This window comes from Desertivirga brevis, from assembly GCF_017355835.1.
Genome location: NZ_JAFEWF010000001.1, coordinates 1,326,446 through 1,384,116, shown reverse-complemented (window position 1 = coordinate 1,384,116; position 57,671 = coordinate 1,326,446). Strand labels below are relative to the sequence as shown.

At 40.9% G+C, this 57,671-nt stretch carries 53 protein-coding genes and 2 tRNA genes (2 of these 55 running past the window's edge); 26 read left to right on the top strand and 29 right to left on the bottom strand.

The features are described from left to right. The 4 genes in view from J4N25_RS06055 to J4N25_RS06040 are tightly spaced (at most 2 nt apart) and all read right to left on the bottom strand, a layout consistent with a single transcriptional unit that may run on beyond the window. Window positions 1-242 carry the beginning of an AAA family ATPase gene (locus tag J4N25_RS06055; RefSeq protein WP_207421244.1) on the bottom strand. It extends 307 nt beyond the left edge of the window, so the window shows 242 of its 549 coding nt (coding positions 1-242); the start codon lies at window positions 240-242; its stop codon lies beyond the left edge, outside the window. Continuing rightward, entirely contained in the window at window positions 235-1,176 is a 942-nt protein-coding gene (gene cbiB, locus J4N25_RS06050; RefSeq protein ID WP_207421243.1) for an adenosylcobinamide-phosphate synthase CbiB, read from the bottom strand. The genes J4N25_RS06055 and cbiB overlap by 8 nt, the downstream gene beginning before the upstream one ends. Then, window positions 1,155-2,174, bottom strand: a complete 1,020-nt coding sequence (locus J4N25_RS06045; protein WP_207421242.1) for a pyridoxal phosphate-dependent aminotransferase — start codon at window positions 2,172-2,174, stop codon at window positions 1,155-1,157. Before J4N25_RS06045 ends, cbiB begins: the two co-directional genes overlap by 22 nt. Before the next feature lie 2 nt (window positions 2,175-2,176). Beyond that, complete coding sequence (locus J4N25_RS06040; RefSeq protein ID WP_207421241.1) at window positions 2,177-3,649, bottom strand: cobyric acid synthase; 1,473 nt, start codon at window positions 3,647-3,649, stop codon at window positions 2,177-2,179. A 1,018-nt stretch (window positions 3,650-4,667) separates the two neighbouring features. Here J4N25_RS06040 and J4N25_RS06035 point away from each other — a divergent pair. Then, the gene (locus J4N25_RS06035; RefSeq protein ID WP_207421240.1) at window positions 4,668-5,243 is read left to right on the top strand and encodes a DUF1572 domain-containing protein; all 576 of its coding nucleotides are present in this window, start codon (window positions 4,668-4,670) and stop codon (window positions 5,241-5,243) included. 82 nt (window positions 5,244-5,325) lie between these two features. Here J4N25_RS06035 and J4N25_RS06030 read toward each other — a convergent pair whose 3' ends face one another. The 14 genes from J4N25_RS06030 to J4N25_RS05965 all read right to left on the bottom strand — a co-directional run bounded on the left by J4N25_RS06030 (window position 5,326) and on the right by J4N25_RS05965 (window position 20,924). Next, window positions 5,326-7,536 carry a family 1 glycosylhydrolase gene (locus J4N25_RS06030; protein WP_207421239.1) on the bottom strand — a complete coding sequence of 737 codons (2,211 nt, stop codon included), beginning with the start codon at window positions 7,534-7,536 and terminating at the stop codon, window positions 5,326-5,328. A 299-nt stretch (window positions 7,537-7,835) separates the two neighbouring features. Beyond that, window positions 7,836-8,477: a LuxR C-terminal-related transcriptional regulator gene (locus J4N25_RS06025; RefSeq protein ID WP_207421238.1), complete on the bottom strand. Its 642-nt coding sequence runs from the start codon at window positions 8,475-8,477 to the stop codon at window positions 7,836-7,838. Between the two features lie 21 nt (window positions 8,478-8,498). Further along, window positions 8,499-8,924, bottom strand: a complete 426-nt coding sequence (locus J4N25_RS06020) for a hypothetical protein (RefSeq protein WP_207421237.1) — start codon at window positions 8,922-8,924, stop codon at window positions 8,499-8,501. Next, window positions 8,896-9,108: a hypothetical protein gene (locus J4N25_RS06015; protein WP_207421236.1), complete on the bottom strand. Its 213-nt coding sequence runs from the start codon at window positions 9,106-9,108 to the stop codon at window positions 8,896-8,898. Before J4N25_RS06015 ends, J4N25_RS06020 begins: the two co-directional genes overlap by 29 nt. 542 nt (window positions 9,109-9,650) lie before the next feature. Continuing rightward, window positions 9,651-9,735 (bottom strand) — tRNA-Ser (locus J4N25_RS06010). A 360-nt stretch (window positions 9,736-10,095) separates the two neighbouring features. Further along, window positions 10,096-11,310: a GAF domain-containing sensor histidine kinase gene (locus tag J4N25_RS06005; protein WP_207421235.1), complete on the bottom strand. Its 1,215-nt coding sequence runs from the start codon at window positions 11,308-11,310 to the stop codon at window positions 10,096-10,098. A 60-nt stretch (window positions 11,311-11,370) separates the two neighbouring features. After that, window positions 11,371-12,534: a hypothetical protein gene (locus tag J4N25_RS06000; RefSeq protein ID WP_207421234.1), complete on the bottom strand. Its 1,164-nt coding sequence runs from the start codon at window positions 12,532-12,534 to the stop codon at window positions 11,371-11,373. 7 nt (window positions 12,535-12,541) lie between these two features. Next, window positions 12,542-13,786 carry a YaiO family outer membrane beta-barrel protein gene (locus J4N25_RS05995; protein ID WP_207421233.1) on the bottom strand — a complete coding sequence of 415 codons (1,245 nt, stop codon included), beginning with the start codon at window positions 13,784-13,786 and terminating at the stop codon, window positions 12,542-12,544. A 9-nt stretch (window positions 13,787-13,795) separates the two neighbouring features. Beyond that, on the bottom strand, window positions 13,796-15,847 hold the full coding sequence (locus J4N25_RS05990) for an LTA synthase family protein (RefSeq protein WP_207421232.1): 2,052 nt from the start codon (window positions 15,845-15,847) through the stop codon (window positions 13,796-13,798). 1 nt (window position 15,848) lies between these two features. Then, window positions 15,849-17,276, bottom strand: coding sequence for a glycosyltransferase family 2 protein (locus J4N25_RS05985; RefSeq protein WP_207421231.1), 1,428 nt, complete (start codon window positions 17,274-17,276; stop codon window positions 15,849-15,851). Continuing rightward, window positions 17,273-18,385 carry a HEAT repeat domain-containing protein gene (locus J4N25_RS05980; protein WP_207421230.1) on the bottom strand — a complete coding sequence of 371 codons (1,113 nt, stop codon included), beginning with the start codon at window positions 18,383-18,385 and terminating at the stop codon, window positions 17,273-17,275. Before J4N25_RS05980 ends, J4N25_RS05985 begins: the two co-directional genes overlap by 4 nt. 13 nt (window positions 18,386-18,398) lie before the next feature. Next, window positions 18,399-18,764 carry a response regulator transcription factor gene (locus tag J4N25_RS05975; RefSeq protein WP_207421229.1) on the bottom strand — a complete coding sequence of 122 codons (366 nt, stop codon included), beginning with the start codon at window positions 18,762-18,764 and terminating at the stop codon, window positions 18,399-18,401. A gap of 214 nt (window positions 18,765-18,978) precedes the next feature. Beyond that, window positions 18,979-20,253 (bottom strand): NupC/NupG family nucleoside CNT transporter, encoded by a 1,275-nt coding sequence (locus J4N25_RS05970; protein ID WP_207421228.1) that lies wholly within the window; start codon window positions 20,251-20,253, stop codon window positions 18,979-18,981. 74 nt (window positions 20,254-20,327) lie between these two features. After that, complete coding sequence (locus tag J4N25_RS05965) at window positions 20,328-20,924, bottom strand: bifunctional nuclease family protein (RefSeq protein ID WP_207421227.1); 597 nt, start codon at window positions 20,922-20,924, stop codon at window positions 20,328-20,330. Window positions 20,925-21,367: 443 nt separating this feature from the next. Between J4N25_RS05965 and J4N25_RS05960 the strand changes: the two genes are divergently transcribed. Both J4N25_RS05960 and chrA read left to right on the top strand, forming a co-directional pair. After that, window positions 21,368-21,703 (top strand): heme biosynthesis protein HemY, encoded by a 336-nt coding sequence (locus tag J4N25_RS05960; RefSeq protein ID WP_207421226.1) that lies wholly within the window; start codon window positions 21,368-21,370, stop codon window positions 21,701-21,703. Beyond that, window positions 21,703-22,902 (top strand): chromate efflux transporter, encoded by a 1,200-nt coding sequence (gene chrA / locus J4N25_RS05955; RefSeq protein ID WP_369410827.1) that lies wholly within the window; start codon window positions 21,703-21,705, stop codon window positions 22,900-22,902. The genes J4N25_RS05960 and chrA overlap by 1 nt, the downstream gene beginning before the upstream one ends. Window positions 22,903-22,969: 67 nt before the next feature. Here chrA and dnaB read toward each other — a convergent pair whose 3' ends face one another. Further along, window positions 22,970-24,553 (bottom strand): replicative DNA helicase, encoded by a 1,584-nt coding sequence (gene dnaB / locus J4N25_RS05950; RefSeq protein ID WP_207421225.1) that lies wholly within the window; start codon window positions 24,551-24,553, stop codon window positions 22,970-22,972. 407 nt (window positions 24,554-24,960) lie between these two features. On the opposite strand from dnaB, the gene rlmB reads away from it, so the two are divergent. Continuing rightward, window positions 24,961-25,728, top strand: coding sequence for a 23S rRNA (guanosine(2251)-2'-O)-methyltransferase RlmB (gene rlmB / locus J4N25_RS05945; protein WP_207421224.1), 768 nt, complete (start codon window positions 24,961-24,963; stop codon window positions 25,726-25,728). 1 nt (window position 25,729) lies between these two features. Beyond that, window positions 25,730-26,296, top strand: a complete 567-nt coding sequence (locus J4N25_RS05940) for a UbiX family flavin prenyltransferase (protein ID WP_207421223.1) — start codon at window positions 25,730-25,732, stop codon at window positions 26,294-26,296. A gap of 192 nt (window positions 26,297-26,488) precedes the next feature. Here J4N25_RS05940 and J4N25_RS05935 read toward each other — a convergent pair whose 3' ends face one another. Further along, window positions 26,489-27,712 (bottom strand): CHASE3 domain-containing protein, encoded by a 1,224-nt coding sequence (locus J4N25_RS05935; protein WP_207421222.1) that lies wholly within the window; start codon window positions 27,710-27,712, stop codon window positions 26,489-26,491. 189 nt (window positions 27,713-27,901) lie between these two features. On the opposite strand from J4N25_RS05935, the gene J4N25_RS05930 reads away from it, so the two are divergent. Next, entirely contained in the window at window positions 27,902-28,816 is a 915-nt protein-coding gene (locus tag J4N25_RS05930) for a pirin family protein (RefSeq protein WP_207421221.1), read from the top strand. A gap of 71 nt (window positions 28,817-28,887) precedes the next feature. On the opposite strand, the gene J4N25_RS05925 is transcribed toward J4N25_RS05930, so the two are convergent. Further along, window positions 28,888-29,889 (bottom strand): YihY/virulence factor BrkB family protein, encoded by a 1,002-nt coding sequence (locus J4N25_RS05925; RefSeq protein WP_207421220.1) that lies wholly within the window; start codon window positions 29,887-29,889, stop codon window positions 28,888-28,890. Between the two features lie 128 nt (window positions 29,890-30,017). On the opposite strand from J4N25_RS05925, the gene J4N25_RS05920 reads away from it, so the two are divergent. Both J4N25_RS05920 and J4N25_RS05915 read left to right on the top strand, forming a co-directional pair. Further along, entirely contained in the window at window positions 30,018-31,499 is a 1,482-nt protein-coding gene (locus J4N25_RS05920) for a sodium:solute symporter (protein ID WP_207421219.1), read from the top strand. Between the two features lie 8 nt (window positions 31,500-31,507). Beyond that, window positions 31,508-32,212, top strand: coding sequence for an LOG family protein (locus tag J4N25_RS05915; protein WP_207421218.1), 705 nt, complete (start codon window positions 31,508-31,510; stop codon window positions 32,210-32,212). Window positions 32,213-32,293: 81 nt separating this feature from the next. Here J4N25_RS05915 and J4N25_RS05910 read toward each other — a convergent pair whose 3' ends face one another. The 3 genes from J4N25_RS05910 to J4N25_RS05900 form a co-directional block, all read right to left on the bottom strand. Beyond that, window positions 32,294-32,728, bottom strand: coding sequence for a nuclear transport factor 2 family protein (locus tag J4N25_RS05910; protein WP_207421217.1), 435 nt, complete (start codon window positions 32,726-32,728; stop codon window positions 32,294-32,296). Between the two features lie 365 nt (window positions 32,729-33,093). After that, window positions 33,094-33,237: a hypothetical protein gene (locus tag J4N25_RS05905; RefSeq protein WP_207421216.1), complete on the bottom strand. Its 144-nt coding sequence runs from the start codon at window positions 33,235-33,237 to the stop codon at window positions 33,094-33,096. Window positions 33,238-33,279: 42 nt separating this feature from the next. Beyond that, the gene (locus tag J4N25_RS05900; protein WP_207421215.1) at window positions 33,280-34,638 is read right to left on the bottom strand and encodes an MFS transporter; all 1,359 of its coding nucleotides are present in this window, start codon (window positions 34,636-34,638) and stop codon (window positions 33,280-33,282) included. 292 nt (window positions 34,639-34,930) lie between these two features. On the opposite strand from J4N25_RS05900, the gene J4N25_RS05895 reads away from it, so the two are divergent. Continuing rightward, on the top strand, window positions 34,931-35,794 hold the full coding sequence (locus J4N25_RS05895) for a M28 family peptidase (RefSeq protein WP_207421214.1): 864 nt from the start codon (window positions 34,931-34,933) through the stop codon (window positions 35,792-35,794). An 80-nt stretch (window positions 35,795-35,874) separates the two neighbouring features. Then, entirely contained in the window at window positions 35,875-37,365 is a 1,491-nt protein-coding gene (locus tag J4N25_RS05890; RefSeq protein WP_207421213.1) for an FAD-dependent oxidoreductase, read from the top strand. Between the two features lie 47 nt (window positions 37,366-37,412). Here the strand turns inward: J4N25_RS05890 and J4N25_RS05885 are convergent, their stop codons facing one another. Continuing rightward, window positions 37,413-38,771 (bottom strand): MATE family efflux transporter, encoded by a 1,359-nt coding sequence (locus J4N25_RS05885; protein ID WP_207421212.1) that lies wholly within the window; start codon window positions 38,769-38,771, stop codon window positions 37,413-37,415. Between the two features lie 126 nt (window positions 38,772-38,897). Between J4N25_RS05885 and J4N25_RS05880 the strand changes: the two genes are divergently transcribed. The 4 genes from J4N25_RS05880 (at window position 38,898) to J4N25_RS05865 (ending at window position 41,518) form a co-directional block, all read left to right on the top strand. Then, on the top strand, window positions 38,898-39,101 hold the full coding sequence (locus tag J4N25_RS05880; RefSeq protein WP_207421211.1) for a hypothetical protein: 204 nt from the start codon (window positions 38,898-38,900) through the stop codon (window positions 39,099-39,101). Between the two features lie 181 nt (window positions 39,102-39,282). Next, complete coding sequence (locus tag J4N25_RS05875) at window positions 39,283-39,474, top strand: hypothetical protein (protein ID WP_207421210.1); 192 nt, start codon at window positions 39,283-39,285, stop codon at window positions 39,472-39,474. A 199-nt stretch (window positions 39,475-39,673) separates the two neighbouring features. Next, window positions 39,674-41,005 carry a M23 family metallopeptidase gene (locus J4N25_RS05870; protein WP_207421209.1) on the top strand — a complete coding sequence of 444 codons (1,332 nt, stop codon included), beginning with the start codon at window positions 39,674-39,676 and terminating at the stop codon, window positions 41,003-41,005. Between the two features lie 30 nt (window positions 41,006-41,035). Then, the gene (locus J4N25_RS05865) at window positions 41,036-41,518 is read left to right on the top strand and encodes a 2'-5' RNA ligase family protein (protein WP_207421208.1); all 483 of its coding nucleotides are present in this window, start codon (window positions 41,036-41,038) and stop codon (window positions 41,516-41,518) included. Window positions 41,519-41,595: 77 nt separating this feature from the next. On the opposite strand, the gene J4N25_RS05860 is transcribed toward J4N25_RS05865, so the two are convergent. Beyond that, entirely contained in the window at window positions 41,596-41,757 is a 162-nt protein-coding gene (locus J4N25_RS05860; protein ID WP_207421207.1) for a hypothetical protein, read from the bottom strand. A gap of 315 nt (window positions 41,758-42,072) precedes the next feature. Between J4N25_RS05860 and J4N25_RS05855 the strand changes: the two genes are divergently transcribed. After that, complete coding sequence (locus J4N25_RS05855; protein WP_207421206.1) at window positions 42,073-45,012, top strand: glycosyl hydrolase 115 family protein; 2,940 nt, start codon at window positions 42,073-42,075, stop codon at window positions 45,010-45,012. Window positions 45,013-45,095: 83 nt separating this feature from the next. Here J4N25_RS05855 and ribB read toward each other — a convergent pair whose 3' ends face one another. Continuing rightward, window positions 45,096-46,235: a 3,4-dihydroxy-2-butanone-4-phosphate synthase gene (gene ribB / locus J4N25_RS05850; RefSeq protein ID WP_207421205.1), complete on the bottom strand. Its 1,140-nt coding sequence runs from the start codon at window positions 46,233-46,235 to the stop codon at window positions 45,096-45,098. A gap of 235 nt (window positions 46,236-46,470) precedes the next feature. Between ribB and J4N25_RS05845 the strand changes: the two genes are divergently transcribed. Next, window positions 46,471-47,475, top strand: a complete 1,005-nt coding sequence (locus tag J4N25_RS05845) for a pectinesterase family protein (protein WP_207421204.1) — start codon at window positions 46,471-46,473, stop codon at window positions 47,473-47,475. 19 nt (window positions 47,476-47,494) lie between these two features. Further along, window positions 47,495-48,502 (top strand): alpha/beta hydrolase, encoded by a 1,008-nt coding sequence (locus J4N25_RS05840; protein ID WP_207421203.1) that lies wholly within the window; start codon window positions 47,495-47,497, stop codon window positions 48,500-48,502. A gap of 5 nt (window positions 48,503-48,507) precedes the next feature. Here J4N25_RS05840 and J4N25_RS05835 read toward each other — a convergent pair whose 3' ends face one another. Beyond that, the gene (locus tag J4N25_RS05835; protein ID WP_207421202.1) at window positions 48,508-48,687 is read right to left on the bottom strand and encodes a hypothetical protein; all 180 of its coding nucleotides are present in this window, start codon (window positions 48,685-48,687) and stop codon (window positions 48,508-48,510) included. A gap of 570 nt (window positions 48,688-49,257) precedes the next feature. Here J4N25_RS05835 and J4N25_RS05830 point away from each other — a divergent pair. The 6 genes from J4N25_RS05830 to J4N25_RS05805 all read left to right on the top strand — a co-directional run bounded on the left by J4N25_RS05830 (window position 49,258) and on the right by J4N25_RS05805 (window position 52,986). Further along, window positions 49,258-50,031: a PASTA domain-containing protein gene (locus tag J4N25_RS05830; RefSeq protein WP_207421201.1), complete on the top strand. Its 774-nt coding sequence runs from the start codon at window positions 49,258-49,260 to the stop codon at window positions 50,029-50,031. Beyond that, a complete protein-coding gene (locus J4N25_RS05825) occupies window positions 50,024-50,326 on the top strand; it encodes a rhodanese-like domain-containing protein (protein WP_242695785.1) in 303 nt (100 codons plus the stop codon). Before J4N25_RS05830 ends, J4N25_RS05825 begins: the two co-directional genes overlap by 8 nt. A gap of 14 nt (window positions 50,327-50,340) precedes the next feature. Beyond that, window positions 50,341-51,396 (top strand): endolytic transglycosylase MltG, encoded by a 1,056-nt coding sequence (gene mltG / locus J4N25_RS05820; protein WP_207421199.1) that lies wholly within the window; start codon window positions 50,341-50,343, stop codon window positions 51,394-51,396. After that, the gene (locus tag J4N25_RS05815) at window positions 51,396-51,803 is read left to right on the top strand and encodes an acyl-CoA thioesterase (protein WP_207421198.1); all 408 of its coding nucleotides are present in this window, start codon (window positions 51,396-51,398) and stop codon (window positions 51,801-51,803) included. The genes mltG and J4N25_RS05815 overlap by 1 nt, the downstream gene beginning before the upstream one ends. Window positions 51,804-51,806: 3 nt before the next feature. Continuing rightward, window positions 51,807-52,802: a YihY/virulence factor BrkB family protein gene (locus tag J4N25_RS05810; protein WP_207421197.1), complete on the top strand. Its 996-nt coding sequence runs from the start codon at window positions 51,807-51,809 to the stop codon at window positions 52,800-52,802. A 96-nt stretch (window positions 52,803-52,898) separates the two neighbouring features. Next, window positions 52,899-52,986: transfer RNA gene (locus J4N25_RS05805), tRNA-Ser, on the top strand. A gap of 200 nt (window positions 52,987-53,186) precedes the next feature. Here the strand turns inward: J4N25_RS05805 and yiaA are convergent. Continuing rightward, entirely contained in the window at window positions 53,187-53,654 is a 468-nt protein-coding gene (gene yiaA / locus J4N25_RS05800) for an inner membrane protein YiaA (RefSeq protein ID WP_207421196.1), read from the bottom strand. Between the two features lie 127 nt (window positions 53,655-53,781). On the opposite strand from yiaA, the gene J4N25_RS05795 reads away from it, so the two are divergent. The 3 genes from J4N25_RS05795 to J4N25_RS05785 all read left to right on the top strand — a co-directional run. Next, complete coding sequence (locus J4N25_RS05795) at window positions 53,782-55,281, top strand: hypothetical protein (protein ID WP_207421195.1); 1,500 nt, start codon at window positions 53,782-53,784, stop codon at window positions 55,279-55,281. A gap of 95 nt (window positions 55,282-55,376) precedes the next feature. After that, window positions 55,377-57,065 (top strand): dihydroxy-acid dehydratase, encoded by a 1,689-nt coding sequence (gene ilvD / locus J4N25_RS05790; RefSeq protein WP_207421194.1) that lies wholly within the window; start codon window positions 55,377-55,379, stop codon window positions 57,063-57,065. Window positions 57,066-57,237: 172 nt separating this feature from the next. Beyond that, window positions 57,238-57,671, top strand: the 5' portion of a protein-coding gene (locus J4N25_RS05785) for a DUF4982 domain-containing protein (protein WP_242695784.1). Its footprint extends 1,954 nt past the window's final position; only the first 434 of its 2,388 coding nucleotides appear in the window; it begins with the start codon at window positions 57,238-57,240; its stop codon lies off the right edge, out of view.

The window sequence follows — 57,671 nt, the reverse complement described above, 5'->3', positions numbered from 1 at the left end:
CGATCAAAGAAAGTAACCGTATTATCGGGTGCAGCAAAGTAAAGTTCACGCATACGCTCTAACGCTTTTTCGGCAAATGCACTCAAGTCTATCCAAGGAAGACAATTAGAACCTTTGTTTACTTCTTCTATGATCAGTTGCCTGGAGGCCTCTTCAGATACCGAATATCCCAGCTCCTGTAGTTCAGTCAGTAAACTGGTTTTTCCCGCTCCCGGCCCACCGGTTATAATATATTTAGGCATGTAAAGCAAAACTTAAAACTACTATCAGAATAATCATTAGTAAGGTGCTGGTATGATTGATCCTTGCAGCTATGTCAAAATCATCGTGACTTATCTCTCTGTTATTTGCGCCAATAAAAGGCTTATCCACCAAAATACCATGGTAGACGTTTGGTCCACCAAAACGTATATCGAGTATACCAGCCAATGCCGCTTCTGGATAGCCAGAATTGGGACTTTTATGCTTCCGGCCATATTTATAAACGAATTGAAGTGCACGTATACTTAAACCCGATGTAGCCATTAACATAGCAGTAAGCCGTGCTGGAATAAGATTCGCAACGTCGTCAAGCCTGGCTGCAAATTTTCCAAATTTCTCATATCGTTCGTTTCTGTATCCAAGCATCGAATCCAGCGTGTTAATCATTTTATAGGTCATTAACCCCGGGATTCCTGCAACCGCGAAGTAGAACAGCGGGGCAATAACACCATCGCTGAGGTTTTCAGATACTGTCTCGAGAACAGCAGTCCTTATTTGCTGCGGATTTAACCTCCCGGTATCGCGACCAACAATGCGCGATAACTGTTTTCTTCCGGCTTCCAGTCCCTCAAATTCCAGTACATTGAACACCTTTCGTCCTTCCTGAATTAATCCTTTATTAGCTAGTCCATAGAAAACAGAAATACTTGCGCTGATAAAATAAGCGATAGGATGTACCTGCAATAATAGTTTTTGGAGGAAGTAAAAGAAGAGAAAGCAAAATGTACATAGGGTTATTGATAGAATACTCCCTTTGATCAACCTTCCCCTGCCAGTGTTCAGGAGTTTTTCTCCCAGTGATATAGCATTTCCATAAACCCTTACCGGATGAGGAAGGGATTCAGGATCGCCAAAAATAAGATCAAGTAGATAGCCTGCAAAAAGGGAGACAATTAACAGCCGGAACTCATCCATTCTTTCATAGCCTTGATTAAAAGTTCATTTTTATCTGCTTCTAATGTTGCCAGCCGGAAATGTTCTTCTCCTAAAGTTTTGAAATTACTGGCATCACGAATAAGAATGCCAAAATTATCAATTAAAAAACGTTTTAGATCAGCGGCACTAAATTTTGGTGTTTCAGCAATAAAGAAATGGGTACTACTTTCGTAAACCTTTATCCCTGTGGTCCTCAGCTGGCCAGAGAATCGTTCCTTCTCTTCAAGTAATTGATGTAATGGAATTTGAATAGACTCATAATTGTCGAAGATAAACCTCCCAGCTTCTATTGCCAGGGTATTTACAGACCAGGGATACTTTAATGATTTTAGTTTCTTTATAATCTCTTTTGATGCAACAATATAGCCTAAACGAAGCCCTGGTATAGCATAGGCTTTGGTTAATGATCGAAGTATTATAAGATTTTCAAACTGACCTACAAAGGTGATAAGCGAATTTATCGCCAGGGTAAATTCAATGAAAGCTTCGTCAATCACAAAAAGGACATTGGGGTTTGCTCTTATTACGGTTTCCAGGCCCCCAAATGTGTATCCGGTAGGGTTATTGGGATTACAAATAAAGATGATTTCAGCGTTGGGTTTCAGGTCATCTTTCAGCTCATCCCACCTAAGGAAACTGATCTCGTGTTCGTACAACTTGCAGGCATCTTCGTATTCGGCAAATGCGGGAACTGTAATTGTTGTTCTTCTTTCCTTGAAAGCCTGGGCTACCAAATAAATACTTTCTGTACTCCCATTATTGATTAGGAACAGATCAGAAGGAAGCTCATGATGTTTACTTAGTTTTTCAATTAAACCTTCAGCTACCACTTCCGGATACTTGTTGATTCCCCGCCATTTTGAGAATAGATGTTCTTTTAAACCAGCAGGTTCTCCACCATACCACACGTTAGTGCTAAAGTCAGCCAGAATTTGCTTTTGGTATAGATATCCGTCGTCGCCGTGCCCGTGCAGCATACTTAACTCTCCATAGTTTGATAAATATAATCCAAATCTACATGCTGTCGGATCAAATCCGCTAGACGGTTATATTGCTGATCTTTAAATTCTTTGTAGTCAATTATATTTTCTAAATTGGTATAAGGTTTTAACAAGTGATTGATGATATCCCCATTGTCAAGGATACCGTGCATGTAGGTCCCCCAGCAGCGCTCGTTAAGAAAATACCCGTCATGCCGGCCATCTCTATAAAAGTTTACAGGACTTTCAATTTCGGCACTTGTTTCTCCCATATGGATCTCATACCCTAAACACTCAGTGTCGAGATTGCGAAACCTGAAAGAGGATTGCTTAGTTATTTTTTCCTCCCGTAGGATAGTTTTCACAGGGAGGATCCCAAGTCCGGATGTTGAGCCAATGCTGCTTTCCACCTGGTAAGGGTCATCTATTAATTCTCCAAGCATCTGGTAGCCTCCACATATTCCAACTACTGTTTTCCCGTTCTTAAATGCCAGTGTCACAGCCTGTGCTACTCCGTTATTTTTAATCGCTATAGTATCCTCAATAGTGTTTTTACTTCCCGGCAGGATAACAATATCAGCTTTGGCTATTTCTTCAGGCTCTTTCGTGTAGTAGACACGAACTCTTGGATCATTTTCAAGGCGACTGAAATCTGTAAAATTAGAAAGGCGGTTTAAAAGAATAATTGCGACGTTTACCTTGTCGGCAGAGGCCATATTTAGCTTCTGCTTCAGAGATACTGAGTCTTCCTCCTCTATCACAATATCCTTAAAATAGGGAAGTACGCCGACAACAGGCACACCACAAAGCTTTTCAATCATAGCCCTGCCTTCATCAAAAAGCGAGCTATCACCCCTGAATTTATTGATGATAATTCCTTTTATCAACGCTCTTTCCTCAGGCTCAAGTAAGGCCATAGTCCCATACAAGCTCGCAAATACGCCACCCCGTTCTATGTCCGTAACCAGGAACGTTGCAGCATTAGCCTCCCTGGCCATTCTAAGGTTTGTAATATCCCTATGTTTTAAATTTAATTCTGAGATACTCCCTGCACCTTCCAAGACAATAGGCGAGTATTTAGATGCAAGACGGTTGAAAGAAACACATACCTCCTGAAAAAGCTTTTCACGTCCTTCTGCCTTAAAGTAGTCCCGGGCCGACATATTTCCAACCGGTTTTCCTTGAAGCACTACCTGAGAACTTGAATCAGAAGTTGGTTTGAGCAGAACAGGATTCATGTCCGTATGACAAGGGATGCCTGCAGCTTCGGCCTGTACCGCCTGTGCCCGTCCAATCTCAAAACCTTCGGGAGTAGCAAAACTGTTAAGGGACATATTTTGTGCCTTGAAAGGGGCAGGAGAAAAGCCATCCTGTTTAAAGATCCTGCAGAAGCCCGCCGTGATCACACTTTTGCCTACGTCGGAAGAAGTACCAACAAACATGATGGGTTTTAAAACAACTTTTTTTTCCATTTAAAGCTTCAGCTTTGCCGAAGCAAAAATAAAGATTTGAGAGCCGGTATCATTGAAACGTACTGTATTAAATTCTCACGATGCTCGAAATGTAACAGCTGCAACATTTCAAAAGGATGGAAAATGTTCTCTTGATCCGCGTATTTATACTTGGTTTTGGGGTCTTTAAAGTGCTCTTGTACAGTCGTTAAAGTGAAAAAAGGTTTTGATACCCATCAACCTAGCTCTCCTCTAGATTCTTTTGTTTTACCAAAAACTAATTTAAATTCATTTCAAATTCAACCTTTAGTTAATCTAAAGCCACATCTGCTTCGTACTTTCAGCTTTATTTTCTGCTGTGAAGCCTATTTTAGATATACATACAGTTCGAGAGGGAGATCTCCTGTATTATGGAGAAAGCCTATTTGTTGTTTCATCCCTTGACTATAGCGGGAATATTATTTACATAAAGTTTGAAGACGGCCAGGTGTTGCCCAAGAGGATAACTGATTGGGAAAACTGCACGTTTTATAGAGTAGGTCCTTCCGTTTCATGAAAAGAACTCTCTCTTTTTAATCCATCCAGATAGCTTTCAATAGTAATGCGAAATAGCATTACTCTGACAATACGCTCTACTTTTGATAGGATATATCCTTATATTTGTATCAAATTGTGATAAGGTTTAGGTTGCCCTGCTGCTCTCATAGCTACAGGGCTTTTTTGTTCCATTTTACATCTCGTTCAGCAGCAAATAAAAATACTGGTCCCGACAAATTCCTGGAATATTTGGATTTATATTGGTATCGCTAAGGACTCTCTTTCCTTATTGGTATATTAGGGATTTCCGCACTGATACCAGTATCTGCTATTCCAAAGTAGTTTATCTCTTAATAGTATTGATCACGAAAAATATCCCTTTCCTCTTACGAATTGAGCTTTAGGATGTTCAACTGTAACCGGTTCGTGTTTATTTAAAAAAGGTTCTTTAAATTTATCACTGAGGTAACAAAAAATGATTGAACCTAAATAATGAAATAAAATGAATAGCGGATATCTTGAAAGTGTTATAAAACAGTTTGAATATTATAAAATGTTGGGGGAGAAGACTATTTCTCAAATACCCGAAGAGAAGCTCTTTTGGCAGTACAATGAAGAAAGTAACAGCATTGCCACCATTGTAAAGCACTTATGGGGAAATATGTTAAGTCGCTGGACCGATTTCCTTACAAGCGACGGGGAGAAAGAATGGCGCGACCGGGATGCCGAATTTGTCCTCGATATCTTAGATAAAGATGAGATGATGGCGAAGTGGAATGAGGGATGGAGGGTGTTTCTTGACGCTTTATGCTCCCTTACTGATGAAGATCTTACACAAATAATTTACATTAGAAATCAGGGACATACCGTATTGGAAGCAATTAACCGCCAACTTGCTCATTATTCATATCATGTTGGTCAAATCGTTTTTATCGGGAAAATGTGTGCAGAACAATGGAGTTCACTTTCAATCCCTAAAGGACAATCGACAGGCTACAATGCCAATAAGTTCTCCAATCCCCGGGAAAGACAGCACTTTACAGATGAATATTTAGAAGCTAAAAAAAGGGAAATTTGACCATGATTGCTTAATAAAAAGCCAGCCTGGAACGCGGATATCCAGACTGGCTTTATTCAACAGAAAACAATGCTAAGATCTTTTAACCAGCTTTTCTGGTTGCAGAGTAGTTATTATTTTCAATAGCTTCAAAATACCTTCCCAAAGCATTTTCCAAGGTTGGAAGTTCAACTCCTTTTTCACTTTTCAGAATGCTGTTAGTTGGCCGCTTTGCCTTCTTTTGCATTCTCAGTATTGGTAATGCTTCGATATATGAATCATCATAACCAGCTAAAACAGCTAGTTTTCTCGCGAACTCATACCAGGATATCGACCCGCTATTAGCCACATGTAATATGCCGTTAGTGTTATCGAGCAGAATATTTAGACTTTCGTCAACCAGATCAGGCACATAAGTAGGGGAGATGAATACGTCTTTAGCTGCCTGTACTTTCTTTTGGTCTTTCAGATCCCTCAAGGTTGTAGCTGCGAAATTGTAATCATCCCAAGGCCCGAAGAAACTGCTCGTTCTAATAATAAGCGCTTCCGGATTTATTGCCAGAATCCTGGCTTCTGCTTTTGCCTTACTTTTACCATAGATATTTAATGGACTGACTGCGTCACTTTCGCTATAGGGAGCAGCTTTCTTTCCATCAAATACCATATCCGAAGAAAAAGTTAAAAGCTTTATACCCAAAGTGGCACAAGTCTCGGCAAGGATCACTGCACCTTTGAAGTTGGCATTGTAACAAGAAGTCCTTTCGTCCTCAGCTTCATCAACTTTTACATATCCAGCTGTATTAATAATAGCCCATGGATTTAGCTCTCTTATAACTCGCTCTACCTCGACTCTTCTAGTAATGTCTAATTCTGTTCTGCTTAAGGATTTGTAATGGATGTGCCTGTCTTCACAAGTACGACCGAAGGCTTTCCCCAAGGTCCCATTCTTACCAATAATCAATACTGGTCTGCAGGTTTTAACAGGATTTTTTGATGATAATTGAGCGATATGCTTTTTGTTATATGTTATTCTGTCGTCTCTTTTCCACCAGCCAAGACCCTCCAACACCGGGTGCTCCGATTTATTGTTCGTACAAAGTTCTTGAATATAAGATGCTAGTGCTGTAGGGCGAGGAGTACCAGATCGCAGGCTAAATACTCCGGGCTCATAAAGCCCTCCGGGTTTGGTGCAAAGTGAGTTCCAGCCAGTAAGGCCGAAGATAGCCCAGGCAGTTATAGCCCTTATATCGACACCCTCGGTTTTAAGTTGATTAAGCGTCTTCCACATTTCATTAAACCAGCGCATTTGGTCTTCCCGGGGACTATGTAGATGGCATTCTGTTATGGCTAAGGGTAGCCCTAGTCTTTCCCATGCTTCCTTCAGCAATACATTAGCCCCGGTTTCCTCTTCCAGATCAACCAGAACTGTATGAACATCTGCGTAAGTATGAGTTCCATTTCCTCCGTAAAAATGCTCTGGATACTTTTTAAGATCCTCATCCAGATAACGTTCGGAGGTTAGGTAGTAATTAAATCCGCAAATATGAGGTGGGCAGTTGTTTTCCAGAAAATAGGTCAATTCATCTTCCTGTATGCCTGCCTTAAGCATATACTGCCACATTACTTTATCCGGAGTTAGTCTGCCGCAAAGCAGCTCATAAGACAACCACCTTCTTTCATTTTCCAGGTCGGCTTGGTATTGCAGCAATGGTGTGCTGTGGCACCTCCCAAGGTCTTCTGTCTGGATGAGCTTGGCATTTGGGATAACATCCCTGATGGCTTGCATAGCCATAACTGTGGCTTTGCATTCACTCAGGAGCACTTTGAAAAAGTCGAAATCTGTTTTCCCATGAGGATACCAAAATCCGTATAACCCGCAAAACCTGGCTGTGGTTAGAGGTTCATTAACGGGCGTGAAATATTCAAGCCATGGGAATTGCTCTGCAACTTTCTTAGCATATTTAGCAAGACCTTCTTCGAAGCTACCATCATAGAAATTTACGAACTCAGGGCCACTGCCGTGGTGAACAAGGCCTGCTATGGGCGTAATTCCGTGGTCTTTTAACCGGTTTAAACGCTCGGACGCAAAGTTCCAGTTAATCTTTGCACCCTTGGTCCTCTCATGTTTTTCCCATAAGACTGGGTAGCGTAGGGTTTTAATCCCAAGTGATGCAACAAGATCTAAATCTGATAGCCTGTCATAATGCCCTGAATATTCAAGCTGATCAAAATAATTATTGTTTACCCTGTTAATAGTACATTCTATCCCTCCCCATACCTCAACGTGGCTATTACTATTATTAATTTCGAGCATACTACTAATTTAAGTTAGACATGGCAGCAGGCTTTGTGTGCCTCCCGCTTAATTAAGTTCAGTCGTGGTAGAACAAAACTTTGTCCACTAGCGCTTCAAACCTCGAAAAGGGGTATATTACACGGTTATAAAGGTATTTTTATCATTAAGTCGATTTTTTACAAGGTCTATTTAGACAACAATACACCCCGTCATTTTTAAATTGAACTCTTGGTTTTGCAAACTTTGAAAAAGTGTGCTTTATTTCTCTTGTTGGCAGAGGTGAATCTTATATAGCAACGCTAATGGTTTAATTAACTTTACGCGGCCTCGATCAGTCCGCTTTTATATGCCACCTTGATCATTTGTGCAGAGTTCTTTACCCCCAATTTACGGCTAAGGCTAAGTCGGTGCCCTTCCACAGTTCTGCGGCTCGTAAATAATTTGTCGGCAATTTCATAATTAGTGTATCCCTCCGCAATTAAAGACAGTACTTCCAATTCACGACTTGTTAAGTTTACAGTAGCTTCGCTCGTTGAATTTATTATTGAATTCTGCCTCAGAAATTTAAAGCCGAGAGCAGAACAGATATACATTCGTCCTTTCAATACTTCATTTATTGCCAAATTAAGTTCTTCAGCGCTGCATCCCTTTAAAAGATAGGCCTTTACGCCTGTTTCAAATACTTTCTTTACCGTACTTTGTTGATCGTTAGACGTTACTGCTATTATTTGAAGTTCAGGGTGCCGGTAATTTAGCTTCCTTAACTTCAAAAATTCGTCTTCCTGGCCAAGGTCGCTGTCGATGACAACAATACCCGATGTTCCTGTTTCCGCTAATGCAAGTATCTGCTCTAGTGTAGAGACTTCCTTGATCATGCCCAGGTTGTTGTTTGTTTCTAATAAGGCTCTTATGCAGTCTCTCTCCGTTTCGTTTGCAAAAGATATAATAATGTTTTTCATGGTATTGATGATGTTTTTTGTTTATTCAGGTAGATACACTTCAAGTTTACTTTGCCTGCAGAACCTTTGGTACCAGGTTAAAGCTGGTTCAAAATCCGACCAGCAAGATATACGGCATCCCAGGTCTTCAAATAGGAATAGGCAATCATCGCTTACTGCATAGATCATAGCTACGGTTTTTACCGGTACTATTTTTTCTTTAATCCTCGAGATCTTTACTCGAATATTTCCTTTAAGGTCGCACAGGAAGTCGACATTGGGTAGATGTTTGTACGTTAAAACGAAAAAGGTTTCTCTTGCTTCCATAATTCTTCTGATTCTCTTGTTCACATAGCAATTGGGTTCACCGAGCGATTTTAACTTGTATGTCTTGTTAATCAAGCTCTCCGATGCTGGCCGAAGAGATTTAGTTTCCTTCTTACCCATCACATGTTTCTTGTTTTTCATTTGGCGTGTCGAAGGTCATGAAATATAAAGTGCCGTAGAAGAGGGTAAATACGTTCTTTTGACGCTGATATACCTGATTTCGGAACTTTGAATTTCTATTTAAGCTATTGATAACAAAAGAGTTTTCCTCACTAATCAGGGCGATTGGGTGGGTAATCAGACAGAGAATAGGTTTCTTGTTCATAAGGTAGCTCATTCTAAAGCCTTAACCCTTAGTGGTATTTTCTGTTTCCGAGAATAAATAAAAGAGTAGTTAACTGGTATGAAGTAGGTATTTTTACGGGGATGGAGAAATATATGTTTCTTTAAGGGATGTGGAATAAAATAGACATGGTTCTTCTTAGCGGAGAGTGAGGATTAACTTTGTTGATCCCTTTAGGGGGTGGCTTCAAATCAATTGCTGGTCGCTCCGCTCCTTGTCATTTTTTCTGATGTTTAATTGTTTTTTATAGGCCAGAAAGAACCCGCAAATTACTTTCATTCCATTTCTCGAGGTTCCTTAGTGCGGGGGTTTTGTTTATCTGCTCGCCCGAGTAAACTCGGCGCCCCGTAAATAAAAAATGCCACCCTTCGGGCAGCATTTGATTTGGCGGAGAGTGAGGGATTTCTCACTCGCGCAATCCCTGGCTATACCCGTTCGAGAGATAGTTCGAACCCCAGGCCAGCCCTTCTGGTTCGAATCCCTCCTAACGCACGAAAGGCATCCCATAAGGATGCCTTTCTTCGCGGAGAGTGAGGGATTCGAACCCCCGGACCTGTTACAGTCAACAGTTTTCAAGACTGCCGCAATCGACCACTCTGCCAACTCTCCGGGGGCAAAAGTACAAAAAAGGCAATCACCTCCAAATTGAAAAATGCTTTTCTGGCTTATTTAAGCCCTGTTTTAAGCTAATCGCTTTAAAATCAATGTTAAAATTTTTTAAACTTATCACTTCATTGCTGTATTTTGCTTCAGCTTTTGATTTAAGTCCATCAGTTGAAGCTCAGAATAAGTAGGTTGGGGGGAAGAGATATATTGCTACTGTCCTGGTCAAAAGGATTAATTCAATGGATAAGATCAGACAGAAGAAGGATTATGGAACGATCTTTCGATCTCATTAATTTAGGTTCAGTGTATTTTCTGGAAATATTTCAACTTCCCCGCAGGAGAAGTTGAAATCAATGTATTTTGTTATTTCTGAGGCTGCGGTAATCGTATCTCAAAAATTGTTTCTTTTCCAGGTTCGGAGCTTATATTAAGAATTCCATCAAGGGTTTCTACTAAATGTTTTACAAGCGTTAATCCAAACCCAAATCCTTTTTCTCCCTCTGTACCCTTTGTAGTATTTCCCTGGCCTTTCAAAACTGAATCAATCGCCTCCTGACTTAAGCCGATTCCAGAGTCTCTAACTTGTATGATAAGATCATTAGAATGAGTTCCGATTTTAAGCTTTAGATCAACAATAACACTACCTCGTTCTGGTGTAAATTTGATGGCATTTGAGATTAAGTTTCCTACAATTTGAAGCAGTTTGTTTTTCGAAAAAGGAATAACTTCTGTATCTGCAGCGGTGTGAACTTCGAACTTAATGTTCTTGTTCATTGCTTGAGGGGTATATAATTGCAAAAGCTTCTCTTTCAATACCAGCTGATTGTACTCATCAGATTTAAGTGTCGGAGCTCTTTCTAGTTTTTTCTCAGTGGTAAGAATTTCGTTCGCAAGCTCCAAGATTGATGTACTACTTTTATTAATAAGCGTAATAAACTCCAGCACTTCTTCAATTTTATTACTGTCGCCCTGCTCTGCAATTATTTCTGTCAATCCAATTATTCCCGCTAAAGGACCTCTTACATCGTGTACAATCCTTTTTTTAGTTTCATTAGCCTCTTTCAAAGTATTTTGAATCTGACTTATAGCTTTAAACGCTTTTAGTCTGTTCACTACTTCGTCAGCAATAATATTCAACATCTCCGTTTTTTCTGGAGAAAGCTCCTTCGTTTCTTTGTCCATTACACACAGGGCACCAATATTAATTCCGGCTTTGGTTCTCAAAGGTATGCCGTAATAATATTTTAGATGCGGATCTCCAGCCACGTAGAATTTATCCTTAAAGCGTTCGTCGGCAGTCAGGTCTGATACTTCAAACTTATCTGTTTCCACAATGGTGTATTGGCAAACCGATTCTTCACGAGCCATCTGATCGATAGTAATGCCATGACTAGAAATAGTCCATTGAGTATAGGTGTCAATAAGATTTACCAATGAAATTTCTGAGCCTGCAATTTTAGCTGCTAATCTGGCTAAGTTTTCAAACGAGTCCTGTAGATTCGTATAATCCAAGTCAAACTCAGATAGGTTGATAATTCGTTCGAATTCGTTTGCAGGCAGCGGATATTTAATCGTCATAGTTTAGCCAATAATAATTTTATAAATATACAGATGCTTTTAATTCAGCTGTTTAAAAATCTAGTTTTTATTTCTCAATGAAGAGTAATACTCCCCCAAAATCCTATCCATCATGGGATAATAAAAGCGCCAGAAAAACCCTGATCTGTCCTCTTTATTGTCGGAATTATAAAACAGCCCGCTGAAAAAGTTTACTCCCTTGAAGTAAGAACTTGTCATTGAAATCGGATTATCGCAGAAATCTCCTGAGAAGTAGTAGAATTGATAGTCGGCACCCTTATGGTATATAACTGCTGGAATGTTTGAAGGAATACCATGCTGCTTCAATTCCTGGCGTCCTTTAGAGGTCATATTGATCTCAAAATTTGCGGCAGTTGTATTTATTTTAGGATCGGGAATAATAATATCGAACCAGAAAGGATAATTAATAAGGTCTGGTAAGCCTAACATTTCTTTTCCGGCCGCCATTGATCTAATATACGTCATGGGGTCAGAAAGATGAATACCTTCTTCCAAAATTACTACTTTATCTTCCGAACTAACGAATGCAACTCCAGCCTTTCTAAAAGGCCAGTTTCCTTGATGATCACGTTTGTAGTTGTTGATCAACCATCGTGGAAGTTCTTTATCCTTAATGGTATCCAAAACAGGAAAGTACCGGGCAGTCCATCCAGACCAACGCATTCCAAACATAGATTCAAAATCAGAGCGTATCTGATCAGGGGTTGGAGAACCTATTGTGTTGAACTCCGTTAGGATCAACTTGTGTTTGTCCTTCATTAATTTAAGATAATCAATGTCACGCTGACTCATTCCCCCATAAACAAGCCCCGATCGCTCTGTGCTTTGTTCACTTGTGTACCATTCATTTTTGTAAATACCATAGGTGTCTGTGAAGTACGTAAGATCAGTATCATCGCTAAGTTGATCAAGATTTTCCAAGGAATATCGCTCCAGGCCCTTCAGTTCATATTGATATTCCTGCTTAGGAAAGAATCCGAAATAGTCATGTTTGGCATTATACAGCTTGGTCTGAGTTTTTGTAAAACGGTTATTATTTAATAGCCAGGAGAAGCTAGCATGCTCTTGGCCCTTATTGGTTAACACTGTTTTATCAACAATAGCTGCAACCAGTTTCTTCTTGGGCGTGAGAATCCATGCGAGCCACATCCATAGTGGGATAAGCACTATAATCAGAATAATTACATATAATGCCCGTTTCATACTATAATTAAAAGCGTTTTTGATAACCTAAGCTCATTGTTATTTGGTTCCCTTTTGTGTCTCTCCTATATTCCTGTATCTGCCATGTTGCATTTAAAGTAAGCACATTCCCTTTATTGAATAAATGCCGGTAGGAACCGGAGATATTGTTTGAGCGGAGTTTATAACTAGTGTTAAGCAAAATATTATTGCTGGTTTCATCGGGTGAAATACCCGTGCCTGCACTCAAACTGAAAAAATCATCAGCCCCTCCATAGTAGTAGCGAAAGGTAAGCGCATAGGACTGAGAAATATTACTCTCTGAAGGGGTAAGGTAAGTCCTGAAATTAATCCAGTAATTTTTGATGTACTTCCCTGCAGAAAGTGTATAAACTGTAGTATTATCAGTAAAATGCAGAAACCGTATTCCCGCTTCAGCTTCAAAAGAAGCAGGAAGGTTCGCATAGAGAGAAAACCCCGCCCGGTATTTTGGAAATACACCTACATTCCCTGAGTAGGCCGCTCCTAGGTAAGCATAGAATGTTTTTGAAATACTAGGGTACGCTTCTAGTTCTACCTGTGTTCCGTTCTCTGAAAACCGATTGGCGTAGTTTAGACGGGCCGTTATAGATCCTATAGGTGTTTGGCGACCATAATCAATACTTGCAAGATGCCAGGGATCCGAAAATTGTTTATCAAAGTGTACGAAGTCGTATCCAACTCCAATCCTGTTTTTGGAACTATTTTCTTTAAGGCGTTCAGCAAGGGCTCTTGCTTCTGTGTTTTTAGGATCTTTCTTTAATAAAGAATTTACCGTACTGCTTGCTTCTGTTGGCTTGCCCAGATCATTCAATATCTTTGCTTTAAGGAGCAGGAGGTCCCTGGAGTTAGGTGTAGTACTTAAGCCATTTTCTGCAATCGAAAGAGCCTTATTAGAATTATTATTCCAGTACTCAAGACTAGCATAGGCAAAGGAGGCGTCTTCATGCCCTGGTTTATGCTGCAATACAGTTTCGAAAACTGCGCGTGCGCTATCCGGTTTATCATTCCATGTATATAATCTTCCTAAAAAAACCTGAATGTCGGTATAATCAGGACTTTGTTTAAGCGCTCTTTTAGATAATGCAATCGCTGCGTTATAGTCTTTTTGATCAAAAGCAGCCTGCCTTGCCATCTGAAAAAGCGAGTCGGATGAAAGTTTCTCCTGCGCATGAGTCTGATATTCGATAGCAAACAGAAGGGAGGCAATTAAAATTAAATATTTTCTGATCATAAACGCGTCTTAGTTTTTTTTAGGATAGTAAACCCGATAAATAGAATCAGGAACGAGACTTTTTTGAGTAACTATCTTATTGTTTTTACTCTTAAACTCGTTAAACTGGCTGCTTAATCTGGTCAGGATCTTTTTATCTTGTACCGTTTCTTCTACCATGTTATTGGACATCTTGTATACTGTTTGTTGGTTCAAATGATATTCTCCGGAAATGAAATCGTTAAATGATGTCTTGGTTTGCATTAAAGGGACAGAATGGATATTTCTGAATGCCCGGCTGGTATCAAGTCCTCTCCCTATCCAGGTCGTTGATGAAGGACTTTTAACCTGGTAATCCTGTTTCAGGTAACTAAGCAAACTTGGAGCGATATCAAAGTGAGTTGACACTGATTCAATCGTTGCTGTTCTGCTTAGCAAAGGAGAATAGATAATAAAAGGCACGTGATACCGGTCTATTTTCGAACTCATCGGAATTTCAGGCATCCGGTGATCTCCGGTTATCAAAAAGATAGTATTGTTAAAATCAGGGCGTTTTTTATATTGGTCAATAAAGCTCTTTAGAGCGTCGTCGGTATAAAGTATACTTGCGTATTGATATTTGTAAGCCTGGTATTCCTTGATTTGATCACTATTCAGGTTCAGCTTCTGGAAGTGCCTGTCTAATACCTTAAAGTACTTGTTTTGCTCGGTAAGAAGGAAAGGGCTATGGGAGGCGACTGAAAGAAGGACACTAAATTGTGGCGAGGCCTGATTTGCTGGTCGTGAGTTCAGAAACCATCTGTACAAGTCCTTGTCTGTATATCCCCAGCTGAACCCGTTTTGCTCAGGCAGTTTCGAATAGCCAGAAGGGAAGCTATGAATGTCGTTAAGCTCATCCAATTGGTTCCCCTTAAGAAATACGTCCATTTTATCGAAACGCGAATCTCCTCCGTAGTAGAAGGAAGTGTGGTAGCCAGAACTCTTTAAGATCGTCAGGAGTGAAAGATGTCGCGGTGCCTTTGTCCCCAGTTCTAAAAATCCATTTTTATGAAAAGGTAAAGAGCCCAGGATTGAGGGCAAAGCGGCAAAAGTACGTCCGCCAGTACTCAGGAAGTTAGAAAAGTATACGCTCTTCTTCGACAAGGAATCAAGGAACGGAGTGAAACTCCCGAGATAAGCACCTTCATTACTAAAAGCCCTACCCAATCCTTCCACAAGCACAATAACAATATTGGGTTTTTTGTTGCTTTTTTTGAAAAATGGAGACAATACGTTTGAGCTGTCCTGAGTATGGAGAAATGGAAAATTTTTTCGGTCTATGTACGTAAAATCCTTCAATCCGTTTTTTTGCGAATCGTTGTACATCCCGAGATAACCATCTTCGTAAATATCCGTCTCATCATCCACATTAATGAAATGTTTACCAATTTCCGTATAAAAAAAGTCCGATTTATTTACAACCAGGTTGTTCGTGTAATCGGAGGAAAAAGCCGCAAAATAGAACGTTGACGAGATGCCAGTAAGCAGGAAAATAAAGGACAGTGAAGGAAGTATTAAGGAAATTAATTTGGAAGGTCGTAAAACAGTGTACAACCGGTAAAGAACCGCTAAAATGACAATTACATTAATGAGGAAAAAGGAAATTGAGAGTATCGAAAAAGCGCCAGCCGAGCCAAGAGTTTGAAAGATCTCCTCGCTTGAGTATCCAAGAATATCAGCACCAAGAGGGATCAATGCTTCTGAAAAATATTTCATTAAAGCGATCTCTATTAATGTTACCAATGTAAAAACTACGATAAGAACATAGTTGGCCAACCTAGATGAGAACTGGTAGATTAATGTATGCAATACCCAGAAGAAGAATTGAAATTTAATCCATGCAATTATACTGTTGGCAAGCCCAGCTAACAGAGATAAAATGAATGGCTGCGGAAACTGGTGCAGTATCCCGTTGTATATGAATTCAAATATTCTGATGACGAAAATAATCACCAATAGTGTAAGCGATATGGCAGCAAAGTCTATGCACCCCTGGTAAAATTTTTCCCATCCCTTATTTGGCATATTGTTCTTCAAACCCATATTAACTTGTTTTAGGCTTCGCAAAACCTTGTCTTGTCATTTCCCCCCAGGAGTTCTTCTTTTGTATCAGATCAATATTGCCTTTAATTGCAGCCCATACTACAAAGGGGTGAAAAATAAAGGGCTCGGCAATAGCAGTCAGTATCAATTTAAAGATATCCCTGGTTCTATTATACTGATTATAAGTGATTACTTCAATGAAGATGGCGAACATTGAGTACAAAAGTCCGAAGCTTAAAATGAAGGCAAGTAACGAGAAGAACACACCCCAGTCGATTAAGCCAAACATGGCAAAAATGAAGAGGGCTAAAAAACCCACAAATTCTATGATAGGCGCTAAGAACTCGAAAAAGAACCAGTAAGGGTAAGATACAAGTCCAAGGAAACCATATTTAGGATTGAAGAACATTTTACGATGGAACCACAAGGTCTCAATAGTGCCGCGAGTCCATCTGTTCCTTTGGCGCCCCAAGATCTTGAAAGAGTTGGGCGCTTCCGTCCAGCAGAGCGGATCAGGGATATAGGTAACCTTGTAAGGCTCGCCAAGTTCTTCCATATACCGGCGCATTCTAACTACCAGCTCCATATCCTCTCCCACGGTTTTATGGTTGTACCCGCCGCATTTTATTACAATGTCCTTGTCAAACGCTCCGAAAGCACCAGAAATAAGTAGGAGGCCATTCATCCTGCTCCAAGCCATCCTTCCAAGTAAAAATGCCCTAATGTATTCCAGTGTTTGCATCCGGGGTATAAAGCTCTCCGGAAGATTGATCTTTAAGATCTTGCCGTTTTTAACTATACAGTCGTTAACGATCCTCACTACGCCTCCTGATGCTATTACCCGTTTTCCAGGGTGCTCCATAAAAGGCTTAGCCATTTTAAGCAATGCATCTTGTTCAAGTATACAATCTACATCAATGCAAACAATGTAATCTTTAGAGGCAATATTAATTCCGACATTCAGCGCATCAGCTTTTCCACCGTTTTCCTTATCTACAACGATCAACTTCTTGTATACCGGATTGTGGCTCTTGTATACCCCACGAACCTTCTTCGTGGCAATCTGCTCATTGACGAAATGATCCGTTTTATACAGGTTGTAACCTTGAATAAGCTTTTCCAGGCAATCATCCTTGCTGCCGTCATTTATCACAATTAGCTCCAGGTTATTATAATGAATGGAAAGTAGCGATCTTACATTTTCGATAATTGTATTCCCTTCGTTATAAGCTGGGGCAAGGATACTAAGACCGGGAAGCTGCTCAGAAGATGCTAATACACGATAATCTGTAAACATGTTCTTTCTTAGGTGGTCCCTCGTTATGCCAACAGAATAAAGGGCGATGAATACGTAAGATGACAGGAGAGACACCGAATACAGCAATATTCCGTACGTGAAAAAATCAACTATAAATGTTTGCCAGCTCATTCCTTAACTTCTCCTTTTATTTGTTGTATAATTTCCCTCCAGGGATGCTCCATGCTTACTTTTCCAGTCTCAAGATATTCTATTCCTGCCATCTTCGCGATAGCACGTCCGGCAGCTAGTCTTATCTCATTTTGTTCTGTTATAAATTCTCTTTCCAGAAAAGGGAGTTCATTTTCTGTTCCTATATCTTGCAGCACTTCCAGAATAGCAAGCTGGTTTCTGAGTCCTTCTCCGTCATATAGCTTTACTAAATTTGCAGCTGTGTTTTCATCAAAGATCTCCTTAAGGGTTCTTATCGCATGATATCTTACTTCGGCAGAAGGGTGCACCAGGCATAATGCTACCCGGTCATGCAGCTCGAAGTGATGAAAGCGCGCGGCAAGCTTTAAAGAAAAAATTACAACTGAATTGTTAGAAGAACCTATCCATTTTCTGATATACTCAGAAGCGTTCTGTTCTACATCGCCAAGTTGGTTGATCAATTGTATCTGCTGCCAGTCTGATAATGGATAAGTTAAAAAATCAAGGAAGTTTAGGCCAGTAAGCCCTGAAAATTTAACAACGGCGTTTTGAGCTTCCATTCGCACTTGCTCATTGCTGTGATTAGTGAGTTCAAAGATCAGATCAAATGAACTGCTTTGCCCCATTTCTGCTAACTCCTGAATTCCCAAGGCTTTCAAATACCATTTACGGCTCACAAGTTTCTGGTACGAATCATTATTCAGGTTGCATTCCTGATATAATAATTGAAGATTATTAGCTGCTACCCCAGAAAAGTTTCTCTTGGCTTTTACAAGCTCTTCAATAAGCAGATAGCGAAAGGTTTTTATTTTTAGGAACTTCCCGGCTCCAGAAGTTAGACTTCCTGCAAACTCCTGATCTTCATTGAACAACATCCGCTGTATTAACAGGTCTGTTATTCGTGATAAACGTTTTCTTAACCGTTCCCGCCTGTTTTTGATAACTAATGTGATCAAGATGTAAACCAGCAACGACGTCATCAGTACCAGCAGAAAAATAACTGCCTTAATCAAACTGTGTGTTTCTGAACTTAGGAAAGAGCTAGCGGCAGGAAAGTGTATAGATATAGTGATTGATGAATGATCCATGGGAGCGGATTATTTATTTCACTGCATTCGCAAACATAAATCTTCTCACTCTTACAATCAGTTCATTAGGACTAAATGGTTTGGTGATATAGTCATCCACGCCCAGTTTAAACGCTTCCAGTACAACATTTTCTTGCCCCATTCCTGAAAGTACAATAATAGGAGTGTTAGATTTTTGTCTTACGGCACCAGCAATTTCAAGCCCTGAAGAATAGGGCATCATTATGTCGGTTATTATGAGATCAGGGGAGTTTTCCTCAATTTTTTCTAATGCCTCCATACCATCTTTAGAGCAGATCACTTGGTGACCGTCTTTTTTTAATCGGTATTCCAGAGTCTTAAGCATTAGTAAGTCGTCTTCGGCAATAAGAATCTTCATTATGGTATCTGTTTCAATAAAACGACGAAAGCTTTATTCATACATGCGCTAACCAAACCACTACTTTCGGCGATGAGTACAACATCCCTTATTACGGGTATTTAAAAAGAATGTTACCCTCACTACTAATATTGTCTTTAGTATATTATAATAAAGGTTTTTAGGCGGGAAAAGTTTCCTGCGTAAAAACCTTTACATTGTTTTTAAATTCATTTTATAGCATTATTCCTGCGATGGTAGCGGAAAGGTACGATGCTAAGGTGCCACAAATAAGTGCTTTAACTCCTAATTTGGCTAAGTCAGCCCTTCTTTCTGGAGCCAATTCACCTATACCTCCAACCTGGATAGCAATTGAACTAAAGTTGGCAAAGCCGCATAGGGCGAAACTTGTAATTATTAACGTTTTGGGATCGATAGAGCCTTTAACCTTTGCAAGGTCAAGATAAGCGACAAATTCATTGATAACCATCTTTGTCCCCATCAACGACCCTGCAGTCTGAATATCTTTACCCGGAACACCCATTGCCCATGCAAATACGGAGAACAGGCTACCCAGGATCTGGTTTAAACTCAAATGATTTATGTCAATACCGATAAAAGTTAAAGAAAGCCCAAGGTGGCCAAGACCAATGCCGATCCAACCCAAAATATAATCCAACAGTGCGATAATGGCGATGAAACCGATAAGCATTGCAATAACATTTAAACCCACCTTTAACCCATCGCTTGCTCCGTGAGAGATCGCATCTACAAGGTTTGCATTCGTTTTTTTGATTTCAAGGGAAACTTTACCTTTCGTTTCTGATACTTCTGTTTCTGGCCAAACGATTTTAGAAATAACCAAAGCTGCAGGAGCGGCCATAATACTGGCGGCGATCAAGTATTCGGCAGGAACACCGAGGGCAATATAAACTGCCATCACGCCTCCTGCAATACAAGCCATGCTTCCTGCCATAGATGCGAGGAGCTCCGACATGGTCATACCCCTTAAGTAAGGTTTTATCATGATTTGTGCTTCTACCTGACCCACAAATGCGCTCGCTACGTTCGATAAGGCCTCTGCTCCTGAAACGCCCATTAGCTTATAGACAATGAAAGCGAAGAATTTCACTACTCTTTGCATAATACCAAGGTAGTAAGCTACGCTTACCAGAACCGCTACAAAGATAATGGTGGGGATAATGCTGAAAAAGAATACAAATTCATTACCTACTCCAAAGGCTTTTCCCATGTAATCGCGATTTACCAAAGGCCCGAAAACAAAAGACGCACCAGCCTGCGAAAAATCAAGCACTTTAGTTACAGCGGCTCCAAGCCAGGCAAAGATCGTTTTACCCACCGGAACTTTTAAAATAAAAACGGCGAGCAGAATTTGAATGGCAAAACCCGTAATTACCAGGCGGTAATTTATAGCCTTGCGGTTATTTGACATAAGAAAAGCAATGGCAAAAATCAAGATAATGCCCAACAGACCCGTAAATCTCTCCATGAATTGAACAAATAATTAATGTGTAGCGTGAAAGTATGGAAAAGGTTCGGGTTTAATCTATATTGTTTGAATTTTTATAATGCGTTGCGTTTAGTCAGTTCGTCTCTTATACTTGCGGCTTTCTCGTAAGCTTCTTCCGCAAGCGCTTGTTGCAGCTTCTCTTTCAATTCATCGTCTGTTAATGAAGCGTAACTTCCTTGGGAGCTAGGTGATTTTTCTTCAGTTGGTGATTCGATGTTTTCAAGGAATACGAAGTCGTTACCTTCTATCATTATTCCAGCAGTGGCTAAAATAAATTCATAAGTATGTATAGGACATTCAAAGCGTACTGCCAATGCAATGGCGTCAGAAGTACGGGCATCAATTTCAGTGGTTTTCTTGCCGTCGTTACAAATCAGTTTAGCATAGAAAATGCCATCTACAAGATTATAGATGATTACTTCTTCAATATTGATATTAAAAGATTGAGCAAAGGATTTAAAAAGATCGTGAGTTAAGGGACGACTTGGGGTCATCTTTTCAATTTCGATTGCAATAGCCTGTGCCTCAAATCCACCAATAATAATAGGTAGACGTCTTCTTCCATTTACTTCACCTAGAACCAGGGCATAAGCTCCGGATTGTGTTTGACTATATGATAAACCTACTATGTCTAATTTTATTTTCTTCATGATAGTTTTAAGCCTTCACGGCTTTAACCTGTTGCTTTTAATTCTTTAATTTTCTATCAATTTTGGAACCACTTATAAATGTGTCACCACTTATTATTCCTAAATCCCGTAACTGATATTTAGTTTTTATTTTTTGTAATGGGTGTCACATTTGATTTTCAGCTAACCTTTGTTTAAACTAAGGAAGCATTACTTAACAAATTTAACATCAGTTTGCAGCGATTTCCAGTTTCATTCTATCCCTCTTGGTAATGATCCTGCAAATCCTGATGCACAATTACATTAAAAAATTAAAAGGCAGATGTTTCATACCCCGTATTTTTTGCAAACTTACGGAAAATTTTGCCTTTGAAATTTAACTGTACAAAATATAAAAATTATAGTACTTTGCCTAACCATTGAAAAGCGGGCTTTAAAAGGCCTTTTTTATTGAAATACAGCAAATGAGTGTAAATCGTTTAGAGAAGTTACAAGAGTTCCTTCGAAATGAACCCAATGATCCATTCCTGAAATATGCATTGGCTACAGAGTATTTATCTGCAAATGACACCGAAAAAGCGCTAAGCTATTTCGAGGATTTGAAAGTGAATCACGAAAACTATGTGGGCACATATTACCACCTGGGAAGGCTCTATGAAAAGTTGGGCCGCAAAGACGATGCTATAATTACTTACCAGAAAGGTATGCAGGTTGCGAGAGCCGTACGTGATAATCATGCGCTAAGTGAACTGCAAACAGTCTATAATTCTGCAATGGGCCTGGATTACGAAGACGACTAGTGACAGCAAAGCAGTTTCTTTTTATACGCGATGCTACCCTGTTCACGCTTACTGCATTCGGAGGAGCGCAGGCTCACATCGGCATTATGTTGAAAGATTTTGTAAAGAGGAGGCACTATATAACGGAGGAGGAGTTATTGGAGCTAAATGCTCTGACTCAGGTTCTTCCAGGCCCTTCCTCAACCCAAACCTTGATCGGTATCGCCTACAAAGTAGGAGGGGTATGGTTGTCTATTCTTACATTTTTTATTTGGATCACACCTTCTGCAGCTGCTCTGTCCCTCATTGCTATTTTTTATGAGCAGCTGGGTGAAAACGGCCGGTTTAGTCATATTCTAACTTATGTTAAGCCTATTGCTGTTGGGATAGTAGGGTTTGCAGCCTATTCTCTCGCTCAAACAGTTATAAAATCAAAGGTATCTCTATGGTTAGCCATCGCCGCAGTTATTGTAACGCTTATACTTAAGAATGCTTACGTTTTCCCGATGCTTATCTTGATGGGAGGGATCATATCATCGGCTACAGAGGCCAGTGCCGAAGAAACAGAGATCCGGGTGAAGCTATTTTCAAGTATCAATAAGAACAAAGTGCTATACTTTCTGGGAATCCTGTTGCTGTTTGCCATCCTTGGTGCCATAATCAACAAAACATCTCCATTTAGTTTGCCTATCCGTTTGTTTGAAAACTTCTATCGTAATGGAGCTTTGATATTTGGAGGAGGGCATGTACTTGTTCCCCTGATGTTCACGGAGTTTGTGGAGATGAAGCATTATTTAACAGCAAATGAGTTTTTAACTGGCTATGCTATCCAGCAGGCTTTGCCAGGGCCTACATTTTCATTCACATCCTTTTTAGGTTCAATGACGATGAAAAATGCCGGCGAAAGTATAGGTGGGCAGATTATAGGAAGCCTGGTGGCAACCTTAGGTATTAATCTTCCTGGTTTTATATTAGTGCTATTTTTTGTGCCTTTTTGGAACGACTTGAAAAAGATAGGACGAATTAAGAAATCTCTGTCAGGGATCAACGCCGTAGCGGTAGGCTTCATTGTGGCAGCTTTTATTTTCCTGCTTCAGCCTTTGGGTTTAAATCCCATGTCCATTGGAATTGTAGTATCAACATTCCTTGTATTAAATTATACAAGGGTAAGTACTCCAATTCTAATTATTGCTGGTTTAATACTGGGAATATATTTTTAGTTAAGGTGTAGTCTAAATACCCATCAGCCCTTCTTCGATATCAGAAGAGCTGGTGGGTTCCTATTAATTAAAATGGCGGTTCTTCATCCATTTCATCCATACGAGAAGGACGAATAATGAAGGGTTTGTCGAAATCTTCAGACGGAGCCATTCCGGCAAAAGGATTTGCAGGCGCTCCGCTTCCCCCTATTGTTCCTGGCATTCCGCCTCCGAAATCTTCCTCCAGGTCGGCAAACTTAACATACTTACCAATGAATCGAAGTGGAACAGTCCCGGTCTCACCATGACGGTGTTTCGCGATGATTACCTCACCCACACCTGCTGTAGATCTACCTTCTTCATCCTCCGTTAATCCGTAATATTCCGGACGGAATAGGAAAAGTACCATATCGGCATCCTGCTCAATAGATCCAGATTCACGTAAGTCGGAAAGCATTGGTTTCTTACTGGCACCGGGACGGCTTTCAACGGCACGACTTAACTGAGAAAGTGCCAGAACCGCAACGTTCAACTCTTTTGCTACAGATTTCAGGGCACGGGAAATACTACCAATTTCCTGCTCACGGTTTCCTCCGCCTTTTCCTTCCGCTTTACCATGCATTAACTGAAGGTAGTCAATGATGATTAATTGAATGTCATACTGTGCTTTTAAACGCCGGCATTTTGCCCTGAATTCGAAAATATTAAGAGCAGGGGTATCGTCAATAAATAAAGGGGCTTCTGTAAGATTTCCTATCTTAGAATGCAATTGCTGCCATTCCCATTCTGCAAGATTTCCTTTACGGAGTTTCTCCTGCTCAATCTCAGCTTCACCGGATATAAGACGATTTACCAACTGTACCGAGGACATTTCCAGAGAGAAAACTACTACAGGCTTCCCAAATTGTACGGCAGCATTACGGGCACAACTTAAAACGAAGGCTGTTTTACCCATCGCTGGACGGGCTGCAATGATCACAAGGTCAGAGGGCTGCCATCCGGAAGTTACCCGGTCGAGGCCGGTGAAGCCGGAAGGAATACCTGTTAGTCCATCAGTTTTATCGCGAAGTTTCTCAAGAGCCTCAAGTGATTCCCTTACAATGTCATCCATTTTACGTGAATCACGACGAAGGTTATTCTGTGCAATGTCGAATAAGTTTTTTTCGGCATGATCCAGAAGATCAAAAATGTCCGTCGTGTCTTCGTAAGCATTAGTGATGATTTCGGAAGAAATCCTTATCAGTTCTCGCTGAATGTACTTTTGAGAAATGATCCGTGCGTGATATTCAATATTTGCAGCAGAAACTACACGGTTGGTAAGCTCTGTGATATAATAAGCACCACCGATCAGTTCCAGTTCTCCCTGATTCCGTAATTGGGAAGTAACAGTTAGAATATCAATGGGCGACGATTTCTGAAAAAGCTGATGGATTGCAGCGAAGATCTTCTGGTGACTATCTTTATAAAAAACTTCAGGCTTTAAAATGTCAATTACCGCAGAGAGAGCATCCTTCTCCAGCATTAATGCTCCTAGTACTGCTTCTTCCAGGTCGATAGCTTGTGGAGGAAGCTTTCCCATACCACTGGCTATTGTCGTCAGGCGTGCTCTACGATCATTTCCCGTGCCTGCTCTCTTTGAAGAATTGTAATTGGTATCCTTGTCCGAACTCATTCTACAAAGTTAAACATAAGCGGCTCTACTCCGAAAAGACTTTGTGAACAGGGCTAATTTGCCACCTATAAATTGTGTGGAAAAAATCCTCTTTGTTTTAACATTTATATGTGGATAAGGTGTGGATATAGCAGAAAAGCAATGAACTACAATCTGTGAAGCAGTGTTAATAACTTTTATTCATGTTAATAATGCAATAAATTACTGTCTCTTAACTGACAATTAGAAAGACATACCTTCATGAGCAGAAACGCACCAACGGAGGATGAAAGTTGCCTGAAGGTTCTGACCTTAAAAACTTAGCGAAGCGATCTCGTTGAGGCTGCTAAAAAACAATTACTTATCTCAATAAAACAATTAGACTTTCAGAAAAAAATATCAGTACTTTGTGGCCAAAAATTTTTTAAATGATTAATCATCCTCAGAGGCCAAAAAAAGAAGCAAACCAAATGGTGTTTGGTATCCGCGCAGTTATTGAAGCAATAAAAAGTGGGAAGGATATCGAAGCTATTTATGTTCAACGAGGTTTAGGTGGCGGGTTGTTGCTTGAACTGAAGGCCTTGTTAAAGGATACGGCGATATCTTATCAACTGGTTCCGGTTGAAAAACTAAACAGGATAACAACGAAGAATCATCAGGGAGTTATAGGCGTGATTTCTCCTGTCACCTACCAGAAAATTGAGAACATTATTCCTGAGATCTATGAAAGGGGAGAGACACCTCTGATTCTGCTTTTAGACGGCATTACCGATGTGAGAAATTTAGGAGCTATAGCCCGTACAGCCGAATGTGCTGGCGTCCATGCTATTATTGTTCCATCTAAAGGATCTGCCCAGATAAATCCTGATGCTATAAAAACGTCTGCAGGGGCACTCTTTAAGGTTCCTGTATGTAGACATGATAGTTTGCTTAAAACTGCAAAATTCCTGCAAGAGTCGGGACTTCAGTTGGTCGCATGCACAGAGAAAACAAACGAATACCTTTATACTCCCGACTATTCTATGCCTACTGCCATTGTGATGGGATCAGAAGAGGATGGAATATCAGACGAACTGATAAGGATATCTGAGCATCTGGCAAAGATCCCAATGTTTGGTGAAATTTCATCACTCAATGTTTCGGTATCCGCTGGCATAATTTTGTATGAAGCAGTAAGACAAAGAGGAGGCTTCTAAATTGAAACGGAAAATAGTTATAGCAGTTACAGGCGCTAGCGGGGCGATCTATGCAAAGCTGCTTCTTGACAAGCTTGTAAACCTGGAAGACCAGCTGGATCAGGTAGCTGTTGTAATGTCTGATAACGCAAAACAAGTATGGGAATTTGAGTTAGACGAGGCTACTTATAAGAAGTACCCCTTCAAGTTCTATGAAAAGAGCAATTTTATGGCTCCTTTTGCCAGCGGTTCTGCTAAGTATGATACCATGATAATCATTCCATGTTCTATGGGAACCTTAGGAAGAATTGCATCAGGTATTTCCAATGATCTAACCACCCGGGCAGCCGATGTTATCCTTAAGGAGAGACGCAAACTTATATTGGTAGTTAGAGATACCCCTTTTAGTTTAATTCATATTAATAATCTTAAAACTCTAACAGAGGCGGGAGGAATCATTTGTCCGGCTGTACCTTCTTTTTATAGTAAACCTAAAACGATTGAAGAGCTAGCTTCTACTGTCGTAAGCAGGGTGCTGGATCTCGCCGGTCTGGACCTACCTTCTTACAGATGGGGTGAAACGGAATAAAAAAAGGAAGCAACATGGGGTCACCTCCCTTAAAAAAATTACACAATCAAAAACTTCACCTTATATTTATATAAGTGTGTTGTGTTCTGATTGTGATCCTTTACGATAAAAGTTATCAAGGGTTTCTTGTTTTTTGATATAAGTTGTTGATATATATTGCTTTGTATATTTTTCTATACATTCATTAGCTCTTTATATTGCTTCCTCTGCAAACATACCTGCATTCTCCAGAAGGGTTTGAAACTGCGACCTTGCCTGTACACTATTGATCGCTACAGCGATATTATGCGACACTCTTTCAATAAATATTACTGTAGTCTCGGGCATATCAAAAAAACCTATCTCCATTACACCTTTAAGTTCTCCTTCAAATAATACCGGTTGAATTAGCATTGTGCGAGGCGTACTTTCCCCTAAAGCTGATTTAATTGTGAGGTATCCAGAAGGAACGTTGTGAAGAATGAATTGCTCTTTACCAGTAGCCACTCGTCCTACTAATCCGTCTTCAGTCGCTATTTCTATATTGTAATGGTCAGAATCAAAGGCGTACCCTGACATTAACTGCAGATTATTCCTCTCATTCAAAGTATAAATAGCACCGATACTAGCGTTAGTGTATAAACAAACGCTTTTGATAATGGCGTCACACAGCTCTCCAAGGTCTCTTTTCCCTCTCATTGCCTCATCTATAACCGTGCTTCCTTTAAGCAGCCAGTTCTGGCTTTTATTTTCCTCCGAGATGTTTTTTAATTGCTGATTGGTTTCGAGTAGATTGTCCTCTACTTGCTTACGTTTTTTAAAGCTCGCCCTTATATACTGAAACATCAGTAGGAATAGACTTATAATAATCGCACTGCCAATTACAAAAACGATTAAGGTTTCCGTAACATTCTTTTCGCTGGCTTTTCTTTTTGCAGCAAGGTCTACAGTTTCTTCGAATTTTATCGCTTCAATAAGGCCTTGAATATGGACGATGGTTCGATCAGACAAGAGATCAGCTTTTGCCTTATCATAGTCTTTCGAATTAATGCTCCAAAGAATTCTGCTCATTACGTATAGCTTCTGGGACACCTGAAGTTTCAAAGAATCGACAAGGTTAATTTGGGCCGGATTGTCCTCAACTAGCAACCTTAAGCGGTCGACTGAAGGGTTTATTTTACTTAAATTCTCATTATAAGCATCCAGGTAATAGCTATCACCTGTCGCCGTTAAACCCCTTACACTACTTTCTGCCTGAACTATGTTAATTAAAACCTGGTTGGTAAACTTCAGTACTTCCTGACTCCGGTCAACAGCACGGCTGTCGTTTTGGAGCTCCCGGATCCTGTTATAGGCTGTTAATGCTCCTGAAAAAATAAAAAGCAGAGTAATTATAAAACCTGTTAAAACCTGCTGTTGAAATGAAAAACGTGGCATAAATCGATACTTGAAAGCCAGCCAAAGAGATGCTTTAGTAGATGCAACAAAACTAGCCCTGTAGTTTTAAATTTATGTTAAGAGAAGGTTAATACTAGGAGAGGTCGCTCTGTTTATGATTTTTTTTATTTCGAAAATTGAGATTGTAGACAAAAAGTAGTAATTAGCTTTACTTTAAAATTGAGTATTATGCTTGATATAGTTATCGAAGCCCGTAAAGCTTCTATTGCTCCTGGAATGGAGGTTCGTCGTATACTACCTTTCCGGTTAAAAAGAATGGTGGGTCCCTTTATATTTATGGATCATGCAGGTCCTGTTGATATAGCACCGGAACTGATGCCGTCCATAGATGTATTACCTCATCCCCACATTGGCTTGTCTACTGTGAGTTATTTGCTAGGTGGCCAGGTTACCCATCGGGACAGCCTTGGAGTAGAACAGATCATCCGGCCAGGAGAAGTTAACTGGATGACGGCGGGAAGCGGAATATCTCATTCAGAACGTTTTGAGGATCCTGCTGTTCTTGCAAGTGGTAAATTGGAATTACTTCAAACTTGGGTTGCACTACCGGAAAAAGACGAGGAATGTACGCCGGCATTTAATAATTATCAACCAGAGCAGCTTCCCGTATTTACCGACACTGGTGTCTGGATGCGCCTGATTGCTGGTAACGCTTACGGACTTAAGAATGATGTTAAAACACATTCTCCTTTATTTTACATTCACGTCGAGTTGCAAAAGGATGCTCGTTTTGGCTTGCCTCCTGAACATAGTGAGAGAGGCGTATACGTGGCGAAAGGGTCTATTGAAGTGAATGGACAAATATATCTTCCGGGACAAATGCTGGTGTATACAAAGGGAGTCGATCCGGTAATCATTGCCAAAGAGCCTTCAACCTTGATGTTATTAGGAGGAGAGCCCCTGGGCGAACGCTTTATCTGGTGGAATTTTGTTTCCTCAAGGAAAGAAAGGATTGAACAAGCCAAAGAGGATTGGAAGCAGGGTCGGATATTATTGCCGCCAACGGATAACCATGAATTTATTCCTTTGCCTGAAGATAAATCCAGGCCTTCTGCTCCCCCTGCCCCTGAAGCAATGTCGTGATCAGTTGAAAATGCTAAATATAAAAACGGGAGCTCCATGAGGTCCCCGTTTTTATATAGCTGATCAGCTTACTACTCTGTAGCCAACCCACGGTTCCCCTGACCGTTAAATCCGCGTCTTTCCGACTGCTCCCTTTCCTGTTTATGACGGTTATATTCCTTCAGTACTTCGTAATCATCTTCGATCCGGATCGCATTGTCGTTGGGCTCTATGCTGTGTCCATAACGTTTCGCGTAAACCTGGGTAAACTCAGCTCCGAAAAATAAGATAATGCATGAGTAAGAAACCCAAAGTAGTACAAGGATTACAGAACCAGCTGCGCCATACGTCGAGGCAGGCTTAGCCATCTCAAAATATAGAGCGAGCGCAAATTTACCAAGCACAAAGAGCAGGGCTGTAATTGCTGCTCCAACCCAAACACTTTTCCATTCAATTTTTACATCGGGAAGGAAACGAAACAGAAGAGCAAATAGCAGGGTGATAATAGCAAATGTGACAAGGAAATTAATCACATAAAAAATATAAAGGATGATATCAGGCATTCGGGCGGCTACAAAGTCGCTAACAGCGGTCAATCCAGCAGTTAATACCAGTGAAATTAAAAGCAGGAACCCTATTGCAAGTATAACACCGAACGAAGTAGCTCTTGTTTTCAATAAGGTTTTAAAACCTGATTTCTTTGGATCGGCCTTCACTTCCCAAACTCTGTTTAATGATTTTTGGAGGGCTACAAATACTCCTGTGGCACCAAAAAGCAAGGTAGCAATCCCTATCGCTAGTGCAATTCCGTTATTTCCCTGTTGGTAAGAATTGGCGATCATTTCCTGAATCTGTTTGGCGGCGTCCTGGCCTATCACTCCACCGATCTGCCCTGAAAGTTGGTTCTGTACTGCCTCTTGTCCAAAAACACTTCCAGCTATAGTGATGATTATTATTAAAAGAGCAGGTAGTGAAAAGATTGAATAGTAAGCGACAATTGCACTTAGATCAAAAGGTTCATCATCCATCCATTCCTTATAGGTCTCCTTGAAAAGCGAAGGAACATCGCGTATTTTAAATTTCTCAGTAGTCATAGTTGTAGATGTTTGTTGCTCTATGACGTTTCAAAAAGGATGCCTGATTTACTTTCCCCCAACTTATTTCCTTGCTACTTTCAACATAAATCACCTTAATACGTATATATTAGAGTTTTCAAATACGTATGTCGCCAATAGTACTTCTATCGTTCATCATAGGATATTTTCTCCTCCTAATAGTTGTAGCACACTTCACTTCCCGGAACTCGTCTGATAATTCCTCATTCTTTATAGCTAACAGAAATTCCAAGTGGTACCTGGTGGCCTTTGGAATGATCGGAACCGCCTTATCTGGGGTAACCTTCATATCAGTGCCTGGGGCAGTGGGAAAAACCAGCTTCGGTTACTTTCAGTTCGTGCTGGGAAATGCAGTAGGCTTCGTATTGATCGCTACGGTGCTGCTTCCATTATACTACCGGATGCATCTAGTGTCCATTTATACTTATCTCGAAAAGAGGCTTGGCTTTTGGAGTTATAAGTCGGGGGCGATGATCTTTCTTATCTCCCGGACTATCGGATCGGCTTTCCGCCTTTACTTGGTAGCTATCGTTTTACAGAAATTCATTTTCGATGCCTGGGGTATTCCTTTTGCGGTAACTATTATCATATGTTTGCTTTTGATCTGGTTATATACCTATAGGGGCGGTTTGAAAACTATCATTATAACAGATACACTACAAACCGTTTTCCTGCTGTCTTCGGTGGTCCTTAGCATTTATTTCATTTCAAAAAGTCTTAATTTAACAATCGGTGAAACTTTCGAAGCTGTTAAAAACAGCAGTTATTCGAAGATCTTTTTCTGGGAGGATTTCCTGGGGAGTAAAAGTCATTTTTTGAAGCAATTCCTGGGGGGAATTTTTGTTACTGTTGCCATGACCGGCCTGGACCAAGATCTGATGCAGAAAAATTTAAGCTGTAAGAACATTGGCGAGGCACAAAAGAACATGTTAACCTTTACCTCGATCTTTGTAGTGATCAACCTGTTTTTCCTTAGTGTGGGTGCACTTTTGTATATGTTTGCGGCAAAGAATAATATTGACACGGCCTCCTTTGCAACACCAGATCATCTCTTCCCTGAAATTGCCCTTAACCATCTGAATATTATTCCTGCCATAATTTTCATGTTAGGTTTAACAGCAGCAACATTTGCCACCACCGATTCTGCACTTACTGCGTTAACTACCTCTTTTTGTGTAGACTTCCTTAATTTTAACAAAGAGACAAATCAAAATTCTCCAAAACTTGTTCGTACAAGGCATATAGTTCATATTGCATTTTCGTTTTTAATGCTTCTGGTGATCCTCGTATTTAAGGTCATTAATGACGATTCTGTAGTAAATGCTATATTTAAAGCGGCAGGGTATACATACGGCCCACTGTTGGGACTTTTTACCTTTGGAATGATAACGAAAAGGGATGTTGCAGATAAATTAGTTCCTTTTATCTGTATACTTTCACCAGCTCTTTGTTTCTTATTAGATTCAAATTCTGCTGCGTGGTTGGGCTATGTGATTGGGTTTGAATTGATCATTTACAATGGCTTGATAACTTTTCTTTTGTTGTTGTTTACAAGTAAGCCCGGTACCAATTTAACACATCATATTTAATTGAAATTATGACAGGTGACGACAAAATAAGAAGCGCGTTCGAAAATCAGGACTGGCAGGAAATCAAAGTAACGGATTCCTGGCAGATATTCAAGATCATGGCCGAATTTGTGGAAGGCTTTGAAAAGCTGTCAAAGATTGGTCCTTGTGTGTCAATCTTTGGTTCGGCACGTACAACTCAGGATAATAAATATTACAAGATCGCTGAAGACATAGCCCGCTTATTAACCGATAGGGGTTATGGAGTGATTTCAGGAGGTGGGCCAGGAATTATGGAAGCTGCCAATAAAGGGGCCTATGAAAATGGTGGAAAATCTGTAGGGCTAAATATTGAACTTCCATTTGAGCAGTTTCATAATAAGTATATTGACAGAGATAAAATGCTCGAGTTCGATTACTTTTTCGTTCGTAAAGTAATGTTCATGAAGTACTCACAAGGGTTTATTGTCTTACCCGGAGGCTTTGGAACCATGGACGAAATGTTTGAAGCAATTACGCTGATCCAGACAGGGAAAATTGCAAGATTCCCTATTGTACTTGTTGGATCAGATTATTGGAGAGGATTACTGGACTGGGTTGAGAATCACATGCTGGATGCGAAGAATATCAGCCCGGAAGATTTAAACTTGTATTCCTTGGTGGATACTGCCGAGGAAGCTGCAGAGCAGATCTTTACCTTCTATAATAAGTACGTATTGAAACCGAACTTTTAGAAAAAGCTTATTAAAACAAGAAAGCCGTCTCAATATTCATTGGACGGCTTTGTTTATATAGAACCAGTTTATAGTGTGTTATTAGTAAATCGAAGTTGAGATATTAGTGATACGCCACCCTTTAGCTGTGTTGGCCAGGCTTACAACATTCACTTTACTAAAGCCATCATAGTTCATGCTTATCTTTACAACAGCCTGAGTTGGATTCATTTCAAGGAATTTATAATCAGTGCTGCAGTTTTGCTCGGCGTTCTCGGTGAATTTCAGAGATCCTAAAATATCTGATTTACCATAGCTCTCGATCTTATTGTTCCTGGTGGTTGTCATTTTTACGTCGTTGTCAAATATTTCGGAGATACCCTTTACTTCTCCGTGACTGATGGCATTTATATATCTTTTAATTGTATAGTCCATCAATAGCTTTTCACTTTTCTTAGTATCATCATTATCATTTGCAAATGCACTTGAAGTAAAGATGATCAATAGGGCAGCTGTAAGAGTTTTTAAAGTTTTCATTGTCTGTAGTTTATAGAGTGATTTTTAATATTTATTTCTTTCTTGATGAATCAAAGGTATACCGTATACCAGCATGATGAAATGCTAATTAGGTTGACAAAATGGAGTTCTCGGTGGAGAGGGTGAAATCTCCGGTGAAATTCCCCAGGTTCAATTTTACCGCTCCTGAAAAGCAGAAGGGGGATATTGACCGAAGTCCTTTTGAGATATTAAAGTGGATAGGTGTGTTCTGTGTCATGAATCAATCGTTTTATCCAATGACGCAGGAGAAAATGAAATGCTACAGCTGGCTTAAGGAAAATAGCCTAAAAGAAAGAAATTTAACATTTTTTAAGAAATTGGGCTTTAATTGTGATAAGCAAGGCTCACTCGTCTTCCAGGTCCCCGATAAAGTCATCATCATCGAAGATCTCCTTCTCGGTTTGTTCTTCCCAGGCCTCTAAATCTGTTTTTTCCTTTTGGGGATCGACGATCTCCTCTTCAGGATCGGTAAACTGAATACTATTCATAATAAACATCTAACAGGGATCTTTTATTAAGGTTTAGATCCTTTATACCAGGATCTCTGCTTCCTTCAACGTTTTGTAGTTCCGGTAAGCCTCTCTGATATTCTTCTGGTACCATAAAAGGATCATACCACAAATAAGTACGATAGACGCATTAATAGTTATTGCCCACCTGATTCCAAAATGTTCGGTTAGCCACCCTATTTCAAAATTGCCGAGGGGCGCTAATCCCATAAACATAAGGATGTACAAGCTCATAACCCTTCCGCGAAATTCGTTTTTAACCATCCCCTGAATTATAGTGTTCATCATAGACGATTGCAACAAAAGCCCTAAACCCGTAAAAAACAGAAGAAAAAGCGCCGTCGGTAAATAAGTGGTGTTAGCAAATGCAATTAAGCTGAGGCAAAAAATAGCATTTCCACCGATTATAAACAATGTTGATGAAACTCTTTTCGAATGTGCGCCAACCAAATAGGTGGCTAGTAAAGAACCTAATCCGGTAGCAGAGTAAAGATACCCAAGTCCTTTCGCTTCAACATGAAAAACGTTCCGGGCGATTACAGGCATGATGGTAGTATACGACCAGCCAAATACAGAGATAACCGCTGTAAACATCAGCAGTACTTTGATGATCGGATGAGAGAAAGAATATTGTATCCCCTCTTTAATAGCCTGAATAGGATGAAGATTGCTTACAGGAGGTTTTTCTTGAATGGAAAGAAAGAATAAGGCAACAATTACTGCAATATAGCTTACACCATTGGCAATAAAAGCTCCGCCCGATCCAGCTACCGCAATCAGCAAGCCCGCTATTCCGGGTCCAATAACACGGCCTGCATTAAATATTCCAGAATTTAAAGCAATGGCTGAGGCTAGTTGTTCTCTGGTCACTAACTCCGATACAAAAGCTTGTCGTGCAGGTGCATCTATTGCGGTTACCGTTCCCATAAGAAATGCGAATGTACAGATAACAGGTACGTTAACGAGGTTCAGGTTTGTTAAAATACCTAATGAAAGTGCAAGTATCATGGCAAGACTTTGTGTGATAAATAGAATCCTTTTTTTGTAGAACCTATCAACGATCACACCTCCGAACAAGGAGAAAAGCAAGGAAGGAGTGGTTGCTAAAGCGGCGACCAGACCAATTAGAAAAGGTGAGTTGGTAAGCTGAAGGACCAGCCAGCCCTGAGCTACAATTTGAAGCCAGGTGCCTATCACAGAAACCAGTTGTCCGAAAAAATATATCCTATAGTTTTTACTTTGCAAAGCCGGAAACGTACTAAGGCGTTTGCTCCAGACAGAATTTTCTCCGGCGCTTTTCCCGTTACTTTCCGCTAGAAGGTACTCCTGTTCCTTTTTTAAGTTACTATTAAGATTTAAGCTGGCTTCCGAGCTGTTCATGTTATTTTCATAGTTTTTAAGCCTCAAGGCACAACAGCCATACCAATTTGCGCGACCACTTGATTTTTCCGTAGAAAACAATTTCTTCAGTAAACATTTTTGTCACTGATCTCTTCCTAAATTAGCTTTTATTTTCGCGGTGAGTAGCACTGCTGATAGTACCTTATATTTTTAAAAACATTTGCTTATGCAGTCCATTCTAAACCTATTATTACTCTTTTGCTTTTTGCAGGGATGCCAGCAAAGGGGGACGAGTGAGCATAAACAGACAAACCCAGATCAAAGTATATCTATGAAGGCAAACAGTGACCGCTTGAAAACAGATGTTCGTTTTCTTACCGAATTGAATCCTCCGCGTAATTCTGATAATTTGGAGTCACTTGCGAAAGCGGCATCTTATATTAAAGATGAATTCGAGAAGGCTGGTTTGGTAACGGAAGAGCAAAAATGGACCGCTGAGGGAAAGGAATATAAGAACGTTATTGCTTCCTATAATTTAGAAAAGAAGGAGCGCCTGATTATTGGAGCGCATTATGATGTTTGCGGTGAACAACCCGGCGCTGATGATAATGCGAGTGCCGTTGCCGGCTTACTCGAAATTGCTAGGCTGATGGCAAATTCTAAGGTTGAGCTCGACTATCGCATTGATTTCGTTGCTTATAATCTTGAGGAGCCTCCATATTTTGCTACTCAGCAAATGGGGAGTTTCATTCATGCAAAGTATCTGAAACAAAACAATATCCCTGTTATTGGGATGCTATGTTTTGAAATGATAGGTTATTTCTCTGATGAACCCAACTCTCAGGGATTCCCATCCGACGAACTTAAAAAGCTATATCCAAATACGGGTAATTTCATCATTGTTGTTGGATTGGAGAAGCAGAGCGATTATTCACGTAAAGTGTTTGGTTTGATGAAAGGCAAGGCAAATATCGACGTTCAACTGATCAACTTTCCATCGGCAGTAGGCCTTGCGGGTCTTTCAGATCATCGTAATTACTGGCAATTTAATTTTCCTGCAGTGATGATAAACGATACCTCCTTTTTAAGGAATCCGAACTATCATAAACCTTCGGACACGATTGAAACACTTGATTTTAATAAGATGGCTGCTGTTGTTGATGCTACTTATAATGCTGCCGTAAATATGAAATAAGCTCAGCTATTCCTGCTAAAAAGAAAAAACTTTTAACCTGCTTTTCCATTATTCTAAGACAAATAACCTTTGAATAACGTATGGGAAACCTTTCAGTATGGCACGAGGAAGTGGAACTTGCTTCATTTCCTGCTTTAACCAAAGAATTTCATGTTGATGTAGCTATTGTCGGCGGTGGGATCACCGGGATCACTGCGGCCTACCTGCTTTCCAGGGCCGGGAAAAAAGTGGCGGTTTTAGAAGCAAGAAAGATAGGAGAGGGCTCAACAGGCTATTCTACCGGTAATCTATACGCCACTATCGGGGGCGAAGGCATGCATAAAATAGCACAGAAATTCGACGATCAAAAGTTACGGGAAGTAATTGAATCGCGCGGAGCTGCCGTTGATCTTATCGAACAAATAATTACAGAACATAATATCGATTGCGATTTTAAAAGGGCGCCATGGTCTTTATTTACCGTGGAAGGTAAAAGCCAGAAGTTTGTGGAACAGGAAAGGGATGCTGCAATCAGGGCAGGATTACCTGTAGTTAGCAATGTTCCTTATACGGCAGAGGTAAAGGACGGCTTCAGCGTTCTTAATCAGGCTCAGTTTAACCCTTTGAAGTATGTAGTTTCTCTTGCAAATAAGATTCAGTCTGATACTTGCCGCATTTTTGAAAATTCACGGGTAGTGAAAGTTGAAGAAGGCGAGATATGTAATGTCGAAACTGAACATTCCCGGGTTACTGCCGACCACGTCATTATGGCTACTCATACCCCCAAAGGTATTTATATGGTTCATACCACCTTGGGTCCGTATCGCGAGTATGCCGTTGCTGCTACTCTCAAAACTGATGAAATTCCTTCGGGTATCTATTGGGATATGCAGGAAACTGAGCATTATTCTGTGCGTACTTTCGATTCTGAGAAAGGTAAGATCGTGATGGTTTTGGGGGAAATGCATAAGGTTGGACAAAAAGAAGAAAACCTTGAATGCTTTCACAAGCTGGAAGAATTTCTAAGAAAACGGTTTAACATTGGTGAAGTGGTTTACCGCTGGTCGGCACAGCAGTACAAGCCGGCCGACACTATTCCTTATATTGGAATAAGCACCGGCGATCGTAGAACTTTTATAGCAACCGGTTTCGCAGCTGACGGACTTACTTACGGAACCCTGGCTGCAATGATCATTTCGGACGAGATCAACGGCAGGACCAATCCATGGAGCAAAACCTATTCGGCTTCAAGATTAACACCAATAGCGTCGGCACCCAATTTTGCCAAAGAAAATATTAACGTAGCTTACGAATTAGTGAAAGACTGGCTGGCAAATGATGTCGAGAAGTTTTCAGAGGTAAGAACCTACGAAGGTAAGATTATGGATATCGATGGTTCAAAACATGCTGTCCATCGTGATGGAGAGGGAAAACTTCACATTGTTTCAGCTGTTTGTCCTCATATGGGATGTATTGTTCACTGGAATACAGCTGAACAGTCCTGGGATTGTCCATGTCATGGAAGCCGCTTTTCGAAGGAGGGCGAAGTGCTGGAAGGCCCCGCAATAAATCCGCTTAAAAAGGTCGAGTAATATCAATAAAGCAGGTAATTCCTTTTTCGGTTGCCTGCTTTTTCTTTTTAGATTTCTTCAGTTACACGTTTCATAACCCTCTTATAACGAATATAAAGTAGAGCTGCAGATACAAGCAGTCCAAGTGTCAGGCCGAACCAAATCCCGTTCGCTCCAAATTTCGTATGAAGGCCAAGGAAGAAAGCTACAGGTAAACCAACCACCCAGTAAGCCAGGAAGGTAATGAGCGTAGGTACATTAACATCTCCTAGTCCCCGCAAGATTCCAAGTCCTACAACCTGTGCTCCATCAAATAGCTGGAAAAATGCCGCCAGTAGCAGTAATTGTGCAGCAACAGAAATAACGGCAGTGTCGGTTGTGTAAATCCAGGGAAGGTAAAATCTGAAAATGGAAAAAAAGAAAGCCGTAATTAGCATAAATAACATGACGATGTGATAACTGGAATTTGCAGATAAGCGCATATTCGAGAAATCTCTTTTTCCAAGATTTGTTCCTGTTTTAATGGTTGCTGCAGCAGAGAATCCACTCGCCATCATGTATGACATGGCAGCGAGATTGATAGCAATTTGGTGGGCCGCTTGTTCCACTACTCCGATAGTTCCCATTAAAATGGCAGCGCCACTAAAAGCACTTACCTCAAAGGCATATTGCATCGCTACCGGTCCTCCTATTTTAAGGATCTTACCGGCTCGTTTTTGGCTTATTCGTTTAATATTGAAGCTTTTTAAATATTCTTTAAAGTATTTTGATTTTAATATAAAGAATCCCATGGCCAGGGACATCAAAACCCTGTCGATCAATGTGCTGAGTCCTACCCCCCTTACACCCATAGGTTCAATGCCGAACATACCCTTCACGAAAATAATTCCCAGGCAGATATTCAACACGTTCCCCACAATTGATATGATCATCGACTGCTTGGTGAACCCCAGACCTTCTGCAAATTGCTTGAAGGTATTAAAGATCATCAGGGGAATAATAGATGCGCCAAGAAGGCCCAGGTAGGGTTTCGCCTCTTTTACAACCGCAGGCGCCTGGTGCAGGTGATCGATACTTAATAGAAGACCAAAATAAATAATCGCAAAAAGTAATAAACTTGTAATTGTGTTAATTAATAAGCTGTTAGACAGAAGTTTCCCGCATTCCCGGAAATTTTTTCTTCCATTTTCCTGGGCGATTAATGGCGTTAATCCGTAAGATATCCCTATTCCGATCACCATCACTACAGTAAAGATACTGTTAACCAGAGAAACAGCAGCAAGAGGGATAGTGCCTGCAAACTGTCCAACTATTACGCTATCTGCTAAATGCACAAGTGTATGTCCTAGTTGAGAGATAACAACCGGGATAGCCAGATTAAGATTTGACCGGTAATGATCTTTATATAAAGAGTAGATTTTCTTCAAGGTGATTCTTGTTTTGGTATCGAACTTGCAAAGATAAGGTAGCCTTTGCTAAGCAAGTGTCATTAAACAAAGCTAAAACTTAAACAGGCGGCTCGCAGAGGTTTGGTTAAACTAAAAGGAGAAGTGATGATTACAGCGAATGGTGATACCTTTTTAAGAGAAAATCCTACAGATTTTACTTGCAACATGTGCAGTGGATCAATTATGTATGTCCAGGTAATGGAGAAGCCAATGAGAGTGGTTGCCGATTTTTTCCAATGTGACCGTTGTGGGTATAGGATTGAAACAAGGGAAATGCAGGAAGAGGAATTCCCGGCATTTTACGATTAGTTTTAACAGCTATCAGGCCAGCCTTGGCCTGATAGTACAAATGCAACTATTACGGTCTTAACACCATTTTTAATATCGCTAAAGTATTTTTCGCTGACAAAGAGTTGATTAGAAAAAAGTTTTAAAGGTCGAAAACATCTGGGTGCGTTTTCTGTTGCTTTTGTTACCAATTCAAATCAACATGCCAAAGAAAACTAACCCGTACGATTTAAACTCGAACATTAACCTTTTTTTGAGAGAGCTTCCTGATGCTAAAACAACAATGCAATCAGTGTACTCAAAAGAACTTTCATTCGGTGAGAAGAAAGTTGTTTTGGTTGCCCAACAAATAAAAGGAGCAAACGGAATGACATGGAATATTAACGTTTGCTAGCCACAAGTAGGTATTCTCTGTAATGAGCCGCCCATGAACATTACAGAGAACTGCCTCTCCAGAAAACCTGATCCAACCTTCCCCAGCATTTTTACAAACAATCAGACTTTCAGAAAAAAATCTGCTTTATTAAAATAATCCTTTGGTTTACTTGTTTAAAGGGAGCAATATTCTCATTAATATATTGAATATAAGTGCTATGGGAAACATTAGGTATATATCTACGCTGTCTATATTATTCTTCATTCCTTTAATTTTGCTTCTGCCGGCTTGTTCTGTTACAGGTCCATCCGGACTGTTCGGCAAAAGGAGTCCCCATGAACAATACGAACAGAAACTTGCAGACGCAGGTTTGAAGCAAACCGCATTAGGGAGATCATGGCTTCAACAAGCAGAAAGCAGTTTAGAGAAACCACTATTGGTTTCAGTTCCCTATAAAGAAGCAGGTTATTTTGCAGCCGAAAAGCCACGTGCTGCAGCGTTAAAATTTGAAGCAAAGCGTGGTGAAAAGATTGAGATAAGCTTGCAGAAAAAGCCTGCCAGTAATTTCACTATCTACGTGGATCTTTGGGAGGTGAAAAACAAACAGAATAAGAAGTTACTTGCTTATGCTGATACCAATGCAGCTCCCTTTAGTTATGATATCGAGGATGAAGGAACTTATCTTCTGCGATTGCAACCAGAGCTCCTTGTTTCCGGGGAGTATACATTAACGATCAGCAGCGGCCCCTCACTTGCTTTTCCTGTTCAAAAAGGCCAGATAGGAAGTTTCTGGGGTGCTGACCGGGACGGAGGAAGCAGGAGGCACGAAGGGATTGATATATTTGCAAAGAAAAGGACTCCAGCGATCGCTGCTGCGGATGGGGTGATCAGCCGTGTAGATGAGAATAGGTTAGGAGGTAAAGTAGTATTTCTGCGCCCGCAGAACAAAAACTTCAATCTGTATTATGCTCACCTGGATGAGCAGTTGGTTCAAGACGGGCAGAAGGTGAAAGTTGGAGATACAATAGGTCTGGTAGGTAATACCGGGAATGCTATTCATACAGCCCCACATCTTCATTTCGGAATTTACACTATTGGAGGGGCAATTGATCCTATTAATTTTGTCAGGCCTGTGGATAAGAAGCCTTCATCCATTACCGTTCCTTTAACCAACATAGGTAAGTCGTTACGAACAAGCGGCAACGAAACTGCTTTTCGTGAAAGCCCTGGAAAATCCGGCGGCCGCTTACTTCAACAACTTGCTCAAGGCACATTAGTTCAGGTATTGGCAGCTTCTGCAAGCTCCTACAAAGTAGCATTACCCGATGGAAGGGAGGGGTTTATTTCGGGTGCGACACTTGCACCAATTTCTTCACCACTGCGTCGAATGAAAATTGAAAGCGAAATAGCGTTGTTAGATAACCCCGAAGCTGGAGCCGCAAGAAAAACATCCCTTACGCCAGGTTTAACAGTAGATATCCTAGGTAAGTTCAATGATTATTACTTCATCTCATCCGAGAACAATAATGGCTGGATCAGCGTAAATTAGAGGATGTCGGTTCCCTTAATCCTAACACTAATGCTTGAACAGGAGCACGCTTCCTACTTCACTTCTTTACGTGATCATTATTTTCCTGTTGAAAGGAATTACCTTAAGGCTCATATTACTTTGTTTCATCATCTTCCCGATACTATTGAACTTATGGAGGATTTGGAGCAATTAACAACAAAACAGCCCTTTTTCTCGATCCGTACAAATGGATTCCTTTTCCTCGGGAACGGTTTTGCAATAAAAGTAGAGAGCACCGAGCTTCAGCAGGTACACAGTGCCTTGCAGCAGAAATGGTGGGCATCCCTCACTAATCAGGATAAACAGAAGTTACGTCCTCATATCACCATTCAGAACAAAGTGCTGCCTGATCAGGCCCGTATAAGCATGAACGAGCTTGAGACTGTTTTTGAAGATCGTATTGTTCCCTCGATGGGGCTTGCATTATGGGAATACCTTGGCGGTCCGTGGAAATTAAAAAGGGAATTTAAGTGGGGCAGACTCAGGCCCTGAAAGAAAAAAAGAGCTGCACAGTCCGTTTAGCTCTTTTTATGTGTCGAAATTATCGATGTAATTTGAATATATGTTGATCAGGCTACCAGTAGGTCATTATCCTGGGTATTTACCTGGTTGTTGCTTAGGAATTTGCCTTTTTCAGCTTTAAATTTTTTCAAATCTTGAATCAGGATTTCTCTTAATTCTTTATCAAACTCTTTAGTTAGCGAATCGGTAATATTAAGGGTGATGTCCATAGTCGTTGTTTTTATGACAACAGTATTACCAAATCCGTGCCAGCGCGTTTTTATAGTTCTAAGGCTGGCGATTTAAATAAGTTGTAGCTTATTTAGTACAATTAGTCGTACCGCCATGTAAGAAAACTGTATTGCAAGCCGTTTAAGAGCCTTTTCTTCTTTGTTGAATACTCGCACTTGGTATTACATTTTTTACAACATCAACTAAACGGGCATCTATTCCTTCATGCGAATTCCTGTATATTAGCCTCTCCATTTAACCAATTAAATGAAAGTCTGGACCTTCCACGAGTTCCATTCTGATATGTACTGATCATGTTGAAAATTAAGAGTCTTTTATCAAAAAGTAATTCAGGCCGCAGGTTACTTCTCTCTCTTTTCGCCGTTTTGCTGTTATCCCACACTGAAACTAATGCCGCTGTATTTAGATTAGTCACCCCTGATGCTAAAGTCTCCATCGTCTACGCCCGGGAAGAAGGGAAATTAGACTCCATTGCGGCCCACTTGTTGGCTAAAGATATTGAAAGGGTATCCGGCTATCTCCCCAGGGTGTCCTCAAATATTGCTGCAGCACAGGGAAACGTTATCCTGATCGGAACGGCACAATCTCAACTAATAAAGAGTTTTAATAAAGACCTGGCTAAGAGCTTAAGCAACAAATGGGAATGCTTCGCTTATAAACTGATCAGTAAACCTGGTTCAAGAATAAATAACATCTTGCTGATTGCGGGAAGCGATTTAAGAGGGACTGCCTACGGCGTTTTCGGCATTTCTGAGAAAATAGGCGTTAGTCCCTGGTACTGGTGGGCAGATGCTAATCCGGTTAAACAACCTAACCTTTCGGTTGATATAAAAGATCATGTATCAAAAGAACCCAGCGTAAAGTTCAGAGGGATCTTTTTAAATGATGAAGATTGGGGATTACAACCTTGGGCAGCGAAAACATTCGAATCACAGGGTGTTAAAGACATTGGTCCTAAAACCTATGCCCAGATCTTCGAATTACTTCTACGTTTAAAGGCTAATCTTATCTGGCCAGCTATGCACGAAAGTACCAAAGCTTTTTACCACTATCCACAAAATAAGCAAATTGCTGCCGATTATGAGATAGTGGTCAGTTCATCACATGCAGAACCAATGCTGAGAAACAATGTTGACGAGTGGGATACAAAGACATTGGGGGCTTTCAATTATAAGACGAATAAAACAAAAGTATTACGCTATTGGGAAGACCGTATCAAGGAGAGTAAGGGAAACAATGTGATCTACACAATGGGGATGCGAGGAGTTCATGATAGCGGTATGGAAGGCGTCAAGTCTGTTCAGGAGACCGTGCCATTATTGGAACAAATATTTGCAGATCAAAGAGGTTTGCTGGCTAAACATATCAATCCCGATATAGAAAAAGTGCCTCAAACTTTTTCTATTTATAAAGAAGTTCTTGATGTGTATGAGGCAGGGCTCAAAGTTCCGGAAGATATCAGCCTGAACTGGCCTGATGATAATTACGGCTATATTCAACGCCTTGGGACACCCGAAGAAAGGAAAAGAAAAGGTGGATCCGGAGTTTATTATCATGCTTCCTATTGGGGAAGACCACACGATTACCTCTGGCTGTCGAGTACAAACCCCGCCCTTATTCGCGAAGAGATGACTAAGGCCTATACAATGGATGCCAAAAAGATATGGGTTTTGAATGTTGGGGATATCAAGCCCCTGGAATACAATATTCAGCTATTCCTGGATATGGCCTATAATATCGACCCTTTCCTGTCTGCTGAGTATACGGCGAAGCATTCGGAAAAATGGACTAGTGATATTTTTGGAGAGGCCAATGCGAAAGAAATCGGGCGTATATTATCACGTTATTACGACCTGGCATTCGAGCGCAGGCCTGAATTTATGGGTTGGAGCAGAACAGAACCAACAACCCCTGTTGGGTATACCCAATACAGTCATCACCGTTATGGAGATGAAGCTGAAAAAAGGGTAGGAGAGTATGAGGAATTAGAGAGAAGAGTCGACCTGCTAAAACCTAAAATTAGTTCAGCAATGGAAGATGCCTTTTACCAACTGGTAGAATATCCGGTTAAAGGCGCGTCGAACATGAACAAGAAGTTTTTGTACCGTGATAAAGCTTACTTGTATTCTTTACAAGGACGGGCTTCTGCAAAAAACTATCTTGATCTTTCAGCAAAAAGCTATTACGAAGTGGTAAAAGCTACCGATTACTATAACAACTCGATGGCTAATGGCAAGTGGAAGTGGATGATGTCTATGAGGCCAAGAGAACTTCCTGTATATCAGCTTCCAAAATTTAATACCACCAGATCTGGAAGCTCCTCTGTTTTTGTAGCCAGGGTTGAAGGCTTTAAAGATTCTACGACAGCCTCGGTTCCTGATCTCCAGAAATTGCCGGACTTCAACAGGTATGTTAAAAAGAGGTATTTCGTAGACCTTTATCTTACCGCAGATTCGGCATTATCCTATCAGGTGAGCCCTTCTGCCGATTGGATTCGTGTTAGCAGAAGCAATGGCCTGTTGTCTTCTAAAAATGCATTTAGCGAAGAAAGGGTATGGGTAGATATTGATTGGAATGAAGCTCCCGAGCAGCTTTTAAAAGGTTTTGTAAATATTCAGCTGCCAGGTAAAGAGTATAAAATTGAAGTAAGTGCCGACAATCGCCGGGTGAAAGAACTTGAGGGCTTCAATGGATTTGTTGAATCAGATGGGCATATTGCCATGAATGCTTCAAACTATAGTAGAACAAAGGAGAGCCCAGGTAGGAGATGGAGCACCTTAAGTACTACTGCAACAGGCAGGAAATGGGTAGAAGCGCTGCCATTAAGTGCAAAAGCCGAAGAACAGGAGGGGCAGATCTTGAAAAATCCTTTCCTCGAATATGACTTTTATAGTTTTAATCCAGGTTCTGCAACGTTTTATTTTCACACCCTTCCAACACATCCTCTGAACAATGAATACCAGATGAGGTACGCCGTAAGAATAGATGACGGAACAGTAAAGATCTTAAATTTCAAAACTGCAGGTAGAAGCGAAGAGTGGAAAGAGAACGTTTTGCGTAATAATGCTATAAGATCTTTAGTCATTCCGACCCTTTCTTCCGGAAAGCATAAGCTAAGCATCTACATGATAGATCCTGGAGTGATCCTTGACAGGATCTTTATTAGTTTGGATGGACGCAAGAATCCCTATGGTCCTTTAGAAGAGACCTATATCGGAAACAAAACTAGATAGAGCTGAGCTCGTTAGGCTCGAAGAGAGGAGATTTTAAACCTGCAGGCAATTATTCTACCTGCAGGTCTAATTTAAAGGCCAGATCAATTATCTTTTAATATTGGAGTCACATCGGTGATTTCAATACCATATCCACTTAATCCTGCCCGCTTTTTAGGATTATCCGTAAGTAAACGCATCTTAGAAACACCTAAACTTCGCAGAATTTGCGCTCCTACGCCATAGTCACGCTGATCAATCTGTTGTTTCCTCGACTCGCCTTTTATCTGAAGTCCGTTTTCTGCACCTATATAGTTGTAAAGCTTGCTGATCAGGGCGCCGCCAATGCTTTCCTGATTCATATAAACCACAACGCCCTTACCTTCCTTATCGATGATCTCCATCGATCTATGTAGCAGTTTACTGCAGTTGCAAAGGCATGAACCGAAAATGTCACCGGCGATACAAGACCGGTGTACTCGTACCAGCACAGGCTCATCCGCCTTCCATTCTCCTTTTATAAGTGCAAGATGATGAGTGCCGTTATCGAGTTGGGTGTAGGCAACCATATCGAAATCACCCCATGCAGTAGGCATTTTTACAGCTACCTCCTTTTTAATCAAGGTTTCATGCTGCAGGCGATATTCTATAAGATCTTTAATGGAAATGATCTTGATGTTCAGGTCTTCTGCAATCTTTAAAAGATCTGGAAGACGAGCCATTTCACCATCTTCCTTCATGATCTCTACGATCACCCCTGCCGGTTCCAGCCCTGCCATCAAGGCAAGATCAGTAGCAGCTTCGGTATGACCAGCCCTGCGTAGCACTCCTCCATCTTTTGAGCGTAACGGAAAGATATGCCCGGGCTTCCCTAGCTCCGCAGGATGAGTTGCAGGATCAATAAGTGCCTGAATGGTCTTCGAACGGTCGGAGGCAGAAATGCCGGTTGTGCAGCCTTTTCCGATCAGGTCAACCGATATAGTGAAATTAGTTTCGTGAGTTGCTGTGTTTTTGCCCACCATCAGATCCAGCTGTAATTCATCACAGCGTTCCTCCGTTAAGGGAATACAGATCAAACCTTTACCATGTGTGGCCATAAAATTTACAACGTCCGGGGTAGCAAAGCGGGCTGCCACCATAAAGTCGCCCTCATTTTCCCTGTCATCATCATCAACAATGATAATGAGCTTACCAGCTTTGACATCTTCTATCGCTTCCGGAATTGTATTTAGTATGTTTGCCATAAGAGCAAAAATAAAGGATTTCACGATTTAAGTATCTTTTTATTTTCCGGCATCACCAGCAGACCGAAGGGGCAATCCCCAAACTGAAATTTACACCTTCTAGGCTAATTTTTGAACCTGTTATTGATTGATCTGATAGAATTTTGACTTTATTTGCAATTGTAAAATAACCAACGTTGGTGCTGTTAAATTTCAGCACTTTTCGGTCCCAATTAATCTCAATTCTATTAAATTTATGATAAGGTATTTTCTTGCCGTATTCCTCCTTCTTGTTTCTGTTGCCCAAACTAAGGCTCAGCAAACCTATCCATCTACAATTACTGTCGCTCAGGATGGTAGCGGAGACCACAAAACTATCCAGGCGGCCATCAATTCAGTTCGTGATCTGGGTCAAAGAAGGGTTAAGATCTTTATTAAAAAAGGTGTTTACAAGGAAAAAATTATCATCCCTTCCTGGAAAACCAATATTTCGCTTATTGGCGAAAGCGCAGGGACGACTGTGATAACAGGTAACGACTATTCCGGGAAGCCTGTCCCGAACGGAAAGGATAACCTGGGCTTAGAGAAATACTCTACCTATACCTCTTATACGGTATTAATACAAGGCAATGATGTGGTTTTAGAAAATCTGACCATTGAAAATACAGCAGGAAGGGTCGGACAAGCGGTTGCCCTGCATGTGGAAGGCGACAGGACGATTGTGAAGAATTGCCGGATCCTGGGCAACCAGGATACTTTATATACATCAAAAGAGGAAAGCCGTCAATATTATGAGAATTGCGAGATCGAAGGTACTACCGACTTTATTTTCGGCGAAGCCACCTGTGTATTTCAAAGTTGCACTATTCGCAGTCTTAGCAATTCTTACATTACAGCTTCTGCACAAAGAGAGGCTCAGAAATACGGTTATGTTTTCTTCGACTGCAAACTGATTGCAAATCCCGAAGCAACTAAAGTTTACCTGGGTCGTCCCTGGAGGTCTTATGCTAAAACAGTTTTTATCCGTACAGACATGGGATCGCACATTATTCCTGAGGGCTGGAATCCATGGCCTGGAGATAAGATGTTCCCAAACAAGGAGAAAACAGCTTTCTACGCAGAATATGAGAGCAAAGGCCCAGGTGCAAATCCAACAAAGCGGGTACAATGGTCCAAGCAACTATCAAAAAAACAAGCCAAACAGTACACCCTGGCAAATATATTCTCTAAAGGAACGAACTGGATCCCTACAGTTGACTAGCGAACTGCTGCTGTTTACCATGGATACTAAAAAACTTAAGATTGCACTCCTGATTTCAGCTGTCTTTTTTGCTGGGCATATAAATGCTCAGACAAAAAAGACAGCTGAAATCCCGCGAGACACCTCCTATAATGTGAGGAAGGTTTATAGTCAGATCAGGAAGAACTTTCCATATGCAACTCCTGCTTTAGACGAAGTACCGGCAGGTGTTATTGCAGAACGAGATGTGGTGTATGCAACCTTACCTGAAAGCACTTTCGGGAAGAGGGAATTGCATGCAGATATTTTCAAACCCGCTAAACAAGGTGTTTATCCGGTCTTGATCATGGTGCATGGGGGAGGGTGGCGTTCGGGCGACAAGTCAATGCAGGTGCCGATGGCTGAAATGCTTGCTGCGAAAGGATTTGTAACTATACCCGTCGAATATCAGTTATCACTTGAAGCAAAATATCCTGCTGCGGTACATAACATTAAAGCCGCCATACGCTGGGTAAAGGCAAATGCAGCAAGGTATAACATAGATACAACTAAAGTAGCTATCTCAGGATGTTCTGCAGGCGGTCAGCTTGCCTCCTTAGTTGGCTTAACCAATGAGGTTAAGAAATTTGAAGGAACAATGGGATATAATAATTACTCCAGTTCTGTTCATGCCGTTATAGATATTGACGGTGTTATCAATTTTATGGCTCCTTCGTCTTTAAATTCTCCCAGGACAAAAGATTCTCCTGACGTACAATGGTTGGGTGGTTTATTTAACGAGAAACCAGAAATATGGAAAGATGCATCCCCCGGCTACTGGGCTAATGAAAAATCAATACCGATGCTTTTTTTAAATAGTGGTCATTCCCGTTTCCATGCTGGTCAGGACGAGCTAATTGGCCAGTTTAAAGAATGGGGTACCTACCATGAAGTGCATCAGTTTAATGTTAAAATGCACCCCTTCTGGCTTTTTCATCCCTGGGCTGATGAGTCTGTTAACTACATGGCCGATTTTCTAAACAAAGTTTTTAAAAAGCCCCGGAAATAGCCTGATTAATCAAAGTGTTCTTCTTGTTGCTTCTTCTGTAACTTCCTGTTCTGGAAGAAATACGCTAAATAGCAGGAAACGATAGAAGTTGTTAATAATAGAAATGGACTTTCAGAGGCAGGAGCCGTAATAAAAGCATCAATTCCAGCAAGCAGGGTTATAACAGTTAGAATTTCTTCCTTCATAAATAACGTTGTACAACTCAAAAGTATAACCTTCAGCTTTTTTTAGCTTTTCTGCAGCTGGTATAGTTTTCAACGTTGCCCCGGTTTTCCACTTTTTCCCTGGCAACACTCAGTAAACCTGTTTCTTATGTTTATTCAACAAATTGTAATTTGAAACGGTATTAAGTAGATAGAATACGTAAGCGAAATGCAAATCAATATTTCCCGGCTGACTCTAGTTAACATAATAGTTTAACTTCTACTGAGTAGGGATTTACTAGGACTTGCGGCACCAGGCATAAGATAAAAATTTATTTTTTTAGGAGCACTTAAGGAAAAGTTTTACCTTAGATCATCTTATCCAACCTACACAATGAAAAGAAAATTTACCTTGATAGACAAAGCTCTTTTTGTCTTTTCCCTGATCTTATGCGTTTCTTATATCCTGTTAAGAGTGCTGGCTGCTTTTAATTATTTTCAAGCGAACAGATAATTCCATTCACTTAAATACTTTCGGGCCCTTTGTCTGAATACTTGCCGTTGCAGGTTTTTTGACTTAAGTTTGGAGCTTATTTGTGATTGCCCAAATAAATGAACAAGTTTTTAGCTTACCTCAGAACAGACACCTTTCGAAAAAACCTGATTATTGCTATCGTTTCAGTAATAGTTTTTCTACTGGTGATATTTTTCAGCCTACGCTTTTATACAAGACATGGCGAAGGTCAGCCTGTTCCCAAATTAAAGGGGATGAACGTGGAAGAAGCCGTTGAACTGTTGGAAGCCCAGGGGTTCAATTATCAGATAGATTCAGTGTTCCAGGTTGGTAAAGCGCCGGGGCTGGTTATTGAACAGGATCCCGATGCTCATACAAATGTGAAGGCAAACCGGACCATTTACCTTACGATCATTACCAGGAATGCTCCGGAGGTTGGCTTCCCTAATATTTTTGAAATGACATTTCTGGAAGCAAGGGCTGTTCTCAGTAATTACGGAATAAAAATTGGCGATACCAGCTACACCTCAGATATCGTTCGCGACAGGGTACTTGAAGCCACATTAAAGGGTCGTACCATTTCAACCGGACAACAAGTTCCAAAGGGCTCCGTTATTAGCCTTGTATTGGGTGATGGCAAAGGAGCAAGTGAAGTGGACCTTCCGGACCTTTCCGGCAGTACCTTATCCGAAGCAAGATTTGCATTAAAGGGCTCTTCTTTGAGTGTCGGTATGGTAACTTATGAGGGCTTAATCTCTGATACTACAGGTGCCCGTGTGATCAGGCAGTACCCTTCGGTTGACAGTCTGAATAAAGTTAGCATAGGGTCTAAAGTGGATTTAATTTTATCTAATGGAACGCCAGTTGAGTGATATTGTACCCGCTGAACTTAAAGAAAGGCTGAAAAAGGGAGAGGACCTGAAGCTTTTAGATGTTAGAGAACAGCTTGAATTTTTTACCTATAATATTGGGGGGAATAACCTTCCGCTCGGAAATCTGCTTCGGGATATAGAAGATCTCGAATATGAAAAAGACGAAGAAATCGTCGTTATCTGCCAGCGCGGTATAAGAAGTGAAACTGCGTGTAAACAATTAGCCCTTGCCGGGTTTACTAAGGTGAGAAATTTAACGGGCGGGCTTCTCGCCTATAGAAGAATCGTAGAATAAAAATTTATTAAAGGATGTCTGATCAAAAATCAGGAAGACTAAGCCAGAAGTGGAAAATTATTATAGCTCTGGCTGCGGTGGTTTTATTGGCCTTAGGTATTACCCTGTTCAACTATTACATGAAGTTTTTCGGACCGAGTGTTACTAATAATGCCGAGTATCTCTATGTTCGCACGGGTTCAACTTTCGCCGATGTCTACAAGAGTATTGAAAGCCAGGAAATGGTAAGTAAGCCCGAAGTATTCAAATGGGCTGCCGAGAAGATGGGCTATCCTGCGGTTGTTAAGCCGGGGAAGTATAAGTTGAAGGCAGGAATGAGCAACCGGAACTTCATTAACATGTTGAAGGCAGGCAACCAGGAGCCTGTTAATATGCGCTTCAAGAGCTACCGTATAAAAGAAGACTTTGCCAAGTATGTTTCTACTCAGCTTGAGGCTGATTCTACATCTTTGCTTCGTTTGCTTGATTCAACTGAGTATATCAGTAAGTATGGGTTCAATAAGGATAATGTTTTTGCTGTCTTTATTCCAAACTCTTATGAGATGTATTGGAATACCTCTGCCGACAAGTTCTTTACAAAGATGTATGAGGAGTACCAGAAGTTTTGGACCTCAGAACGGAAAAGTAAAGCAAAGGCAATTGGTTTAACAGAGCTTCAGGTAAGTTCCCTGGCAGCTATTGTTGATGCTGAAGCGCTGTACGATGATGAAATGCCCACTATTGCCGGACTGTACATGAACCGTTATAAAAATGGAATTAAATTACAGGCAGACCCTACAGTGATCTATGCGAATAAAGACTTTACAATCCGTCGCGTGCTAAACAAGCATTTGCTGAAGGATTCTCCTTATAATACTTATGTATACAGGGGGCTTCCTCCAGGCCCTATAATGATGCCAAGTATCAATGCGATCGACGCGGTGTTGAACCATAAGAAGCACAAATTCATATACATGTGTGCTAAGGAAGATTTCTCAGGCTATCATAATTTCGCAGTAACACAAGCTGAGCACCTGGCAAATGCAAGAAGGTTCCAGCAGGCCTTAAACGAGCGTAACATCAAGAAGTAATGTTTAGTCACGAAACAAAGATCAGGGTCAGGTACGGCGAGACCGACCAGATGGGCTACATGTATTACGGCAATTATGCCGAATTCTATGAGGTGGCGCGTGTTGAATCATTAAGAAGCCTTGGAATGACCTACCGTTCTATGGAAGAAGACGGGGTGATGATGCCGGTTCTGGAGATGCACGCGAAATATCTTAAGCCAGCTTTATACGATGAGGAGATCACCATCAAAACTCAAATCGAAAAGATGCCGGGCGTGAAGATTCATTTCAAGTATTATTTCTACAACGAAAAACAAGACTTGATCCATGAGGGAGAGACCACACTAGCTTTTATCGACATGAAACGAAACCGGCCCTGCATGCCTCCAGCTCTCTTCTCTGAAAAGATGAAGCCGTTTTTCGAATAAACTATGAAGGGTGTTCACAAATTTCTACTTAAAAATCGTCTTTATTCCAACTTTATAGAATGGACGAAGGTATTTGTGATACCAGGATTTGGTCCGCTTCCATTATACACTATTTGCTCCTTTTTTTTTCAGGAAATAGGCAGGGACTCCCTGGCTAACAAGGCATCATCGCTGGCCTACAGCTTTATGCTGGCTATATTCCCTACGATCATCTTTATATTTACACTTATCCCGTACATTCCAGTAGAAGGGTTCCAGGATCAGCTGATGAACCAGCTGAAGCTTCTTTTCCCTACCTACAGTTACCTGGCAGTACGGTCAACACTTGAAGATATTATTAACAAGCAGAACGGGGGAGTGCTTTCTTTCGGTTTTGTGGCGGCACTGTTTTTCGCGACCAACGGTATTACCAACCTGATGAAGGCCTTTAATAAGTCATCCCTGATCATCGAATCAAGAGGCTGGTTGCGGCAGCGTCTGGTTGCCATTGCGCTTACCTTTGTCCTCTTTTTCGCACTTGTAGTGGGTCTCGGTATTATAACATTTTCGGAAGTAGCCATTGCAAGGATCCAAAAGGAGTTTGCCTTTAATAAAGCCTTCTACGTTTTCCTGGTGGCAGCTGTACGGTGGTTTATTCTTATCGCCATTTATTTTATTACTATCTCTATCTTATACAGGTACGGTCCGGCCCATACCAAAAAATGGAAACTTTTCAGTCCCGGTGCATGGTTGGCCAGCGCTTTGGCTTTAGTTACCTTCTGGGGTTTCGGATTTTATATCAACCATTTCACCAATTTCAATCGTCTGTACGGCTCTATCGGTACTATCATTGTTGTCATGATCTGGCTATACCTAAACTCCTTTATTATTTTGCTTGGATTTGAATTTAACGCAAGTATTGATCTTTCCAAGCGAAGTATTAAGATTGTGAAGCCTCTTTTCAACTCATTTAGACGCGAACCCGTAGAGGAAAACATCACAAAAAACAACCTTCGATAAAAATATTAAGCTGGTTTTCAGAAGCATTAGCAGTAAAATTGAAAAAAGGATACATCTCATTTTGGAGATGTTGCTGAGAATTGTACTTTTGCCCCCGGAGAGTTGGCAGAGTGGTCGATTGCGGCAGTCTTGAAAACTGTTGACTGTAACAGGTCCGGGGGTTCGAATCCCTCACTCTCCGCCAAATCAAATGCTGCCCGAAGGGTGGCATTTTTTGTTTACGGCGAGCCGAGTTCACTCGGGCGAGCTGATAAACAAAAAATGCCAGGGAGCGGAGCGACCAGCATTTGATTTGAAGCCCCCCCTCTAGGGATCAACGCAGTTAATCCCGCAAAAAACCCCGCCACCTTGCTACGCAAGCCGACGGGGGAAGCAACCGCTACGTTACAGTTCTTTATCCTCGAACAACTTTGCGTCGCGGGTATTCTTTTGCACAGCAATAGCCGAGAACATACTCAGGCAGAAAGCCATGGCATAAAATCCTTTTTCACTAAGCGTAATATCTGCATTCCAAAGGCCAATAGTAAGCAATACCATTGCGGCAATAGTTGCAAACCAACTGATGCCATAATAGAGATCAGTAACGGCAAGCCCTTCAGCTTTGTCCCTCACTGTTTTTTGCACCGAGATCACTGCGAATAAACCAAATAGTAGAACGGTGAAATAATAGCCCTTCTCATTAAGCTCCATACTCGCGTTCGATAGGCCAATGCAATATCCTATTGTTCCTGTCAATAATGCAAACCACGAAGCTCCTATAAATGCCCCTGTAGGTTTGAAAGGGTTTCTGGTTTTGTCAGCATGTTTTGCGATAGATGAATTTTCTTCAGTTCTGTTGTGTAGCGATTCCATATTTATTTTGTTAATTAATATGAATCAAATGTCGGCTGAAAAAAGGAGCTGTAAAAAGCAGTTTAAGAAGATTACTGACGATATATTTTGCTAGTTTTTATAATTTTACCAACATCAAAATAAGCAAATGGACTCACTCTCAGAGTTGGTAAACCTACTTAATAGCTACGATAAAAAGCTTTTCAGGCAGTTTTTAGAGCGTAAAAACAAAAGGGAAGACGTTAAAAATCTTGATCTACTGAAATTATTAGAAACTGACGATATAGAAGGCTTAAGCAAGCTTTATAAACCAGGGAAAAATAAGGATGCCTATCATGCTTTACGAAAAAGGCTGCAGGATTCTTTATTACTCTTCCTCTCGCAAAAGACCTTCGAAAGCAACCAGTCAGAAGCCTATGAGGCGCTCCGGCTGCTGGTGGTAGCACGATTCCTGCTAGAAAACGATGTAGTGAAGGTAGCGTTTAAATGCCTGGATAAAGCTGAACGTCTTGGGGAACATTTGGAGCAGTTCAATCTGTTGAATGAGATTTTGCTGCTAAAGCTCCAGTACGCGCATTTACCAGGGGCAGAAGAATTAGACGCCTTAACCATCCGCTTCCTGAATAACCAGTCGGAGATGCAGCGCGAAGCTAAGCTCAACATGGCCTATGCCTTTCTACGGCAGGAACTGCAGGAGATACACCTTAAAGGCAAGGTCGTTAATCTGACAGCTTTGATAATAAGAACGATAAGGAAGTATAAGATCTCTATGCAGGACCTCATGACGTATAAGGCAGTTTACCAGATCCTTTTCATTGCCAACGAATATGCTGCCATACAGCAGAATTATAGCCTGATCGAGCGTTTCATAGATCGTACAAATAACTTTCTGCAAAATCAGCAGCAAACCAGGAAACCCTATTTTTTTTACCATATCTCCATCCTGTATTTTTTAGCGAACTTCCACCTCAGGCAGAAGGATTTTGGAGCAAGCATGTCCTACCTTAAGGAGATGAATGACCTTATGGTGGACGACGAGCGCTATTTCACCATCTTTCATTTACGACATCAGTTACTTACTGCACTTAACCTTTTCTTTACCGGTGATGCGGATAACGCCGTCGCCCTAATAAAAGAATCACTTTCCAACACCAGGCAAAAGGCAAAACCGGAAGATATTGAGGACCTGCGAATATGCCTATCCATGTTCTTAGCCCTGCAAAATGACCGGGGATGTTTGAAACAGCTGACTTTACTAACCCAGAGCGACGCATGGTATGAAAAGAAAATGGGCATGTTATGGACCATTAGAAAGAATGTAATGGAAATTTTAGTGCATGCACAATTCTCGAATATAGAACTTGCCATGTCGCGACTAACCAGCTTTCGCCGGCGATATAAGAAGTATTTGCAAAGGACTTCAGAAGAACGGGTATTGTTGTTTCTGAAGCTGGTTGAACGATACCTCTTAAAACCTGATGTAGTTTTTGAACCAGCCTATAGGAAGGCTGTTTTGAAACAGCTGGACAGTGAGGAAAATCAGGATATCTTCACCTTGAGTTTTATCGCCTGGTTAATAGCAAAATGGGAGAAAAAGACAGCTTACGAAGTCGCCTTCACAACCTTAAACCCCTCAAAACCCTTCTGACAATCTTCCGATTTTGACGCCGGTCAATATTTTTAAAAATTATTTGCAGCAACTTTGCCGCCAACACTATTTAGCATTCAAAATAAAGATCAATAATGAGAAGTGATGAAGTAAAAAAAGGGTATCAAAGAACGCCTCACCGTTCATTGTTCAGAGCTACTGGACTGAAAGACGAAGATTTTAATAAGCCATTCATTGGGGTAGCCAATTCGTTTATAGAGATCATTCCCGGACACTTTTTCCTAAATAAGGTTTCAGAGATCATTAAAGAGGAGATCCGGGCGAACGGCTGTGTACCTTTTGAATTTAATACCATTGGCGTTGACGACGGGATCGCGATGGGCCATGACGGTATGCTTTATTCATTACCAAGCAGAGAGCTGATTGCAAGTTCGGTAGAAAGTGTGATGAACGCCCATAAACTCGATGCAATGATTGCCATCCCAAACTGCGATAAGATAGTACCAGGGATGATCATGGGAGCTCTAAGGGTTAACGTGCCTACTGTATTTGTTAGCGGGGGCCCAATGGCAAAAGGCTATAAGAAAGATGGAACGCCAATCGACCTGGCTACAGCCTTCGAAGCAGTAGGAAAACACGAAGCAGGAAATATGAGTGATGAAGAGCTGCTTGACATCGAGTGTAATGCTTGTCCCAGCGGTGGAAGCTGTTCAGGAATGTTCACAGCAAATTCAATGAACACTCTTATGGAAGCTATGGGAATTGCGCTGCCAGGTAATGGTACGATCCTCGCCCAAACTCCTGAAAGGGAACAATTATACAGGGAAGCAGCAAGACGGATCTGTGAAATTGCAAAAGACGAAGCTGCACGTGAAAAGTTTAAGTTGAAGAACATCCTCAACGAAAATGCAATAAAGAATGCCTTTGCCGTAGATATGGCTATGGGCGGTAGTACCAATACCGTATTGCACATGCTGGCTATTGCCAATGAGGCAGATGTTAATTTTCAACTGAAAGACATTAACAAGATCTCCAAGAATGTTTCGCATATCGCAAAGATCTCCCCAAGTCTTACCACAGTTCATATGGAGGATATTAATCGCGCTGGAGGAGTAAATGCGGTGATGAAAGAGATGACAAAAAGAGGGGGCGAAGTATTGATCGATAACCTCACCATCAGTGGAGAAACATTATTGGAGAAAATAGCTAATGCGGAGATCAAAGACGAAAATATCATTCATACCATAGATAATCCATACAGTGCTGTTGGGGGATTAGCAATCCTCTACGGTAACCTGGCTGAGGAAGGTGCGGTGATCAAAACTGCCGGAATCACCGGTTCAAGGGTTTTCACGGGTAAGGCAGTATGTTTTGACGGTCAACCGGAAGCAATCGCAGGTATCCTTATGGGGAAAGTAAAGGCCGGTGATGTGGTGGTTATTCGTTACGAAGGCCCTAAGGGAGGTCCAGGCATGCAAGAGATGCTAACACCAACCAGTCTTATCATGGGAATGGGGCTGGGAAGCTCTGTTGCCCTGATTACCGATGGCCGCTTCAGTGGCGCAACCAGAGGTGCTTCGATTGGTCACGTATCCCCAGAGGCTGCAGAAGGTGGCATGATCGGCTTGCTTAAGGATGGAGATGAAATTCATATAGACGTTGATAATTATATCCTGTCGGTAAACCTGAGCGAGGATGAGATAGCAAAAAGGAAAGCTGAATTTGTGCCTGTTAAGAAGCCATTAAAATCCAGATGGCTAGGACAATACAGGGCATTAGTTACGAATGCCAGTAATGGAGCTGTTTTAAAGACAGATTTATAGCCGTTCGGCTGCTAATAAAATATAAAAGAATCCCGGCAGGTATCGGGATTCTTTGCTTTCACGCCAGCTAAATTTGCTTAAGTATACTTGTCAAGGCTTTTAATTGCTATTATTGCTTACTGATTTATTCCTAAGTATCATGAAACGTGAGGGTTTATTTTTTTTATTAGTCTTGTTTCTCCAAGTATCATTTGCCCAGCAAAGACAGGAGATTGAACTTGGCGAGGGCTGGAAATTCTATAAAGGGCAGGTTGCCTCAGCATCCTTGAAAGAATTCAATGATAAGAAATGGCAGTCCGTCCAGGTCCCTCATGACTGGGCTATTTACGGTCCTTTCGATAAGGAAGTCGACAAACAGGTAGTTGCAATTATGCAAAATGGAGAGAAGGTACCTACAGAAAAAACAGGCCGTACCGGATCTCTTCCTCACATTGGCGACGCCTGGTACCGCAATTACTTTACTGTGCCTGGTTTTCAAAAAGGCAAAAGAGTATTGATCCTGTTTGAAGGGGCAATGAGTGAACCTAAGATTTTTGTGAACGGCACTAAAGTGGGCGAGTGGAATTATGGCTACAATTACTTCTATTTCGATATCACCGATCACAT

Coding starts and splice junctions, on each gene's coding strand:
- J4N25_RS06030 (WP_207421239.1), bottom strand. CDS start 7,536: ATGCTCGAAATTAATAATAGTAATAGCCACGTTGAGGTATGGGGAGGG.
- yiaA (WP_207421196.1), bottom strand. CDS start 53,654: ATGGAATCGCTACACAACAGAACTGAAGAAAATTCATCTATCGCAAAA.
- J4N25_RS05970 (WP_207421228.1), bottom strand. CDS start 20,253: ATGGAGAGATTTACGGGTCTGTTGGGCATTATCTTGATTTTTGCCATT.
- dnaB (WP_207421225.1), bottom strand. CDS start 24,553: ATGAGTTCGGACAAGGATACCAATTACAATTCTTCAAAGAGAGCAGGC.
- J4N25_RS05795 (WP_207421195.1), top strand. CDS start 53,782: ATGGACTCACTCTCAGAGTTGGTAAACCTACTTAATAGCTACGATAAA.
- J4N25_RS05835 (WP_207421202.1), bottom strand. CDS start 48,687: ATGAAGGAAGAAATTCTAACTGTTATAACCCTGCTTGCTGGAATTGAT.
- J4N25_RS06040 (WP_207421241.1), bottom strand. CDS start 3,649: ATGGAAAAAAAAGTTGTTTTAAAACCCATCATGTTTGTTGGTACTTCT.
- J4N25_RS05980 (WP_207421230.1), bottom strand. CDS start 18,385: ATGGATCATTCATCAATCACTATATCTATACACTTTCCTGCCGCTAGC.
- J4N25_RS06015 (WP_207421236.1), bottom strand. CDS start 9,108: ATGAACAAGAAACCTATTCTCTGTCTGATTACCCACCCAATCGCCCTG.
- J4N25_RS05810 (WP_207421197.1), top strand. CDS start 51,807: ATGAAGGGTGTTCACAAATTTCTACTTAAAAATCGTCTTTATTCCAAC.
- J4N25_RS05845 (WP_207421204.1), top strand. CDS start 46,471: ATGATAAGGTATTTTCTTGCCGTATTCCTCCTTCTTGTTTCTGTTGCC.
- J4N25_RS05975 (WP_207421229.1), bottom strand. CDS start 18,764: ATGAAGATTCTTATTGCCGAAGACGACTTACTAATGCTTAAGACTCTG.
- J4N25_RS05855 (WP_207421206.1), top strand. CDS start 42,073: ATGTTGAAAATTAAGAGTCTTTTATCAAAAAGTAATTCAGGCCGCAGG.
- J4N25_RS05915 (WP_207421218.1), top strand. CDS start 31,508: ATGACAGGTGACGACAAAATAAGAAGCGCGTTCGAAAATCAGGACTGG.
- mltG (WP_207421199.1), top strand. CDS start 50,341: ATGTCTGATCAAAAATCAGGAAGACTAAGCCAGAAGTGGAAAATTATT.
- J4N25_RS05860 (WP_207421207.1), bottom strand. CDS start 41,757: ATGGACATCACCCTTAATATTACCGATTCGCTAACTAAAGAGTTTGAT.
- rlmB (WP_207421224.1), top strand. CDS start 24,961: ATGATTAATCATCCTCAGAGGCCAAAAAAAGAAGCAAACCAAATGGTG.
- J4N25_RS05905 (WP_207421216.1), bottom strand. CDS start 33,237: ATGAATAGTATTCAGTTTACCGATCCTGAAGAGGAGATCGTCGATCCC.
- J4N25_RS05965 (WP_207421227.1), bottom strand. CDS start 20,924: ATGAAGAAAATAAAATTAGACATAGTAGGTTTATCATATAGTCAAACA.
- J4N25_RS05995 (WP_207421233.1), bottom strand. CDS start 13,786: ATGATCAGAAAATATTTAATTTTAATTGCCTCCCTTCTGTTTGCTATC.
- J4N25_RS06005 (WP_207421235.1), bottom strand. CDS start 11,310: ATGACGATTAAATATCCGCTGCCTGCAAACGAATTCGAACGAATTATC.
- J4N25_RS05875 (WP_207421210.1), top strand. CDS start 39,283: ATGCCAAAGAAAACTAACCCGTACGATTTAAACTCGAACATTAACCTT.
- ribB (WP_207421205.1), bottom strand. CDS start 46,235: ATGGCAAACATACTAAATACAATTCCGGAAGCGATAGAAGATGTCAAA.
- J4N25_RS05840 (WP_207421203.1), top strand. CDS start 47,495: ATGGATACTAAAAAACTTAAGATTGCACTCCTGATTTCAGCTGTCTTT.
- J4N25_RS05880 (WP_207421211.1), top strand. CDS start 38,898: ATGATTACAGCGAATGGTGATACCTTTTTAAGAGAAAATCCTACAGAT.
- J4N25_RS06000 (WP_207421234.1), bottom strand. CDS start 12,534: ATGAAACGGGCATTATATGTAATTATTCTGATTATAGTGCTTATCCCA.
- J4N25_RS06025 (WP_207421238.1), bottom strand. CDS start 8,477: ATGAAAAACATTATTATATCTTTTGCAAACGAAACGGAGAGAGACTGC.
- J4N25_RS05920 (WP_207421219.1), top strand. CDS start 30,018: ATGTCGCCAATAGTACTTCTATCGTTCATCATAGGATATTTTCTCCTC.
- cbiB (WP_207421243.1), bottom strand. CDS start 1,176: ATGGATGAGTTCCGGCTGTTAATTGTCTCCCTTTTTGCAGGCTATCTA.
- J4N25_RS05935 (WP_207421222.1), bottom strand. CDS start 27,712: ATGCCACGTTTTTCATTTCAACAGCAGGTTTTAACAGGTTTTATAATT.
- J4N25_RS05960 (WP_207421226.1), top strand. CDS start 21,368: ATGAGTGTAAATCGTTTAGAGAAGTTACAAGAGTTCCTTCGAAATGAA.
- J4N25_RS06045 (WP_207421242.1), bottom strand. CDS start 2,174: ATGCTGCACGGGCACGGCGACGACGGATATCTATACCAAAAGCAAATT.
- J4N25_RS05830 (WP_207421201.1), top strand. CDS start 49,258: ATGAACAAGTTTTTAGCTTACCTCAGAACAGACACCTTTCGAAAAAAC.
- J4N25_RS05985 (WP_207421231.1), bottom strand. CDS start 17,276: ATGAGCTGGCAAACATTTATAGTTGATTTTTTCACGTACGGAATATTG.
- J4N25_RS06020 (WP_207421237.1), bottom strand. CDS start 8,924: ATGAAAAACAAGAAACATGTGATGGGTAAGAAGGAAACTAAATCTCTT.
- J4N25_RS05895 (WP_207421214.1), top strand. CDS start 34,931: ATGAAGGCAAACAGTGACCGCTTGAAAACAGATGTTCGTTTTCTTACC.
- J4N25_RS05925 (WP_207421220.1), bottom strand. CDS start 29,889: ATGACTACTGAGAAATTTAAAATACGCGATGTTCCTTCGCTTTTCAAG.
- J4N25_RS05815 (WP_207421198.1), top strand. CDS start 51,396: ATGTTTAGTCACGAAACAAAGATCAGGGTCAGGTACGGCGAGACCGAC.
- J4N25_RS06035 (WP_207421240.1), top strand. CDS start 4,668: ATGAATAGCGGATATCTTGAAAGTGTTATAAAACAGTTTGAATATTAT.
- J4N25_RS05865 (WP_207421208.1), top strand. CDS start 41,036: ATGCTTGAACAGGAGCACGCTTCCTACTTCACTTCTTTACGTGATCAT.
- J4N25_RS05930 (WP_207421221.1), top strand. CDS start 27,902: ATGCTTGATATAGTTATCGAAGCCCGTAAAGCTTCTATTGCTCCTGGA.
- J4N25_RS05890 (WP_207421213.1), top strand. CDS start 35,875: ATGGGAAACCTTTCAGTATGGCACGAGGAAGTGGAACTTGCTTCATTT.
- J4N25_RS05910 (WP_207421217.1), bottom strand. CDS start 32,728: ATGAAAACTTTAAAAACTCTTACAGCTGCCCTATTGATCATCTTTACT.
- J4N25_RS05870 (WP_207421209.1), top strand. CDS start 39,674: ATGGGAAACATTAGGTATATATCTACGCTGTCTATATTATTCTTCATT.
- ilvD (WP_207421194.1), top strand. CDS start 55,377: ATGAGAAGTGATGAAGTAAAAAAAGGGTATCAAAGAACGCCTCACCGT.
- J4N25_RS05900 (WP_207421215.1), bottom strand. CDS start 34,638: ATGAACAGCTCGGAAGCCAGCTTAAATCTTAATAGTAACTTAAAAAAG.
- J4N25_RS05990 (WP_207421232.1), bottom strand. CDS start 15,847: ATGGGTTTGAAGAACAATATGCCAAATAAGGGATGGGAAAAATTTTAC.